This window comes from Desulfacinum hydrothermale DSM 13146 (assembly GCF_900176285.1).
Classification (GTDB): Bacteria; Desulfobacterota; Syntrophobacteria; order Syntrophobacterales; family DSM-9756; genus Desulfacinum; species Desulfacinum hydrothermale.
Window position 1 is genome coordinate 57,672 of record NZ_FWXF01000001.1, and the last position, 56,205, is coordinate 113,876.

At 61.9% G+C, this 56,205-nt stretch carries 54 protein-coding genes and 1 riboswitch (1 of these 55 cut by a window edge); of the genes, 20 read left to right on the forward strand and 34 right to left on the reverse strand.

Annotation, left to right across the window (positions count from 1 at the left end; genetic code table 11):
* From B9A12_RS00255 to glgC, 5 genes are all read left to right on the forward strand, one after another.
* A protein-coding gene (locus B9A12_RS00255) for a helix-turn-helix domain-containing protein (RefSeq protein WP_139796411.1) crosses the window boundary here: on the forward strand, nt 1-13 show its 3' portion. 1,100 nt of this gene lie to the left of the window's left edge; only the last 13 of its 1,113 coding nucleotides appear in the window; its start codon lies off the left edge, out of view; the stop codon is at nt 11-13.
* A 175-nt stretch (nt 14-188) separates the two neighbouring features.
* Nucleotides 189-989 carry a DNA repair protein RecO gene (gene recO, locus B9A12_RS00260; RefSeq protein WP_084055546.1) on the forward strand — a complete coding sequence of 267 codons (801 nt, stop codon included), beginning with the start codon at nt 189-191 and terminating at the stop codon, nt 987-989.
* A complete protein-coding gene (locus tag B9A12_RS00265) occupies nt 967-1,674 on the forward strand; it encodes a cytochrome c biogenesis protein CcdA (RefSeq protein ID WP_139796412.1) in 708 nt (235 codons plus the stop codon). Before recO ends, B9A12_RS00265 begins: the two co-directional genes overlap by 23 nt.
* Nucleotides 1,671-2,198, forward strand: coding sequence for a peroxiredoxin family protein (locus tag B9A12_RS00270; RefSeq protein WP_084055548.1), 528 nt, complete (start codon nt 1,671-1,673; stop codon nt 2,196-2,198). Before B9A12_RS00265 ends, B9A12_RS00270 begins: the two co-directional genes overlap by 4 nt.
* 25 nt (nt 2,199-2,223) lie before the next feature.
* Complete coding sequence (gene glgC, locus B9A12_RS00275; protein WP_084055549.1) at nt 2,224-3,501, forward strand: glucose-1-phosphate adenylyltransferase; 1,278 nt, start codon at nt 2,224-2,226, stop codon at nt 3,499-3,501.
* A 268-nt stretch (nt 3,502-3,769) separates the two neighbouring features.
* Here the strand turns inward: glgC and B9A12_RS00280 are convergent, their stop codons facing one another.
* The 3 genes from B9A12_RS00280 to gatC form a co-directional block, all read right to left on the reverse strand.
* Nucleotides 3,770-5,848 carry a flagellar assembly protein A gene (locus B9A12_RS00280; RefSeq protein ID WP_170920230.1) on the reverse strand — a complete coding sequence of 693 codons (2,079 nt, stop codon included), beginning with the start codon at nt 5,846-5,848 and terminating at the stop codon, nt 3,770-3,772.
* Between the two features lie 171 nt (nt 5,849-6,019).
* Nucleotides 6,020-7,483, reverse strand: a complete 1,464-nt coding sequence (gene gatA / locus B9A12_RS00285; RefSeq protein WP_084055551.1) for an Asp-tRNA(Asn)/Glu-tRNA(Gln) amidotransferase subunit GatA — start codon at nt 7,481-7,483, stop codon at nt 6,020-6,022.
* A gap of 359 nt (nt 7,484-7,842) precedes the next feature.
* A complete protein-coding gene (gatC, locus tag B9A12_RS00290; RefSeq protein ID WP_084055552.1) occupies nt 7,843-8,133 on the reverse strand; it encodes an Asp-tRNA(Asn)/Glu-tRNA(Gln) amidotransferase subunit GatC in 291 nt (96 codons plus the stop codon).
* A 341-nt stretch (nt 8,134-8,474) separates the two neighbouring features.
* Here gatC and B9A12_RS00295 point away from each other — a divergent pair, with 341 nt between their 5' ends.
* The 3 genes from B9A12_RS00295 to B9A12_RS00310 all read left to right on the forward strand — a co-directional run bounded on the left by B9A12_RS00295 (nt 8,475) and on the right by B9A12_RS00310 (nt 12,719).
* Nucleotides 8,475-10,376, forward strand: coding sequence for an ATP-dependent helicase (locus tag B9A12_RS00295; protein ID WP_139796413.1), 1,902 nt, complete (start codon nt 8,475-8,477; stop codon nt 10,374-10,376).
* Between the two features lie 601 nt (nt 10,377-10,977).
* On the forward strand, nt 10,978-11,295 hold the full coding sequence (locus tag B9A12_RS00300) for a hypothetical protein (RefSeq protein ID WP_084055554.1): 318 nt from the start codon (nt 10,978-10,980) through the stop codon (nt 11,293-11,295).
* Nucleotides 11,292-12,719, forward strand: coding sequence for a DUF4139 domain-containing protein (locus tag B9A12_RS00310; RefSeq protein WP_139796414.1), 1,428 nt, complete (start codon nt 11,292-11,294; stop codon nt 12,717-12,719). The genes B9A12_RS00300 and B9A12_RS00310 overlap by 4 nt, the downstream gene beginning before the upstream one ends.
* A 62-nt stretch (nt 12,720-12,781) precedes the next feature.
* Here the strand turns inward: B9A12_RS00310 and B9A12_RS16825 are convergent, their stop codons facing one another.
* From B9A12_RS16825 to B9A12_RS00345, 7 genes are all read right to left on the reverse strand, one after another.
* Nucleotides 12,782-12,958, reverse strand: coding sequence for a hypothetical protein (locus B9A12_RS16825; protein WP_170920231.1), 177 nt, complete (start codon nt 12,956-12,958; stop codon nt 12,782-12,784).
* A gap of 49 nt (nt 12,959-13,007) precedes the next feature.
* Nucleotides 13,008-13,322: an OmpP1/FadL family transporter gene (locus B9A12_RS00320; RefSeq protein ID WP_170920232.1), complete on the reverse strand. Its 315-nt coding sequence runs from the start codon at nt 13,320-13,322 to the stop codon at nt 13,008-13,010.
* A gap of 151 nt (nt 13,323-13,473) precedes the next feature.
* Nucleotides 13,474-15,444, reverse strand: a complete 1,971-nt coding sequence (locus tag B9A12_RS17185; protein ID WP_212636773.1) for a helical backbone metal receptor — start codon at nt 15,442-15,444, stop codon at nt 13,474-13,476.
* Complete coding sequence (locus B9A12_RS00330) at nt 15,441-16,232, reverse strand: ABC transporter ATP-binding protein (protein ID WP_170920233.1); 792 nt, start codon at nt 16,230-16,232, stop codon at nt 15,441-15,443. The genes B9A12_RS17185 and B9A12_RS00330 overlap by 4 nt, the downstream gene beginning before the upstream one ends.
* Nucleotides 16,229-17,284 carry a FecCD family ABC transporter permease gene (locus B9A12_RS00335; RefSeq protein WP_139796416.1) on the reverse strand — a complete coding sequence of 352 codons (1,056 nt, stop codon included), beginning with the start codon at nt 17,282-17,284 and terminating at the stop codon, nt 16,229-16,231. The genes B9A12_RS00330 and B9A12_RS00335 overlap by 4 nt, the downstream gene beginning before the upstream one ends.
* A complete protein-coding gene (gene cobI / locus B9A12_RS00340; RefSeq protein ID WP_084055558.1) occupies nt 17,281-17,997 on the reverse strand; it encodes a precorrin-2 C(20)-methyltransferase in 717 nt (238 codons plus the stop codon). Before cobI ends, B9A12_RS00335 begins: the two co-directional genes overlap by 4 nt.
* 538 nt (nt 17,998-18,535) lie before the next feature.
* Entirely contained in the window at nt 18,536-19,204 is a 669-nt protein-coding gene (locus tag B9A12_RS00345) for a precorrin-8X methylmutase (protein WP_084055954.1), read from the reverse strand.
* Nucleotides 19,205-19,347: 143 nt separating this feature from the next.
* A riboswitch (cobalamin riboswitch) is annotated at nt 19,348-19,536 on the reverse strand.
* Between the two features lie 200 nt (nt 19,537-19,736).
* Here B9A12_RS00345 and cbiD point away from each other — a divergent pair.
* The 5 genes from cbiD to cobJ all read left to right on the forward strand — a co-directional run bounded on the left by cbiD (nt 19,737) and on the right by cobJ (nt 25,260).
* Nucleotides 19,737-21,032 carry a cobalt-precorrin-5B (C(1))-methyltransferase CbiD gene (gene cbiD, locus B9A12_RS00350; RefSeq protein WP_170920234.1) on the forward strand — a complete coding sequence of 432 codons (1,296 nt, stop codon included), beginning with the start codon at nt 19,737-19,739 and terminating at the stop codon, nt 21,030-21,032.
* A gap of 239 nt (nt 21,033-21,271) precedes the next feature.
* Nucleotides 21,272-22,549, forward strand: coding sequence for a precorrin-6y C5,15-methyltransferase (decarboxylating) subunit CbiE (gene cbiE, locus B9A12_RS00355; RefSeq protein ID WP_139796417.1), 1,278 nt, complete (start codon nt 21,272-21,274; stop codon nt 22,547-22,549).
* A gap of 26 nt (nt 22,550-22,575) precedes the next feature.
* Complete coding sequence (gene cobM / locus B9A12_RS00360; protein ID WP_084055561.1) at nt 22,576-23,364, forward strand: precorrin-4 C(11)-methyltransferase; 789 nt, start codon at nt 22,576-22,578, stop codon at nt 23,362-23,364.
* A complete protein-coding gene (locus B9A12_RS00365; RefSeq protein WP_084055562.1) occupies nt 23,339-24,487 on the forward strand; it encodes a cobalt-precorrin 5A hydrolase in 1,149 nt (382 codons plus the stop codon). Before cobM ends, B9A12_RS00365 begins: the two co-directional genes overlap by 26 nt.
* A complete protein-coding gene (cobJ, locus tag B9A12_RS00370; RefSeq protein WP_245802308.1) occupies nt 24,481-25,260 on the forward strand; it encodes a precorrin-3B C(17)-methyltransferase in 780 nt (259 codons plus the stop codon). The genes B9A12_RS00365 and cobJ overlap by 7 nt, the downstream gene beginning before the upstream one ends.
* A gap of 81 nt (nt 25,261-25,341) precedes the next feature.
* Here the strand turns inward: cobJ and B9A12_RS00375 are convergent, their stop codons facing one another.
* From B9A12_RS00375 to B9A12_RS00440, 14 genes are all read right to left on the reverse strand, one after another.
* Nucleotides 25,342-26,193 (reverse strand): HDOD domain-containing protein, encoded by an 852-nt coding sequence (locus B9A12_RS00375; protein ID WP_170920235.1) that lies wholly within the window; start codon nt 26,191-26,193, stop codon nt 25,342-25,344.
* 174 nt (nt 26,194-26,367) lie between these two features.
* On the reverse strand, nt 26,368-26,925 hold the full coding sequence (locus tag B9A12_RS00380) for a dihydrofolate reductase family protein (protein ID WP_084055565.1): 558 nt from the start codon (nt 26,923-26,925) through the stop codon (nt 26,368-26,370).
* Nucleotides 26,926-26,959: 34 nt separating this feature from the next.
* Nucleotides 26,960-28,063: a peptide-methionine (S)-S-oxide reductase MsrA gene (msrA, locus tag B9A12_RS00385; protein ID WP_084055566.1), complete on the reverse strand. Its 1,104-nt coding sequence runs from the start codon at nt 28,061-28,063 to the stop codon at nt 26,960-26,962.
* A gap of 253 nt (nt 28,064-28,316) precedes the next feature.
* Entirely contained in the window at nt 28,317-28,613 is a 297-nt protein-coding gene (gene hgcB / locus B9A12_RS00390; RefSeq protein ID WP_084055567.1) for a mercury methylation ferredoxin HgcB, read from the reverse strand.
* Nucleotides 28,614-28,635: 22 nt separating this feature from the next.
* Entirely contained in the window at nt 28,636-29,754 is a 1,119-nt protein-coding gene (gene hgcA / locus B9A12_RS00395) for a mercury methylation corrinoid protein HgcA (protein WP_342752477.1), read from the reverse strand.
* A 119-nt stretch (nt 29,755-29,873) separates the two neighbouring features.
* The gene (locus tag B9A12_RS00400; RefSeq protein ID WP_170920236.1) at nt 29,874-31,058 is read right to left on the reverse strand and encodes an MFS transporter; all 1,185 of its coding nucleotides are present in this window, start codon (nt 31,056-31,058) and stop codon (nt 29,874-29,876) included.
* Nucleotides 31,059-31,738: 680 nt separating this feature from the next.
* Nucleotides 31,739-32,101, reverse strand: a complete 363-nt coding sequence (locus B9A12_RS00405) for a NifB/NifX family molybdenum-iron cluster-binding protein (RefSeq protein ID WP_084055570.1) — start codon at nt 32,099-32,101, stop codon at nt 31,739-31,741.
* Nucleotides 32,102-32,116: 15 nt separating this feature from the next.
* Nucleotides 32,117-33,382 (reverse strand): iron-sulfur cluster carrier protein MrpORP, encoded by a 1,266-nt coding sequence (locus B9A12_RS00410; protein WP_084055571.1) that lies wholly within the window; start codon nt 33,380-33,382, stop codon nt 32,117-32,119.
* 214 nt (nt 33,383-33,596) lie between these two features.
* The gene (locus B9A12_RS00415) at nt 33,597-35,018 is read right to left on the reverse strand and encodes a sigma-54 interaction domain-containing protein (RefSeq protein WP_084055572.1); all 1,422 of its coding nucleotides are present in this window, start codon (nt 35,016-35,018) and stop codon (nt 33,597-33,599) included.
* 65 nt (nt 35,019-35,083) lie between these two features.
* Nucleotides 35,084-35,953 (reverse strand): ATP-binding protein, encoded by an 870-nt coding sequence (locus B9A12_RS00420; RefSeq protein ID WP_084055573.1) that lies wholly within the window; start codon nt 35,951-35,953, stop codon nt 35,084-35,086.
* A gap of 15 nt (nt 35,954-35,968) precedes the next feature.
* Nucleotides 35,969-36,826, reverse strand: a complete 858-nt coding sequence (locus B9A12_RS00425; RefSeq protein ID WP_084055574.1) for an ATP-binding protein — start codon at nt 36,824-36,826, stop codon at nt 35,969-35,971.
* Nucleotides 36,823-37,449, reverse strand: a complete 627-nt coding sequence (locus B9A12_RS17190; protein ID WP_212636774.1) for a hypothetical protein — start codon at nt 37,447-37,449, stop codon at nt 36,823-36,825. Before B9A12_RS17190 ends, B9A12_RS00425 begins: the two co-directional genes overlap by 4 nt.
* A gap of 253 nt (nt 37,450-37,702) precedes the next feature.
* Nucleotides 37,703-37,891, reverse strand: coding sequence for a rubredoxin-like domain-containing protein (locus B9A12_RS00435; RefSeq protein ID WP_084055575.1), 189 nt, complete (start codon nt 37,889-37,891; stop codon nt 37,703-37,705).
* Between the two features lie 186 nt (nt 37,892-38,077).
* The gene (locus tag B9A12_RS00440; protein WP_084055576.1) at nt 38,078-38,839 is read right to left on the reverse strand and encodes a dimethylarginine dimethylaminohydrolase family protein; all 762 of its coding nucleotides are present in this window, start codon (nt 38,837-38,839) and stop codon (nt 38,078-38,080) included.
* Nucleotides 38,840-39,055: 216 nt separating this feature from the next.
* Between B9A12_RS00440 and B9A12_RS00445 the strand changes: the two genes are divergently transcribed.
* Both B9A12_RS00445 and thrC read left to right on the forward strand, forming a co-directional pair.
* The gene (locus B9A12_RS00445; RefSeq protein ID WP_084055577.1) at nt 39,056-39,760 is read left to right on the forward strand and encodes a DUF554 domain-containing protein; all 705 of its coding nucleotides are present in this window, start codon (nt 39,056-39,058) and stop codon (nt 39,758-39,760) included.
* A gap of 37 nt (nt 39,761-39,797) precedes the next feature.
* On the forward strand, nt 39,798-41,297 hold the full coding sequence (thrC, locus tag B9A12_RS00450; protein WP_084055578.1) for a threonine synthase: 1,500 nt from the start codon (nt 39,798-39,800) through the stop codon (nt 41,295-41,297).
* Between the two features lie 86 nt (nt 41,298-41,383).
* On the opposite strand, the gene B9A12_RS00455 is transcribed toward thrC, so the two are convergent.
* From B9A12_RS00455 to B9A12_RS00490, 8 genes are all read right to left on the reverse strand, one after another.
* Nucleotides 41,384-42,274 carry a universal stress protein gene (locus B9A12_RS00455; RefSeq protein ID WP_084055579.1) on the reverse strand — a complete coding sequence of 297 codons (891 nt, stop codon included), beginning with the start codon at nt 42,272-42,274 and terminating at the stop codon, nt 41,384-41,386.
* A 275-nt stretch (nt 42,275-42,549) separates the two neighbouring features.
* Entirely contained in the window at nt 42,550-42,939 is a 390-nt protein-coding gene (locus B9A12_RS00460) for a response regulator (protein ID WP_084055580.1), read from the reverse strand.
* A complete protein-coding gene (locus tag B9A12_RS00465) occupies nt 42,932-45,547 on the reverse strand; it encodes a PEP/pyruvate-binding domain-containing protein (protein ID WP_084055581.1) in 2,616 nt (871 codons plus the stop codon). Before B9A12_RS00465 ends, B9A12_RS00460 begins: the two co-directional genes overlap by 8 nt.
* Before the next feature lie 13 nt (nt 45,548-45,560).
* Nucleotides 45,561-46,346, reverse strand: a complete 786-nt coding sequence (locus B9A12_RS00470; RefSeq protein WP_084055582.1) for a TIGR02186 family protein — start codon at nt 46,344-46,346, stop codon at nt 45,561-45,563.
* Nucleotides 46,346-47,290: a sulfite exporter TauE/SafE family protein gene (locus B9A12_RS00475; protein WP_084055583.1), complete on the reverse strand. Its 945-nt coding sequence runs from the start codon at nt 47,288-47,290 to the stop codon at nt 46,346-46,348. Before B9A12_RS00475 ends, B9A12_RS00470 begins: the two co-directional genes overlap by 1 nt.
* 4 nt (nt 47,291-47,294) lie before the next feature.
* Nucleotides 47,295-47,738 (reverse strand): universal stress protein, encoded by a 444-nt coding sequence (locus B9A12_RS00480; protein WP_170920237.1) that lies wholly within the window; start codon nt 47,736-47,738, stop codon nt 47,295-47,297.
* A gap of 181 nt (nt 47,739-47,919) precedes the next feature.
* Nucleotides 47,920-49,287, reverse strand: a complete 1,368-nt coding sequence (locus B9A12_RS00485) for a sigma-54-dependent transcriptional regulator (RefSeq protein ID WP_084055585.1) — start codon at nt 49,285-49,287, stop codon at nt 47,920-47,922.
* Nucleotides 49,262-50,731: a sensor histidine kinase gene (locus B9A12_RS00490; RefSeq protein ID WP_170920238.1), complete on the reverse strand. Its 1,470-nt coding sequence runs from the start codon at nt 50,729-50,731 to the stop codon at nt 49,262-49,264. Before B9A12_RS00490 ends, B9A12_RS00485 begins: the two co-directional genes overlap by 26 nt.
* Nucleotides 50,732-51,260: 529 nt before the next feature.
* Between B9A12_RS00490 and B9A12_RS00495 the strand changes: the two genes are divergently transcribed.
* Nucleotides 51,261-51,809, forward strand: coding sequence for a gamma carbonic anhydrase family protein (locus B9A12_RS00495; RefSeq protein ID WP_245802311.1), 549 nt, complete (start codon nt 51,261-51,263; stop codon nt 51,807-51,809).
* Here B9A12_RS00495 and B9A12_RS00500 read toward each other — a convergent pair.
* Both B9A12_RS00500 and B9A12_RS00505 read right to left on the reverse strand, forming a co-directional pair.
* Nucleotides 51,790-52,647, reverse strand: a complete 858-nt coding sequence (locus B9A12_RS00500; protein ID WP_084055588.1) for a hypothetical protein — start codon at nt 52,645-52,647, stop codon at nt 51,790-51,792. The genes B9A12_RS00495 and B9A12_RS00500 overlap by 20 nt on opposite strands.
* Nucleotides 52,635-52,892, reverse strand: coding sequence for a hypothetical protein (locus B9A12_RS00505; RefSeq protein WP_084055589.1), 258 nt, complete (start codon nt 52,890-52,892; stop codon nt 52,635-52,637). Before B9A12_RS00505 ends, B9A12_RS00500 begins: the two co-directional genes overlap by 13 nt.
* Nucleotides 52,893-53,114: 222 nt before the next feature.
* On the opposite strand from B9A12_RS00505, the gene B9A12_RS00510 reads away from it, so the two are divergent.
* From B9A12_RS00510 to B9A12_RS16585, 4 genes are all read left to right on the forward strand, one after another.
* On the forward strand, nt 53,115-53,393 hold the full coding sequence (locus B9A12_RS00510) for a hypothetical protein (RefSeq protein ID WP_084055590.1): 279 nt from the start codon (nt 53,115-53,117) through the stop codon (nt 53,391-53,393).
* Between the two features lie 92 nt (nt 53,394-53,485).
* On the forward strand, nt 53,486-53,830 hold the full coding sequence (locus B9A12_RS00515; protein ID WP_170920239.1) for a hypothetical protein: 345 nt from the start codon (nt 53,486-53,488) through the stop codon (nt 53,828-53,830).
* Nucleotides 53,831-55,000: 1,170 nt separating this feature from the next.
* Nucleotides 55,001-55,582: an acetate uptake transporter gene (locus B9A12_RS00520; protein WP_084055592.1), complete on the forward strand. Its 582-nt coding sequence runs from the start codon at nt 55,001-55,003 to the stop codon at nt 55,580-55,582.
* Nucleotides 55,583-55,860: 278 nt separating this feature from the next.
* A complete protein-coding gene (locus tag B9A12_RS16585; protein WP_139796419.1) occupies nt 55,861-56,169 on the forward strand; it encodes a hypothetical protein in 309 nt (102 codons plus the stop codon).
* Nucleotides 56,170-56,205 lie beyond the last annotated feature (36 nt).

Genomic DNA, 56,205 nt, shown 5'->3' on the forward strand with positions numbered 1-56,205 from the left:
GCCCGAATCGTAAGCGGGAACTCGTCCAGTGAGGGACCCTTGATCGATCTGTTGTCCGTTTCCAGCCTCTATCCCCACAGAATCCCTTTCCTGGCGGGGTGCGCCGGGACTGTCCTCACCGTCGAACCCATGGGAGCCTCGGTTCCCTGCCCTCCTTTTCGGCGGCCCTCTGAACGGCGGTGGAGATCATGAAGACCATCCATACGGAAGCCATTGTCCTCCATGCCTCCGATTACGGTGAGTCGGACCGCATCGTGAGCTTCTATTCTCTTGAGGCGGGTCTGGTGCGGGGGATGGCCAAGGGGGCCAGGCGAAGCCGAAAGCGATTCGCAAACAGCCTGGAGCCGGGCAGCCGGGTGCGCTTGTCCTACAAGGAACGCCGGGGGTTGGCGTGGGTGGAAAATTGCAAGCTGCTGGATGCCCATGAAAATCTCCGTTCCGATTGGTTCCGCTGGGGCCATGCGTGCCTGCTGTGCGAGGCGGTTCTGCGGGTGAGCCCGGAGGGCGTGAGTCAGCCGGAGCTTTTTGTCCTCCTTCGCGGGGGATTGGAGAGGCTGTGTGAAGATCGGGATCCATGGAACGTGACGGCGCTCTTCCTGTTGCGATTGCTGGCGCTCAACGGCCATGTGCCCACTCTGGAAAGATGTTGTCAATGCGGGCGAACCGTGCAGCAGTACCAGGCATGGACCTGGAACCTGGACCAAGGCCAGCTTGTGTGCGCGGAGCATGGGGTCCGAGAGACGGCCGGCGTTTCGTTGGACAGGGGTTCCATCCTGCTGATGCGCATGGCCGTTGCGGCCGCACCGGAGAAACTCTGGAGGATGCGTTTTCGAAAGGATGCCGCTCAGGCCCTGGTGCGGGCCTTGGCTTCATGGGTGCAGCACCAAAGTGGAAGAGCCCTCAAGAGTCTGAAGATCTTGAATTCGTTGGGAACCAAAAGTCTTATTCAGGAGGAAAGGATCCATCGTGGAATGGGTGAGTCATTTTGAATCCATGGCGACCACCAACCCGGGGCTGGCCCTGCTTCTGGCCTTCGGCGGGGGAGTCTTGGCCGGCTTCACCCCCTGCGCCTATCCCATGTTGCCCATCACCGTGGCTTTTGTGGGCAGTCGGTCGCAGGGGAGCCGGTCCAAGGGCCTCATCTTGTCTGCCTTCTACGTGTTGGGAATCGCCATTGTCTATTCGCTGCTGGGGTTTGCGGCGGCGGCTACGGGGCGTCTTTTCGGATCCCTCACCATGAATCCGTGGGTCTATCTGGTGGTGGGCAACATCTGCCTGTTGTGCTGTTTGGCCATGCTGGAAGTGATCCCCCTACCGGTGCCTGCTTTTCTCAGTCGCGTTCAGGTGCGCTGTGTGCCGGGCTCTGAGGTGCTGAGCAGCATCCTGGTGGGGGGGGCCTCGGCCCTGGTGATCAGCCCGTGCACCACGCCGATCCTCGGGGTGCTGCTCACCCTCGTGGCCACGGGAAAGAGTGTGCTGTGGGGGGGCCTGATGCTTTTTGTCTTTGCCTACGGCATGGGCAGCCTGGTAATCGTGGTGGGGATCTTCACCGGCTTGCTGGCCTCCCTGCCCCGATCGGGCGTGTGGATGAAACGGGTGCAAAAGGGCTTTGCCGTGCTTATGATCGTTGCATCCGAATACTTTTTTGTGAAAGCGGGAGAGATGTGGATATGAGGAAAGTGCTTCAATCGGTGGGGGTGGTGCTTGTGACAGCCGTCTTGGTGGCGGGAACAGGGTCGGTGGCATCCGCCGAGTCCATGATGGAGAAGGTGCTGGGCCTGGTGGGTGCGGGGACAAGCGCCGAGGCGGCCGATTTCGAGCTGCCCGCTGTGGACGGAAGCCGCGTGCGCCTGAGCGATTTTCGGGGAAAGAAACCGGTGTTGCTCTATTTTTGGGCTCTCTGGTGCCCGGCCTGCCGCGCCATGAAGCCGGAAGTGGCCGAGCTGAGGCATGAGATCTCCGACGACCGGCTGGAAATCCTGGCCATCAACGTGGGATCCGGCGAATCCTTCACCAAGGTCAAACGCTACCAGAAGGCCCACCCCATGCCCTTCAAGGTGCTCTACGACGGCAACAGCACCGTGACCCAAGCCTACGGTGTCCGGGGGATTCCTCTCCTTGTTATCGTGGACAAGGAAGGCAAGGTGGTCTATCGGGATCACCAGCTTCCCGGCCACATTGAGCGGTACCTGGACTGAGTGGATCCAGTGATAGGGGGCGGCCATGAAGGATATCCTGACCATCATCATGGCGGGCGGCAGGGGCCAACGGCTCCTGCCCCTGACGCGTGATCGATGCAAGCCGGCGGTGCCCTTCGGGGGCATCTATCGCTTGATTGACATTCCCTTGAGCAACTGCGTCAATTCTCAACTGTACAAAATCCTTGTCTTCACCCAGTACAAATCCCAGTCCCTGGTGGATCATCTGGAGGACGGCTGGAACATCTTTTCGGGGGCCCTGGGCCACTACCTGCGGGTGGTGGCTCCCCAGCAGCGCCTGAGTGAAGATTGGTACCGGGGGACGGCCGATTCGGTGCGCCAGAATCTGTTTCTGATCGAGAGGGAGCGGCCCCGGCACGTGCTCATTCTTTCCGGGGATCATGTCTACAAGATGGATTACGGGATCTTCCGCCGGTTCCATGAGGAAAAACATGCGGACGTGACCGTGAGCCTTCTGGAAGTGGACCGGGCGGCGGCTTCCGCCTTCGGCATCGCACAGGTGGATGGGGACATGAGGATCCGCGGTTTCCAGGAAAAGCCGGAGGATCCGCCCCCCATGCCCGATGCCCCCCACAAAAGTCTGGCCTCCATGGGAATCTATCTGTTCCGCACGGAAGTCTTGCTGCGTGTCCTCCGGGAAAGCCAACACGAGGATTTCGGCCGGGACATCATTCCCAGGCTGGTAGGGGAGGGCAACGTCTATGCCTATCCCTACCGGCGTTACAACCGGATCAAAGACCATGTGGCCGTCTACGAACCTTCCCTGGGCTACCGCTTCCAAAAGGAAGATCCCACCCGCGATTCCACTTATTGGCGCGATGTGGGGAGCCTGGATGCTTACTGGAATGCCAACATGGACCTGACGGGCCTCGCGCCCTTCTTCAATCTCTATGGCCGCCGGTGGCCCATCCGGGGGCTGCAGCGCCAGGTGCCTCCCGCCAAGTTCGTCTTCGCCCGCCAAGGTTCGGGATCCCAGCGCCTTGGAACCGCCCTGGATTCGGTGGTGCCCCACGGGTGTATCATCAGCGGAGGCATGGTGCGCAATTCCGTGCTGTCCTACAATGTCATCGTCAACAGCTGGGCGGAGGTGGATGAGTCCGTCTTGATGGACAATGTGGAGGTGGGCCGCCGCTGCCGGATCAAGAAAGCCATCATCGACAAAGACAACGTTCTTCCCGCCGATACCCACATCGGGTTGAACCCGGCGGAAGACCGCAAGCGCTTCGTGGTGACGCCGCGGGGGATCACCGTGGTTCCCAGGGGGACCTTTCCCCGAGCCTAAGCGTTTGTCCAAGAACGCCCAGGTTGATCCTTTCTTATGCAGACGGGAAGTTGGGACTTCCAAGCGGGCTTGTCCTGCCGGCCGGCCATGCCCCGGTAGGGGCGGGTTCCGAGCCCGCCCCACCAGGGCCGTTTGAGAATGCAAAAAGCGCCACGGGCTGCTGAAATTCCAACTGGTCAGAAAGCCACAAAAGGGCGAAAGGCCGCGGGAGCAGCCGAATGGAGGTCGGCCGACCCCTTCCTTGGTGGATCGCAGAGGGGGGCGAAAGTTATTCTTCCAGGGGGAGGGGAACCAGCTTCCGAACCGTAACGCCCCGGGCGGCATCCTTGACGGGCTTTTCCCGGATGAGACAACGGCCCAAGGTTTCCGGAAGTTTCCATTGGCACGTGGGGGATTGGACGATGGATCCGGCGGCGATTTGACCCCGCACCTTGATGGAGGCTGTTCGGGGGCGCGCTTTCATCCATTCCACAAGGTGTTGATATTCCTCGCGATATCCCTCATGCTGACGGTGCAGTTCGTTGCGCTTTTGCCGCAGCTCTTTGATCTTTTCCTTGACGCCTTCCATCGTGCCGAAGAGCTGCTCCACCACCGCCTCCGCCTCGACCATCTGCTCTTGGAGGCCTCTCTTTTCTTCTTCCAGTGCGGGGTCGGGGTTGGCCTGGAGCATTGCTTCCAGCTGACGCAGCTCCCCATTCATCTTGTCTTGGCGTTGGACCACGGCCCCCATCTGCAGTTCCACCTTGCCGAGGGTCTGTCGCAGCCTGGATTCCGCGCGTTGCAACCGTTCGGACCTTTTCTTTAGACCTTCCAAAAGGCCGCGAAGATGCTTCAATTTCTCTTCGGATAGGGGGTCGTGTCCAATGGTCAACCGGCATCCGCGGGATTTCTCCGAACCGGCATTGAGCGCCTCGATGCCCTCAAAAGCGGTAATATCGCTGGAAAGCACATCTCCGGCATAACAGGCGCCGGAAGTCTCGATGACCGAATCCACCACGCTTGATTCCACCACCACGTCACCGGCGGCACGAATGCGGCTTCCCATCGCGTGTCGTGCCTTGATAGGGCCGCCGGCGGTCACACGGCCCCCGATGATCCCGCCCACAATGACCACATGGCCCGTGGCCTCAATTTCCCCGTGGTGTACCTCATTGGCCGAAACGGACGCCGCTTGCACCCGGAATCCCGTGGTGACGGTGCCGGAAATATGCACATGCCCGTCGAAGACCACGTGCCCCGTGGAAAGATCCACATCGCCGGGAATCTCCAGGTCCGGATAGACCGAGATCTTGCCATCGGCCGTCACCAGAGGGCGTCCGGAGGTCTTGGCAAAAACCTGGGTGCCGTCTTCCGACCGGACCGCTCCCCCGCCGCATCGCAGTATCACGTCCATGGGCTTGGGAGGTGGGACCGGGTTTCCAAACACATCCTGGCCCGGTGTGCCGGGCTGGGGGGGAATCTTTTCGGCAAGAAGCGTTCCTTCCTCCACCTGGGGAATCCGACCTCGGTCCCGAAAGTCGATGGCCCCGCCTTCCTTGATGCGCCCCACCTGCAAAGGATCCGTCTCGAAAAAGTATCGGATGGATGCGTTCCGACCGGGCTTGGGTGGCCGGCCCCGCGCGATGGTGATGGACCCTTTGGGGGTTCTTTGTCCCTGAACGGTCTCCACCACAGCGGACAGATCCACGATACCGGCCCGGATTCCCCGGCTGTGCAGCAGCGCTTCCAGGCCGCTTTGATCCAGGCTGACCTCAGGGCGCTTGGACCAAACAAGAACGGCTTCCAACTTGTCCTGGGTGATCCGAACCTCGAAAAACTCCTCCAGTTCCTCGATGACCGAAGGAGAAACGCCCGCGGGCCCTTCTTGCTCAGGCGGCGCTTCCTTCTCTTCTTCGGGGGAAACAGCCGGGGAAACCGTCCCAAGGAACTCCTGTTCCAGCTGGGCCAGGGCGCTCGGATCCAGAATTTCTTCCTGCACCAGGATCTGGCCGATGGGCAGCACGCGGCGTTCCTTCCGGAACCGTTCCATCTGCTTCTTGAGTGCCAGCTTTTCGTCCTTGGGCAAGAGGTATCCCTTGGAGACGGCGTAATCGAGAAAAGGCCGTTCCTTCTGGCGAAAGGCAAGGAACTGCTGGATCTGAATGAGAGCCTGGCATTGGGAAGGGGTCAGAACCCCCATTTCCATCAGGATATCGCCCAGAGGACGCCGGGTGCCTTCGGCCGCCAGCCTCTTTTGGCGGCCAAGGGCCTCGCGCACTTGCTCGGGGCTCGCCAGGCCGTACTTGATGGCCAGCTTTCCCAGCAGAAGCGCCTGATCTCGGTCGCCGATCTTTTCATAAAGGGGCATGGCGACTCCGGCTAGAGGCGTGGGGCGGGAAGATCGCCGCATCTGTAGAGCGGTTGTCTCATCCCCGGACCCACCCTGATGTCACTTTGGTCGTATCGGATACAGTTTTGGCAAAATCCGAAACCAATCTACACACTTCCAGGGCCAGACGTCAACTATTTGACGATCTGCTCAGGCCAAGGCAGGCCTTTTTCGTGTGCCGATTGTGGCTTTCTCAAAATTGTGGGACACCTGGAGAATCGTGGGTTCACCGAAATGAGGTCCCAGGACCTGCAGCCCCACCGGGAGCCCATCGGACGTATAACCGCAGGGGACGGATATCCCTGGGATGCCCGCCAGGCTCGCCGGCAGCGTCAGGATGTCGCTCAGATACATCTGGAGCGGATCCTGGGCCTTTTCCCCGATCTTGAAAGCGGGCGTGGGAACGACCGGTGCGATGATGACGTCACAATGATGAAAGGCCTGCATGAAGTCTTGCTTGATCAGGGTGCGCACTTGGGAGGCCTTGCGGTAGTAGGCGTCGTAGTATCCCGCCGAGAGGCTGTAGGTGCCCAGCATGATCCGACGTTTCACTTCGGAGCCGAAGCCGTGGCTTCGGGTCTCGCGGTACATGGTCAGAAGATCTCGGGCTTGTTGCTTTCGAAATCCGTATTTCACCCCATCGTAGCGGGCCAGGTTGGAACTGGCCTCGGCGGGGGCGATGATGTAGTAGGCGGCCACCCCGTAATCGGTGTGCGGCAGCGAGATATCCACCAGGCGTGCCCCCAGATCCTTGAAGACGGAGAAGGCGTCTTCCATGGCCCGGGACACCTCGGGGTCCATCCCTTCCACGAAGTATTCTTTGGGAATTCCCAGGGTCATACCCTGTATGGGCTTGTCCAGGTGTGTCAAGAGATCTCCCACCGGCTGCTCCAGGCAGGTGGAGTCCCGGGGGTCGTGGCCGGCGATCACCTGGAGCAGAAGCGCCGCATCTTTCACATCCTTGGTGATGGGCCCGATTTGGTCCAGTGACGAGGCGAAGGCCACCAGCCCGTAGCGCGACACACGCCCGTAGGTGGGCTTGAGGCCCACCACGCCGCAAAAGGACGCCGGTTGGCGGATGGATCCGCCCGTGTCGGTGCCCAGGGCTCCCGCGCACAATTCCGCGGCCACGGCGGCCGCCGAGCCGCCGCTGGATCCCCCGGGGACCCGTTGCCTGTCCCAGGGATTTCGGGTGGGCCCGAAGGCCGAATTCTCGTTGGACGATCCCATGGCGAACTCGTCCATGTTGGTCTTTCCCAGGAAGATGGCGCCGCTTTCCTTGAGCCGTTGCACCACGGTGGCGTCGTAGGGGGGGATGAAGTCTTCCAGGATGCGGGATCCGCAGGTGGTGCGAACTCCCTGGGTGCAGAGCACATCCTTCAGGGCCAAGGGGACTCCGCCCAAGGGACGATCCTGCAACGGCAAGGCGCCGGTGTCGTAGGCGCGTGCCTCTTCCAGGGCCTGGTCGGCCAAAACGATCAGGTAGCTGTTGAGGCTCGGGTCCAGCTTTTCGATGCGTTCCAGATAGGCGTTCACCACCTCTGTGACACTGGCTTCTTTGCGAAGCAGTACCTGTCTCGTCTCATGAATAGTCAGCTCGTGCAAGCCCGCCATGGATTTCCTTTCTCCTCAACCGGGCGTTTCCTCCGGCACAGCCCGAAAGCGCCCTTCTACGCCCTTCCATCGGCTTTTCGTTATTTCCGTGAAACCAGGGCTCCGCCCTGTGCGGTCGGTGATGGACTTGTGCTCTTTGCAAAGAAAGGGTTCATCGAAGATTTGCGTTCCCACCCGCTTGTCCCAGAACGGCCTCTCTGACCAATGCAATTCCACTGTAGCATGTGATGTTTTTGAGCCTCGGTGGGGCGGGTTCGGAACCCGCCCCACCAAGGCTGCCTGGGAATTCAAAAAGCACCACGGGGCCGGTGGGATTTCAACGGGTCAGAAAGGCCGAGAGGCCATTGTTCGACCGCCTCCTAGATGACCTTGGGCACCACGAAGTGAGCCCCGTCCGTCTCCGGCGCGTTGGCCAGAGCCCGATCCCGCTCCAAAGACGGGCCCACCACATCCTCGCGAAAGACGTTGGCCCTTTCCAAGGCATGGGTGGTGGGTTCCACCTGGGTGGTGTCCACCTGGTTGAGCCTTTCCATGTAGCCCAGGATGGCATTCAGTTGCCGGGTCATTTGGAGCTCTTCATCGGGGCTCAGGTCCAGGCGTGCCAGATCCGCCACGTGGCGCACCTCTTCGGGGGTGATCTTTTCGCTCATGGGTCTATCCTCTTTAGCGTGTGGTGTCGCGGTTCTGTGAGAGGCCCGTCCGGTCCTTGCGGGAACGAACCCCGGAAGGACACTAGCACAGAGCCGCGGGAGCGCTCAAGAGCGGCTTGTCTTGAAAACAGGAGGGGAAATGGGCCGGCGCCCATTCCCCCTCCTGCCCCCCTTCATGAGGTAACGGCCAGGGGTGTGGGAAGGTGTTTTGTCAGGACAACTATAACCCATTCGGCACAAAGGGCAAGGCATGAATGTGCATCCCGGGCCCTTGACGGGTGGGCCCGCACCTGCCATAAAGGGCGCCTTTGCGAAACGAAAAGGAACAAAGGGGAGCGCCTGTGCAAGTCTCATTGTCTCCAGCCCAGCGGGAAGCGGTGGAAAGCCTGGGGCGACCGGTGCTGGTGTCGGCCGGGGCCGGCAGCGGCAAGACCCGCACCCTCACCGCCAAGATCGCCTACCTGGTGAACCACCTGGGGTTCGATCCGCAGCGGATTCTGGCCATCACCTTTACCAACAAGGCGGCCGAGGAGATGAAGTCGCGGCTGCGGCAGATCACGGGCCGTTCCCCCCAGGATTTTCCCTGGGTGCGCACCTTCCACAGCGCCTGCTTCCAGATTCTCAAGGAACATTGTGAGGAGTTGGGATACCGAAGGCCGCTGACGATCCATTCGGAATACCAACAGAAGGTGACCTTGAAAAAGGTTCTGGCCCAGCTGGATCTGGACGCCAAGTATCTGGGACCGCTTCGAAGCGCCATCTCCCGGGCCAAGAATTTGGAAGACCCCCGAGGCTATCTGAAGCACGCCACCCAGATTCCCAGACGCCTGGAGGCTCTGGAGCTTTACAACGAAATCCTCGCCCAGCACAACGCCGTGGACTTCGACGACATCCTGGCTCTCACCCGGGATCTGCTGATGCGCAACCCAACCGTTCGGGAGACGTGCCGCGACCTTTTCGATTACGTTTTGGTGGACGAGTTCCAGGATTCCAACGCCGTCCAATGCCGGATCATGGACCTGCTGGTCCGCAACGGAAATCTCACCGTGGTGGGCGATGATTACCAGAGCATCTACCAGTTCCGCGGGGCCGACCCGTCCCACTTCATCCATTTTCCCAAGACCTATCCCAACGCCCACGTGGTGCGGTTGGAAGAAAACTACCGGTCCACCCGGCCCATCGTGGCGGCGGCCGAGGCCCTCATCTCCCACAACGCCCATCGCTTGGAAAAGAAGTGCTTCAGTCGTCGGGATGGGGATCCGGTGGAGGTTCGCGAATTCTTGAGCGATGATCAGGAGGCGCTCTGGGTGGCGGATACCTGCCGGAACCTCCAGGAGGCCCGGGGGATTCCCCTGGATCGCATGGCGGTCCTTTACCGCACCAAATTCTGTTCCATGGCGCTGGAACAGGCCATGCGTCGCCGGGGCGTCCCCTACAAGATGATGGGTGGCCGCGGCTTTTTCGAACGCCGCGAGGTCCAGGACCTGAACGCGTACCTCGTTTGCGCCGTCAACCCTCTGGACGATGTGTCGTTGGAACGGATCCTCAATGTGCCCAAGCGCGGCCTGGGGGCGGGCACGTTGAAAAAGATCTTCGCCATCGGTGGATCGGGCACCCCTTTACAAGAAAAGTGCCATCGGGCACTGGACCGCGGCCTCCTTTCCAAGAAGGCCGCCCAGTCCCTTCGTGGCCTGCTGGACCTGCTGGACGAGGTGCGGCAGATGCCTCCGGCCCACGCCCTGCGGCGGGTCGTGGATGCGTGCAATTACGAAGCCTACCTTCGGCAAGTGAGCACCGATGAGAACGACTTCGTGGCCCGCATGGAAAACATCCAACAGATGCTCCATGCCGCCAACCAGGCCCCGGACCTGCCAACCTACCTGGAAGAGTGCGCTCTGGTGACCGAAGAACAGGATAATGAAGACGACGGCTACGGCGTTCGCCTGTCCACATTCCACGGAGCCAAGGGGTTGGAGTTTGAAGCGGTGTTCGTCATCGGTGTGGAAGAGGGGCTTTTGCCTCACTGGCGGTCCGTGGGGTCTTCTTCTCCGGGGGATCGGCCAGAGCAAGAAGACCTGGCGGGATTGGAAGAAGAGCGACGGCTGCTCTACGTGGCCATGACCCGGGCGGAAAAGCACATCTTCCTGTCCCACGCCAAGGCCCGCAAGGGCGATCTGGTCCGGCCCAGCCGGTTCCTGGCCGAGCTCCCCGAAGAGCACATCAAGCGCCACCGTTCCTGGTAGTCCAAAAAGACTTTCCGGTATCCGGAATCCGCGATCCGCCGTCCGGAAAGTCCCAAAGCGGCCGAGTCCTCCTGGAATGCTTCGCGGCTTACGGCCGTCGACGCCAAAAGATCGTTGGCGTCGCTTGGCGTCCATTCGCGCTCCTTTCCCGTTGCTCGGCCGCCGCGCACTCGACCGCCCCATCTTGACCCCGGTAGCTTGTCCCAGAAGGCCCAGGTTGTCCCCTTCTTGTGCGGACGGGGGCTACCAGGCGGGTCCGTGCGGCCGGTCTGCTCTTGCGGGACCAGGAGGCTGTCTGGCAGTGGCCTCTTGGCCTTTGGGCCAAATGCAATGCAACTGTGCCATGTGATGCTTCTTGATCTTTGCAGGGGCGGCCTCGGAACTTCCAAAGAGTTTCATAGCACCGTGGATTCAAATCGTTAGAGATCCCCAAGAAAGGCCATTGTGCGACAGGTTCCTCGGCAGGCCTTGAGGCCAAGGCGTTTTCCCGGTTCCGAAAATGTGCTAGGCAGAAACCGTGCAAAGAACGTGACCGAGGAAACGCCTTGAGACGCGATCCGGTGCCCTTGTCTTCTCGTGGGTTTGGGAGGCTGCATTTTTCATGATCTGTCCCTTCTGCGGACTGCAAACGGAGGATGACGGTCCGCACGCCACCCAGAAGGCGTGCCGGGAAGCCCTGTGCCGCCGCCTGGAGGAGCTCCGCCGGGCCTTGGAGGGATCCCATGAAGTGAAGCTGAGCGGTGCGCAGGGGGCGCCGGACCCCTTGGACCTGCTCTGGGAAGAGCTGGAGTCCGTGAGCCGCCGCCTCAACGAACTGCACAAGATCGATGGGGCCCTTCGGAGGGCCCGCCTGCTGGGGACCCGTTCGGCGTGGGAGTATCTCATGGAAACCCTGGAAGCATGGAGGAATGGAACATGAGGCCAAGCATCTTCCAAATCCTGGTGGCGGCTTTCCTGGGCCTTTGGATGGGAATGCCCCAGACGGCCGTTGCCCTGGAACGGGTGCTCACCATCACCTCGTCTGACGGGGCCTGGGTGCGGGAACGGGATTCCGTCACCCTCAAGCCGGGAAGGCAGACTCTGGTGCTGGAAGGGTTCCCCGCCACCGTTTACCCGGAAACAATCCAAATCCGCCCCCTTTCCCCCAAGACAGGGATCCGGGAACACGGCCTTCGATTCCGGTACCGACCGGTCACCCGGGCCTCCCTGCTCCGTGCTTACGAGGGCAAGGACGTCCAGGTGGTACTCTACGATCCCCGGGGAACGCAGAACGCGCGGCTGCTCCAGCGTGCTCGGGTGCTAAACGCCGGCGACGGGACGCCACTCTTGCAGCTGGAAGAAGGGGTGTGGGCGGGCCCCGTGGAAGGCATTCTCTTCCCGCAGGTTCCCAAGACGCTGGACAGACACCCCCTGGTGTTCTGGGACGTGGAAGCGCCGGATTCCGCTCCTTTCTCCATGGATGTGGAACGAACCTACGAAGCGGGCGGCTTCAGCTGGAAGGCCCTGTATACGCTCACCTTCAAAGCCGGATTCGAAAGGGCGGATCTGGCCGGGGACGTGCTGGTGGAAAACAAGAGCGACCTGGACCTTTCCCAGGCCCGCGTGGTGCTGCTGGCGGGGGATTTCAACCGAGTCAGGAGCCACCGAAGGACCCGGTTCCTGGAGAAGGCGGCGGCTCCCATGCGGATGGAGGCCCCGGCGGCGCCCGTGGAGGAATCTCCCGCCTTTGAATACCATCTCTACCGCCTGGACGGTCCGGTTCGATTGGGCCGCGGGGAGCAGCTGCGCCTGCCCCTGGTGCGGGCTGCGGCCGTTCCGGTAAAAAAGCGCCTGGTCAGTTCGGGAAGTGCGGCATCTTACGGGTCATGGCGGGAGAGCGAGGGAAGCACGCCCCAGGCGGTGGACATCTTTCTGGAAATCTCCAACGACGCCTCCTCCGGCCTGGGGAAAGCCCTTCCCGCTGGACCGGTCCTCGGGGCCATGATCACCGAAGGGGGAGCCCCGGTGCCTTTGGGAGAAGACCGCATAGGACACACGCCCGAAGGGGCCACGTTGAAGCTTCATTTCGGCCGCTCTTTCGATGTGCAGGTGCGCCGGAGGCTGACGAGCTTTCAAAAGATCTCGCGGTACGTGATCCGCTGCGCCTGGGAGCTTGAGATCCGAAACGCCAAGGGAGGGCCGGAAACGGTGGAATTGGAAGAGCGGGTGCCGGGCCAGTGGAAGGTGATTGGATCCAGTCACCCGTGGGAGAAGGTGAGCGCGGGGCGGTTGCGGATCCCCGTGGAGGTTCCGGCCAAAGGGAAGGTGCAGGTCCGCTACGAAATCGAGATGGATACCCGCTAGTTCCCGCCGGGGCGGGTTCAAAACCCGCCCCGAGGGATCAATCACCGGACTGCGATGCCGGATTAGAATAGCCAGGTGAAGCCGAAGTCGATGCTGTTTTCGCTCAGAGAGGATTCCAGCTCGACCGGCTGTCCCGTGATATCGGTTCCCGATTCCTTGATGGTCTTTTCAAAGGCGTGGACGAATCCCGCATTGACCGAAAAGCGCGGTGTGATGTCGTAGGTCAGACCAAAGGTCACGTGATGTTCCACCACGGCCGGAAAGCCCACGATCCGAAATGTTTCATTATTAAGTGGGAGGCGCCTTGCCCTGGACCGGGGTCGGTGTCTGGCCGTTGAAGCCCTTGTGTTCCTCCACGGAGTTTTGCGCCTCATTGTATCCCGCCCGAAGGGTCAGTTTGCGATGCACCTTGTACTGGGCACCCACGGCGAAGACCCACGGGTCGTTCCAGTCGAAGTCTTCGTAACCGTTGGCGCTGGACCAGTTGAGCCACTTCACGTCCGCTTCCACGAGAAACTTGTTGGTGGGCTGATAGGCCACGCCGAAGGCCACCTGATGCGGGGATTCCAGCTTCAGGCGATCGAGTGTGCCGTCCCGGGTCAAGAAAAAAAGAATATCCTCGCAAGGGACACAACAAGTTGTAAAGACATAAATAAAACGTTTGGTTGGGATGAGATGCGTCAAAAAATTTGGAAAATGATCCGGTGATCACAGTGAACGATGGGCTCTGTTCCAGAGGTCGTCCTGCGAAGAATCAGCCGGGAAAGAAGAGGTAGAACAAGACGGCGAAGAGCGCCACGCTGGCGACTCGAACCGCCTGGCCCAGGCAAAGCAGCACCAGGCCCAGGCGGGGAGTGTAGATGCCCATGTAGTAGGGCAGTTGATGGCGCAAGGCGCGAATGGGGGTGGAGATGATGTTCCCGACCAGTAGGGTGAGCACGGTCGCTTTGACCGAGAGGGTGCCGGCGTCCAAAAGGGCCCCGGCGGCGGCTGCGCCCGCCGTGAATTCGGCCATGACCTGGAAGGCCACCACGGTCACCGCCTGTACGGGAAGGAAATGGGTGGGAACCCAGCGGGCCAGGTGCGTTTCCAGCCATTGGAAAAGACCGATCTGGTTCAGCAGAAAAAAGAGGGTGTAGATGGGCAGGGTCCACCGAAGCACCCTCAGGAGCCGTCGTCGAAACTTCCGGCCGGTCTTTTGAAGCGCTTCGGCAAGCGATACGCCGGATTGGACCAGCCCCTCGGGCACCTCCTTGTCCCCGGTCGGCGCTGCGGGCAGCAGGCGGCGCCCCACGGCCAAGGTGACGGCGGTGCGCCCGAGGGCGGCGCTCAGGGTGACGGCCAGGTACAGGATTCCCGCTTCCCGGACCAGCGGGAGCAGGATGAAAAAGGTGGTGGGAAGGTGCAGGAAGTAGGAGGGCAAGGTGTTGACCAGGCACGACAGAGCCAGTTCCCGGGTGGTGAGGGTACCGTCCTTGTGGGCGTTCATGAGCAGGGTGTTGGCCGTGACGCCCGAAAAGAAGGCCGCCATGAACGCCACGGCGCTTTGGTTTCCCAACCGGCCCCAGCGAAGAACCGGGCCGGTGAGGCGCCCCAGGGCCCGGGTCCATCCCAGGACTTCGATGATGTTTCCCACAAAGAGGCCGATGGCGATGAAGAGGGTCAGCCGCACCAGGGGCTTGATAAGCTTCTTTTGGATGGTGGTCCACTGAAGCCAGGGGGGCCGGCCGGCGGTGGGTTCCTTCTTGGCACCGGTCTGATTTCCCACGCCCCCGGGGTGTTGAAAGAAATCGGTCCCTTGCGCCGTGAGAGGAGACGACGGCCGGGCCCGGTCCGGATGGAGCCAGCGAGCCAGGATTTCCGCCGCCTCCACGCACCGGGGACCCGGCCGGGAAAAGAGGTGCTCGTCCACCACCAACACCCGCCCCGTCTGCACGGCCCGCAGTCTTTGGAAAAGGGGCCTTTGGGAAGGGGGCACGGGGTTTCGGTTCATGGGCCCTTCCTGGACGATGTATACGTCCGGATTCAGGGCCAGCAAGGCCTCCTGGCTGAAGGGGACCACGGCCGCGGGGCGGGTCACGGCGTTCCGGGCCCCCGCGGCCTCCAGGATCTGGTGGGCCATGGACCCCGTGCCCGCTACCGTAAGCGGATGGCTCCGGATTTCAAACACCGCGCTCGGGCGATGATCCGCCGGGGCGGTGAGGCGCCGCACGGCTTGCAGCCTGAGCTCGAGCTGCCGGACGACCGCCTTCGCTTCTTCCGCGCGGCCGGTCAGAATCCCCAGCCGCTCCATGGTGTGAAAGACGCTGCGGAAGTCGCGGGGGGCGAAGACGGCCACGGGGATGCCCACCTCCCGGAGCCGGTCCATTTCGGGGGTGGCGGCGCGGCGGCTGGCGCTCTGGATCACCAGATCCGGCCGAAGTCCCAGGATCATTTCCACGTTGGGCCGCATGTGGGTGCCCACGGCGGGAAGTTGTTGAACGGCGGCAGGATAGGCATCGGCTCGGGTGCGTGCGATCACTCGATCGCCGGCGCCGATGGCGTAGAGCATTTCGGTGAAAGCGCCGTACAGGGGGATGACGCGCCGGGCGGGTTGTTCCAGGTGGACCGTGTGGCCCCAGTCGTCCGTGATGGAGACGGCACCCGCAGCCGCCAAACAGGGAGCCCATAGGGCGAGGGTGAGCATGAGGAGGGCGGCGGCAAGGCGTCTTTGCGGTACTCTCATGAGGGGGTTCCTTGCTCTTCGGGGACAAAGAAGACCTGGCGGGTGCCGTTTTCCGGAACGTCGTAGACCAGGGCTGGGCTGTGGTAGACCCGTTCCAGGGTGGCGGGGGTGAGCACGTCCCGGGTGGGGCCGTCGGCCGCCACGATGCCGTCTTTCAAAAAGACCAGTCGCGGGCAGAAGACGGCGGCCAGGTTCACGTCGTGGAGGATGGCCAAGATGGTCTTTCGTTGGTGGCGCTGCAGTTGCTGGAACAGTTCAAACGCCTTGAGCCTCCAGTGAACGTCCATGGCGGAAGTTGCCTCGTCCAGCAGCAGGATGGGCGTTTCTTGGGCCAGGGCCTTGGCCATCATCACCCTCTGGCGTTCCCCGCCGCTGGTGGCCGAGATGGGCCGGTCGGCCAGTTCCAGGGTGTGGGTGCATTCCATGGCCCATTGGACCACCTCGGCGTCCCGGGGCGTGGGGCCGCGCCAACGATCCTGATGGGGGTAGCGGCCCATGGCCACCACCTCGGCGCAGGAATAGGGAAAACGCACCTGGGAGTCCTGGAGAACCACGGCCGTCTTTTGGGCGCGTTGCCGGGAGGAAAGTTCCTCCAGCGGACGGCCGTCGATGGTGATGGTCCCGCTGTCGGGCCGAAGGTATCCGGTGAGGGCCAACAGCAGGGTGGTCTTGCCCGATCCGTTGGGCCCCAGGATGCCCACGAACTCTCCCCTTTCCACGTGCAGGTTCACATCCCGCAGGACGGGCCGCCCGGGATAGCCGCAATGCAAATGGGACACGCGAATCACGCCAGAACCGCTTTCCTTTTGCTCAAAAGTAGATAACAGAAAAAGGGTGCCCCCAGGATGGCGGTCACCACGCCCAAGGGGATTTCCTGGCCGCCGGGCAGGATGGACCGGGCCAGGGTGTCCGAAAGCAGAGTGAGAAGGGCCCCCGTTGCCAGGACGGCGGGCAAGAGCCGCCCGTGTCGGGGCCCAAGCAGGAGCCGGACCAGGTGGGGGACCACCAGGCCCACGAATCCGATGACGCCGCTCACCGCCACGGCGGCGGCGGTGATCAAAGAGGCGGCCGCCAGGAGGCGCAGCCGCACCTGCGATACGTCCACACCCATCTGATGGGCGGAAACGTCCCCCAGGGCCAGGAGATCCAGTTCCCTGACATAAAAGAAGATGACACAAACACCTCCCACGAGATACGGCAGGATGATGAGCACGTGCTGCCAGCTTCTACCCGACAGGCTGCCCATGATCCAAAAGACGATGGTGGAAAGGGAGTCTTCGTTGAGGCTCTTGAGAAGGCTGATCCAGGCGGAAAGGAAGGTGGAGACGATGATTCCCGCCAGCACCAGGGTGGCGGTTTGAACGCGGCCGTCCATGCGCCCCAACAGCAGCACGAGTAGGAGGGCGCCCGCCGCTCCGGCGAAGGCCGCCACCGGAAGGGTTCCCAGGCCCGCCAGGTTCCAGGCCCCCCATCCACCCAGGATGGCCAAAGAGGCCCCAAAGGCCGCTCCCGAGGACACCCCGAGTGTGAAGGGATCGGCCAGCGGGTTGAGGAGCACCCCTTGGTAGACGGCGCCCGCCAGGGCCAAGGCCGCTCCCACCAGCAGGGCCAGGACGGCGCGGGCCAGGCGCACGTTCAAAACGATGTAACGGGCCGTTTGTTCGGCCTCCGTTGTGGGCCCGGAATGATAGGGATGGGAAAGAATCCTCAAGACCTGGGAGGCTTCCAGGTGGAAGGGGCCCACCGCGGTGCACAGGAGGGCGCAGGCGGGCACCAGGAGTCCCACCACAGTCCAGAAAAGGAAGAGCCGGTGTGGGACGGGACGCCGTGGGCGGCTCATGTGTCCAGGCCCTGCCTTTTGAGGATTAAGAGGGATAGGTAATGGGGGTTGAGTTCTGAGAGCTTCTCAAAATCCTTTTCCACCGTCTGCCCTTCCAGACCGCATCGGCTCACGAAGCAGCAGCGGTCCTCCAGGCCCATGGCCCGGATCTGCTCCAGGATCTGGGGAAATTTCTTGTAGGTCTTCATGAGCACCACATTGTCGGAAAAGGGGAGGACGTGACCCAGGGCCTCACCGCCCTTGGCTCCGGAAATGACCGTGAAGGTCTCTTCTGCTTCCGCCAGAGGGACTTGCGCGCAGGCCGCGGCTGCCTGATAGGCCGTGATGCCGGGGATGGTGACCACGGGCACCTGGGGCAGGCGGCTGCGGACCTTGCGGAGCAGGTAGATGAAGGTGCTGAAGGTCATGGGATCCCCCAAGGTCACGAAAGCCACGTCATGGCCGGCTTCCAGCTTTTCCACCACGGTGAGGCAGTTGGCGTGCCAGGCCCGTTCCAGGTGGGTCTTGTCGAAGGTCATGGGGAAGTCCAGCAGATGGATGGAAGTGTCCGGGGGCACGTGCTCCCGGACGATCTCCAGGGCCAGGCTGTAGTCGTTCTTACTGGAAGACGCAGCGAAGAGATGGTGCACCTTCTGGAGGGCCTTGACGGCCTTGATGGTCAGAAGATCCGGGTCTCCGGGACCCACTCCGATGCCGTAAAGAGTTCCCAGCATGTCCTTTTCCTTTCACCCATGGCGCCTTTGTCCCTTTCTGGGATCGCGCCTCCCCTGCTCGTGTCGGCCGGTCCGTGAACCGATGGTTGCGCGGGGTTTGGGCCCCGCAGCTGCCAATGAAGGGACAATCTATTGCCGTTTGCCGGCTCCGAGCTTTCTTGAAACGTCTTCCTAAAAAGCCGTCCGGAAATGCCCTACCGGCTTTTTTGTGGGTTCCTGACCGGTTGAAATGGCGCCGGCCCCGTGGTGCTTTTTGAATTCTCGGACCGCCTTGTAGGCGCCTATCACTTCCCCACGAAGGACGGGGAACTTTTAGGCCCCCATCATGCCCCTAAGAGCCCGTCCGGGACGCCCCGATGGCTCCCTTCTTGTGCGGACGGAAGGTTGGGGTAGCAACCGGGCCCGTGCTGCCGGCCTGCCCTTCGCCGGTAGGGGGCGAACCCAGCCCTGGAAGGCTCCCAAAGAGCCACAGGCACAGTGGGATTTCAACTAGTTAGAAACCTCCCGAAAGGCTGAAAGGCCATTGTCACACAGCCTCCTAGCTCGGTTCCTTCTGGGCCAACTCCAGGAGAGCATGCAGGATGGCCACGGCCACGGTGCTGCCTCCCTTTCTTCCCCGAACGGAGATGGAAGGGATCTGTTCCGCCTCCCACAGGGCGTCCTTGGCCGTGGCGGCCTGGACAAAACCCACGGGAACCCCGATCACCACGGCGGGCCGCACGTTTTCTTCCCGCCACAGCCGCAGGACCTCTTGAAGCGCCGTCGGGGCGTTGCCCACCGCCACGATGTTTCCCTGCAGCCGCTCCCCCATCTTGCGAAAGGCGGTCACGGAACGGGTCAGGCCCAGTTTTTCCGCCAAGAGGTGGGTTTCGGGGTCCGCGGCCGGAGTGAAGACCGAGTTGCCGAACCATTGGAGCCGCCAGGGGGAAAGACCCACCTGGATCATCCGCGTATCGGTGTAGATGGTGGCCCCGTTTCGCAAGGCCCGGGTGGCGGCGGAAACGGCTTCCGGATGGATCCGGATGAGTTGGGCGTATTCGAAGTCGGCGGTGGTGTGGATCACTCTACGGATGATGGTCCAGACCTTGGGCTCGAAGGAGTGGGGGCCCATCTCCGCCTCGATGATGCGAAAGCTCTCTTCCTCGATGTTCCGGCCGGCCTCCACCAGGCCCGGTCGAAACCCCGTTCCGTTGCTTTCCGTATCCATGTGCTTCCCCACTTTCAAAAAAAAAATCCTTGAAGCCTTGCGGCTCCAAGGATTGCACCCGTTTCTCTTCATCCCTTGCCGGCAGAGGGTCTGCGCATCGGCCGAACCCTTCGCCGAAAAGGCACCGTTTCCCATCCGGTGTCCTTTTCCTCGGGCCTCAGGCAGGTCTTCTGGCTCACGGATCACTCTACTTGCCGCCCTTCCCATCGCTCAAGTGTTGCGACAGTGGCTTTGCGGCGTTCGTCCCCGTTTACAGCGGCGGGACCGCGACGGATTCGCACCGTCTTCCCTTTTAAGCCCTTGCAGCGGGCACCTGATCCCGGCTCCTTGTCAAGGAACCACTCGCAGCTACTCTAGCCGATCCTGTTCTTTCGGTCAATGAAGGATCTCGGGGCGTGTGACGCGCCATGGACGGTCCAGCGACGGAAGCGCCGGGGTGGACAGGCGGAAGGCTTGGTGTCAGAATGCCTTTTCTTGGAAATCGATGGGCCGGGCCGTGGAATCGGGCGCCAAAGAGGGACATGGTGGGAAAATGAGCGGTACGAGTGGGCAAAAGTCGAAGGGGCGTCGCCGACTTCGAATGGGTTTCAGTACCGGAACGGCCATGACGGCGGCGGCAAAGGCCGCCACCCGCTGTCTCCTTTCCGGGGTGTCCCCCCGGTCCGTGGCGGTGCGCCTGCCGGTGGGCTACTACCTCCCCGTGGATGTGGCCTGTTGTGCCGGACATGGCGACTGGGCGGAGGCGGTCGTCATCAAGGACGGCGGGGACGACCCCGACGTGACCCACAAGGCCCGTGTGTGCGTGCGCCTGTGGCTGGCACCCCCGCCCACCGGTCGTGGGACCGATCCAGCGGCTGTCGGATCGGACTGGATTCGCCTGACGGCGGGAGTGGGGGTGGGGCGGGTCACCAAGTCCGGGCTCCCCGTGGCCGCGGGCGAACCGGCCGTGAACCCGGTGCCGCGCCGGATGCTGGCCGAAAACTTGTTCGAGGAGTTGGAACGTGTGCCGGACCTGGCCGTGGAGCGGACCGTGGCGGGCGGCCCGGGGGAAGGACGGCCCGGGAAGGCGGCCGTCTGGTTGCCGGTCCCTGAGTCGGCTGTAAAGAATCCTGTGGCTTCCATCCATGTGGAGGTTTCCGTGCCGCGGGGAGAAGAACTGGCTCGCCACACGCTCAACCCACGGTTGGGCGTCGTGGGCGGGATATCCATCCTGGGCACCACGGGCCTTGTCAAACCCTTCTCCCATCAGGCATACGAAGAGACGATCCAGGTGGCCCTGGACGTGGCCCGTGCCAACGGATGTGCCCAGGTGGTGTTCAGCACCGGCGGAAAGAGCGAGAAGCTGGCCCGTGCCCTCCTGAACGGACTTCCGGCGGAATCTTTCGTGCAGATTGCGGATTTCTTTTCTTTTGCCGTGAAAAGGGCCGTGGGGGCGGGATTTCGCTCCATCGTCCACAGTGTCTTTTTCGGCAAGGCGGTCAAGATGGCCCAGGGAAACCCCTACACCCATGCCCACAAGGTGGCCTTGGATCTGAACACCGTGGCCCGGTGGGCGGCGGGCGAAGGGGTGCCCCATGAAGCCCTGGAGCGGATCCGCGGGGCCAACACGGCCCGTCATGCCCTGGAGATTCTGAAAGGGTTCTCCGGCCTGGAAGGGGCCCCGTTCCAGGACGCGTGCCAGCGGAACGTTTCCCCGGCTTACCGGGTGGTGCGCCGGATCGCCCAGGAGGCGGTTCGGCAGTCCAAGGCGATGGCCGGGCCGGAAGTGGCCGTTCGACTCCTTCTCTTTGACTTCGATGGAACGCTCCTAGCCGATGTGACGGCTTAGGGCTTGGTTGAAAACGCCCGGTTGGCTTCCTTCTTCTGCTGAGGGAAGGTGGGGGCACCAGGCGGGCCTGGGCCGCCGGTCCGGCCTTGGGGCAGTGGGGCCCGTTCCGAACCCGCCCCCATGAGCCTGTCTGAGAGCGCAAAAAGAGCCACAGAGCACAGTGGGATTTCAACGGGGCAAAAATTCCAAAAGGCCCAAAGGCCATTGTGGAACAGCGTCCTGGTTGAGTGGAGGAACGGGTGGAGGAAAGCTGGAAGGACCGGGAGATCATGGCGCGGGGGGGGTGGGAGCCACCCACCGTCGCCGTGATCGGCGTGGGCGCTCGGGCGGAGGAGTGCTCTCCGCAGGCCAGGGCCTTGATTGACCGGGCCCAGGTTCTGGTGGGGGGGACCCGGCTGCTGGAGCTCTTTGAAGAACACCCGGGTCGGAAAATCCCGATCCGGTCGCCTCTGGATGCGGTTTTGCAGCGGATCCAGGAGCTGAGCGAGACGCGACGCGTGGTCGTGCTGGCTTCGGGAGATCCCCTCTTTTTCGGGATCGGGCGCCGTCTGCTGGAACGTTTCGGACGAGACCGACTGTTCTTTGTTCCCGCCCCCACAGCGGTTCAGGCCCTGTGCGCCCGGCTGGGAACGCCCTGGGACGATGTGCGGGTGGTGAGCCTTCACGGCCGTGAGCCCACCCGGGAATGGATGTGGCACCTTCGCATGGGCACACCGGTGGCCCTGCTCACAGACGCACGAAACACGCCGGCCTGGGCGGCGGAGCAATTGTGGGCCTCCGGCCTGGACGCGGCGCTGCTGTGGGTGGGAGAAGACTTGGGGCTGCCTTCGGAACGCATCGGCCGATTCACGGCCGCCGAGGCGGCCCGGCGCTCCTTTTCTCCCCTCAACGTGGTGTTGGTGCAACCCCAGGAGGTGGGATCCGCCGCCGGGGATGCCCCCCTCTTCGGCATTGCCGATGATGCCTTTTCCCACCAACGGGGGCTCATCACCAAGCGGGAGGTGCGAGCCGTGGTCCTGGCCCTGTTGCAGCTCCGGCCGGGGCAGGTGCTCTGGGACCTGGGGGCCGGCAGCGGAGCCGTGTCCGTGGAAGCGGCCCGCCTGACGCCCCTCCGGTCCGTGTGGGCCGTGGAAAAGGTGCCGGAAAGGGCCGCCGTGATCCGGGAGAACGTGCGCCGTTTTCACTGCGGGGAGATCCAGGTGGTGGAAGGGGATGCCCTGGAACAGGTGGACCGGCTCCCCGATCCGGATCGGGTTTTTGTGGGTGGCGGCGGAGCCCATTTGCCCGCCTTGTTGGAGAAGGTGCGGACCCAGGTGCGTCCCGGGGGAAGAATGGTGCTCACTTCGGTCACCTTCCAAAGCTTCGCCCGGGTGCAGGATTTTTCCCGAGCCCATGGACTTTCCCTGGAAGCGGTTCAGATCCAGGTGAGCCGCGCCGTGCCCATCGGAGACACTTCCCGTTGGGAGGCGCTCAACCCGGTGACGGTATGCGCCATGGACTGTCCCGTGGCACCGTGACCCTGAAAAGAGATGGAGTGGCAAAGATGGCCGACGACCCAAAAAGGCAAGACCCGCGGGTCTTCTTCGTGGGGGCGGGGCCCGGTGATCCGGAGCTCATCACCGTCAAAGGGCGGCGTCTTCTTCGGCGGGCGGATCGTGTGGTCTATGCGGGATCTCTCGTTCCCCGAGCCCTTTTGGATGAATGCAAGCCGGGAGCGGAGCTCTTCGACAGTGCCCCGCTGACCCTGGAGCGGACCCACGCCTTGCTCGTGGAGGCGGTGCGAGAGAACCGGATCGTGGTGCGCCTCCACACGGGGGATCCCGCCCTGTACGGGGCCATCCAGGAACAGATGAACCTGCTGGATCGGGAGGGGATCGCCTATGAGGTGGTTCCTGGGGTGTCCGCCGCCTTCGCCGCCGCGGCCCGCATCGGATGTCAGCTCACGTTGCCGGAAGTGTCCCAGACGGTGATCTTCACCCGGACCGCCGGGCGAACGCCCGTACCCGATCGGGAATCGCTCTCAAGTCTGGCGGCCCACGGCTCCACTATGGCCATCTACCTGAGTGTTTCCCAAATGGAAGCCGTGGTGGAGGCGTTGCGCGGAGCCTATCCGGAGGAGACGCCCGTGGTGGTGGTCTATCGGGTGGGCTGGCCCGATGAACGCATCCTTCAAGGAACCCTGGCCCACATCGCCGCCAAGGTGCGCGAGGCGGGTATGGACCGGCAGGCGGTGATCCTGGTGGGGGAAGCGCTGAATCCCAAACGGTACGGGACCCGGTCCCGTCTCTACGACCAGTCGTTCAGCCATGGATTTCGATCCTCTCGCCCCTGATCTTCCCCGCCCGGTGGCGGTGCTGGCGCTCACGGCCAACGGCACCTCGGTGGCCTTGCGCCTTGGCCGTGAGCTGGACGCCTGCACCGTCCACGTGCCTCGACGCCATGGCTTCGCCTTGGCCATGGGGGCTGAGCCTTTCGATCGGCTGCGGGAGCGGGTCGGCGTGCTCTGGAAAGGGCATGGCGCCCTGGTTTTCGTCATGGCCACGGGCATTGTGGTGCGTTGCATCGCCCCGCTTCTCCGCCACAAGAGCTGCGATCCGGCGGTGGTGGTGGTGGACGAGAAGGGCCGGTTCGTCATCAGTTTGCTTTCAGGGCATTTGGGCGGCGCCAACCGGCTGGCGTGCCGTATCGCCCAGGTCCTGGGGGGACAGGCCGTCATCACCACGGCCACGGACGTGGAAGGAAAGACGGCCGTGGATCTCATGGCCCGGGAAGCGGGCCTGGAAATCGAGGCGCTGGAGCACCTACCGCGGGTGACCCGGGCGGTCCTGGAAGACGAGCCCTTCTGGATCCTGGATCCGGACGGATGGCTCAACCGCTATCGGGACCGATTCCCTCGGGCGGTGTGGGTGTCGGTGTCACGGGAGATCTTCACCTCGGGGAAAGGGCCGAGACAGGTCGGTCGGATCCTTTCCGATCGGTTGTCCGCCCTGGGCATGGACCCACGAGACACGCCCGGCATCTGGGTTGGGGAATGGCTGCCTCCCAGAGGGCTGTTGGCCCTCTGTTTGCGACCCCGGGTTCTTGCGGTGGGAATCGGGTGCAACCGGGGCACTCCGGCGGAAGAAATCCTGCAACTGGTCCGGGATGTGTTCCAGCAGCACCGGCTGTCGCTTCAAGCCATTCGAACACTGGCCAGTGGGGACCTCAAGGCCCATGAGCCGGGCCTTCTGGAATCGGCACGGGTCCTGGACCGGCCCATCCAATTCGTCCAACGTGCCGAATTGCAGACGGTGGAGGTGCCCAACCCGTCGCCTGCGGTCAAGGCGCACATAGGAGTGGAAAGCGTATGCGAAGCAGCGGCTCTTCAAACGGCCCGGAACGGTCGGCTGATCGTTCCGAAGCACAAGACTCGAAACGTTACGGTGGCGGTGGCTCGGGACGCCTCACCGTGGTGAGCCTGGGGCCGGGGGATGCCCTCCACCTGACCCCTCGGGCCCGGCAGGCCTTGGAAGAGGCGGATGTGATCGTGGGCTACAAGACCTATGTGGATCTCATCCGCCCCCTTGTCCAGGGAAAGGAAGTGCGGGCTTCCGGGATGAAGCGGGAGATTGCCAGGTGCCGGGAGGCCATCGAGGCGGCGGAGGAAGGCCGGCGGGTGGCGCTGGTTTCCAGTGGCGATGCGGGAATCTACGGCATGGCCGGTCTGGTCTTCGATGTGTGTCGGGCCAAAGGCCTGCCCGTGAGGACCTGGGAGGGAGCCGAAGGGGGGAAGGCTCAGGGCCTGCGTGTGGAGGTGGTCCCGGGGGTGGCTGCCTTCAATGCGGCCGCGGCCCTGCTCGGAGCTCCGCTCATGCACGATTTCGCCGCCGTGAGCCTGAGTGACCATCTGACCCCGTGGGAACGCATCGAAAGGCGCCTGGATGCGGCGGCCGGCGCCGATTTCGTCATCGCCGTCTACAATCCACGCAGCAAAAGCCGTCCCGATCTGCTGGAAAAGGCCCGTGGGATCCTGTTGCGTCATCGGAGCGCGGAGACGCCCGTGGGTGTGGTGCGACGGGCCATGCGGGAAGGCCAGCGCTGCTGGATCACCACCTTGGGCGGGCTGGATCCGGAGGAGGTGGATATGCAGACCGTGCTGCTGGTGGGAAACAGCCGCACCTACGTGTGGGAAGGGCACCTGGTGACCCCCCGGGGCTATCTGGATAAGTACGGCGAAGAGAATCTTTGACTGGGGTTTCCGGGGTGGGTGCCCAACAATCGGGTGAACCTCGGCGCCGCGGCGGCGGACTGAGCCGCTCTCAGTCCAACCTCAAGACATGGTTCCGGCTTCCGCCTGGAAAGTCTGCAGGATTTCCTCTTGCAGGGCGATGAGCTTTGCTTCACTCAGCTTCAACGCCCGCGCGCTGGCAACACCGGCCATCTCAAGCTCCGGCCTCTTGGTGGGTCCCAGTTCCAGCTTGTGGCAGAAGGCGTTGGCCAGATGAACGATCACGGCGAGGGCCGGCAGGATCTTGGCCCTGGCCGGGTTGTGGTGGCATCCGATGGCCTCGTCGATCTCTTCTGGAAATTGCCACTTTCGGGCCAGGAGCCGGCCCACTTGGGCGTGGTCGAACCCGAAGACCTCCCTTTCCAGCTTGGCAAAAGACAAGGACGGATCGCTGTAAACCTCCTGGATGATCAGGCGCATCTGGTCAGGGAAACGGGTGAACAGGATCATCTTGCCCACATCGTGAAGAAGTCCGGACAAGAAGGATTCATCCACCCGGGAATAGCGAAGGCGGACGGCGATGGTCCGCGCGGCCAGAGCGCAACCCACCGAATGCTCCCAGAGCAGCTTTTCCGTGAGCCCAAAGGGATCGAAAAGGTCGCGGGTGACCGAAGCGATCACCAGGGAGCGCACGGTCTTCATGCCGATGATCACCACCGCGTCGCGCAAGGTGGCAATGCTCCGAGACCGGGCGTAAAAGGACGAGTTGGCCAGTTTGAGCACACGGGCTGCAAGGGACGGGTCCTGGGCAATGAGCTTTTGAATGTCGTTGGCGTCGGCGTCCGGGTCGCTAATCTTTTTGATCACCAGGCTGGCCACGTGCGGCATGGCCGGCAGGTCGCCTGTCATTTGAACCAGTTTGTCCAGATCGGGCGAGGTCTGGGCTGCCTCCATAACAATTCCGTCCTCTGGCATGAGATGGGGTTGCACTCGATACTTTTTCATAATCGGTGCGAGGAGGAAAAAAGTTTAGGCCAAAATCGCCGCCCGGCGTGCAGGGGTGGGTGGTGCGGAGGTCTCTTGTTTCCTTTCGCATCGCCCATGGCTTCGCCAGAGCGGTCTCAAGGGTCAATCGGAAGATACGCGGCGTGGGGAGCTCGCAGCGTCGTCTTCCGATGTCTTCACCCCAAGGACCCCATACCTCAGGAGAACGAGCTCCGCCCCCACCCGTTGCACCTCCTTCAGGGTCAAGTCCATGGCGATGTCGGGACCGAAAAGGCCCAGTCCGGTGCCGAAGATTTTCGGAGAAACCGTGACGATGACGGAGTCGATGAGGCCTTGGCGGGCGAAGAGGGAGTTGATGTGGGGGCCGCCGGCCAGGATGACTTCCTCGTAGCCTTGCCCTTCCAGCCACTCAAGGATTCGTTGGGGTGGATCCCCGGAAAAGACCAGGTTTTCCCATGGGGACTTTCGGGATGGATCGCGGCTCATGACCACGTTGAGACGCCCTGGCAGAGGCTTTCCCAGGGTGTCGAAGGTTCGCGATCCCATGATGATCACGCCCGCCCGACGACTCAAAGCGGCGAACACCTTCTTGTCCTCCGGAGGGGTCCAATCGGGAAAATGGTCGGAATTGCGGGCGATCCGACCGTCCAGTGTCATGGCCATGAGCAGGGTGACTTGCATGGTGGTGGCTCCGCTTTGGGTCCAGGTCCGGCTTTCAGCGAAAGAGCTTTTCGTATTGTGGATAGCCTTCCTTGGCCAGATCTTTGGCGGGCACGAATCGCAGCGCGGCGGAATTGATGCAATAGCGCAGGCCGGAGGGGGGCGGTCCGTCGGCGAAGACGTGCCCCAGATGGGAATCGGCGTGCCGACTGCGCACTTCCGTTCTCACCGTGAAAAGGGACCGATCCTCGCGTTCCACCAGGTTGTCCGGTTCCAGCGGGCGCGTGAAGCTGGGCCAGCCGGTTCCGGAATCGAACTTGTCCAAAGAGCTGAAAAGCGGCTCGCCGGAAACCACGTCCACATAGATGCCGGGTTGCTTGTTGTCCCAGTATTCATTTCGGAAGGGAGGCTCCGTTCCATTTTCTTGGGTCACCTTGTACTGCATGGAGGTGAGCTTCCGTCTGAGTTCCGCCTCCGTGGGTTTGGAATAAGGGGATGGACCGCTTTCTTCGGATTTGTGTTGGGGCTCCTCCTTCCAGGTCTTTTTGAGGAAGCTGTCCCGTCCCGAATGGAACCGATAGAAGCGGTAGCGTAACGGGGACTTCTTGTAATAGTCCTGGTGATAGGTTTCCGCCTCGTAGAATCGTTCCAGCGGTCGGATCTTCGTCGCAATGGGCTTGGAGAAACGGCCGGAACGAGCCAAGGCTTCCTTGCTTTCCTGGGCCAACCGCCTCTGTTCTTCCGTGTGATAGAAGATGGCCGTGGCGTATTGGTCGCCGCGGTCCACGAACTGCCCGCCGGGATCGGTGGGGTCCACATGCCGCCAGAAATAATCGAGAAGCTCCTGGTAGGTGACCTTCCGGGGGTCGTAGATCACCTGGACCGCTTCCAGATGGCCGGTGGTCCCGGAGGAAACCTCTTCGTAGGAGGGGTTTTCCGTGTGACCGCCGGTATAGCCGGAAATCGCTTCCACCACACCTTCCAGCTTCTCAAAATCCGCCTCCACGCACCAAAAACAGCCACCCGCGAAGGTCGCTCGCTCCAGATTCTTCTTTTCTTGCGCCATGACGCCGTCTCCTGCTGGCAACCACCCCGATCCCATTCCCGCGGCAAGCACCAGGATGAGGATCCAAATGGCTCGGGTTTTTCCCGTTTTCATTGCCCACTCCTTCGGCCTCCTCCGTCCCTGTGTGAACCTGGGGCGAAAAAGGCTCCTGATCGTTCAACGTGCTTCTTGGACTATAAGCACGGTCGGGAAGGAAGGCACGTAAGAGGCGGACTTGTGGGCGGGGGGCGTGGGGCGTGGCGTCCCGGGTCCGTTTTTGCACGGGCCCTGGCACGGGAGGATTTCCTTCTGGAAAGATCCTCGCGGTGCGGCGGCCGCTTCGCTGGGCAAGGGGCAGAGGGGGCTTTCAACAGCAGCCTGAATCCAGACTGCAGCAGGAATCGCCTGTCCTTCCCAGAACCGAATTGATCACCGCCTGGGCGCACCCCACTCCCGTCTGGACCCGGATGGCTTCCGTGGGGCAATTGCGGGCGCAGGCGCCGCACTCCATGCACGCGTCCCGGTCGGTGATACGTGCCTTGCCGTTTTCCTGGACGAAGACCCCGTGGGGACAGACGAGGGAGCACATGCCGCAGCCCACGCAGCGCGACGCTTCGTATTGGAGACTGACCACGTCCTTCAGATAGACCAAATTGCCTCGCATCTTCTTCTTCCCATCGCGGCGTTCACGATGTCCAGCGGGCCGTCAGCCACAAGCCCACGAAGGCCGCAAATCCTGCGATTTCCAGCGGTACGGCCCAGCGCATCTCCTTTTTGACGCCCGAAAGGGACGTGTAGGTGGACGCGCCGGTGAAGTTCATACCCAGATAGGCGGCCACGGAAACCGTTCCCAGGATCCACGAAACCGCATCCAGGACGCCGGAGGCTCGCCCCGGGCCCAGGGGCCACAGCAGGGCGGTCGCCAGAAGTCCCGCCCAGATTCCCTTGGCGGCGAAGGCCCGGCCCGGCAGCCAGGGTAAAAGGAGCGGCGTGAGAACCGCTCCGGCGAAAACACCAGTGGTCATGGCCGTAACGGGCCCCAAGCCGAAAACGGCGGCCGCCGCCGCAAAGGAACCCGTGCCCAGGGCGCCGGCGAGTGCGAAAAAGATCACCGCCGCCAGTGCCAGCCACTTGAAGGCGTGCACCAGCTCCACGGGAATGAGGACCATCCGGTCGTACAAGCCGAAACGTTTACGGCGCATGGTGGGGGTGGCCTGCATGCCGGCATCGAGAAAGGCCGGCAGATCCCGGGCCTCCACCGGTCCAAACACCGCCTTGAAGCCGCATCGGGACCTGACCTTGTGGGCGGCCACTCCCGGGGCGCTCAGTTGCGGCAAAATGAGAAGACGGTGGTTCACCACCCTGTCCAGTCCACTGGCTTGAACCCGAAAGACCAGCTCATCCGTCCCGAAGGTTCCCTTTCCCGCCGCACACCACACGTTGATACCCTTGGTGTCCAGGACCAGGATCCAGGCGCAGCGGTCCTTCAAAGCCGATCGCAGATGGTCGAAGCTCAGCTTGTAATTGGCCGAGACCAGCACGGGGGCCTCCGAACCTGGTTCTCCCAGGGCGTAGAGGCCCGGATCCACCGTGTAGTGCATTCGGCCGACGCCCCAGCGGGCTTTTACGGTCCCCCAGCGGTCCCGACCCGTAAGCTGGCTCGAGACTTGGGGAATCGTCCCCGCGGCGGTTTCCACGCGGCCGATGACGAAGGGTTGATCCAAGCGGGGCGGGCTCGCCTGAGCCGCAGAAGAAGGGCTTCAGCCGCGGGGCCTTGCGGGTTCGCACGGCAAGGGTTGAGCCATGGGCAGGGTCGGCCGGGCTTGTGTGCCTTCATCCAGAGGCTTCGGGCTCATGGGAGCATCCTCTCATGGGTTTCGAAAAGCTTATGGTCGTCTAAGAATATACATCGCTACAGCGGGCATCAAGTCGGTTCTCCAGCGGGTCGCGGGGCGCGGCTAAGAAAACCCAGAGCCGCCAGGTTCCCCACGATGGACAGGATGGCGATGGGCTGGAAGGATCCAAAATGTTCCCATAGGGCCGGGCCCACCAGGGCTCCCAGAACCCTTCCCGCCACCAGCAGGCTGTAGTTGGCGGCCAGCCATTTGCCTCTTTCGCTGGGAGCCAACTGGGAGATGTAGGGAAAAGAACTCACCACGGAGAATTCAAAGAAGTAGGCCATGGCCATGAGGCTTGCCAGGGCCGCCGCCAGCGAATCGGTCACGAAGGTGAGCAGGAGGTAGCTGGCGGCGGTTCCCACGATGCCAAGGGTGAGCCCCCTGCGCTTTCCCAGCCGGTCCACCAGGAGCGCCACGGAGATTTCCGCACAGAATTCGCTGAGACCCAGCAGCGTGGAAAAGAGCCCCAGCGACTGGACATTGAGACCGAACCGGGATTCCATCCACGCCCCGTAGACGATCATGACGTTTTCATTGCCGCAAAAAATACAAAAGGTGACCGCCAGCGCCAGCCAGATGCGCCGGGAAGGAACGTTGGGGGCCGCGCTGCCGGTTCCGGACCTTTCAGAAGAGGCCGGTTCGGGGCCGCCGCCCGCGGGCGCATCGGGCAACCGGAAGGTGGCCGCAAACAGGAAGACAGCCAGTGCCAGCAGGAGCAGATAGGGCGAGTCCCACCCCCACCGGGCGATCAGCAGGCCGCTCAAGGGAATGCCCAGAAACCAGCTGGCGGACCAGGACGATTCCACCAGGCCCAGGGCGCGGGCCCTGTGGCGGTAACCCACATGGGCGCTCACATAGGATTGCACGGACGGATTGTAGACGGCCGTGGCCAGTCCCATCACCACGAAGCCGGTGAAGACGATCCAGTAGTTTTGGGAGACGGTGACCAGAAAGCAGCTGACCAGCAGGAAGGCGATTCCCAGAAGGAGCCCGGCCTTGTAACCGCGTTTCTCGGCGAAGATGCCAAAGGCGATTCCCGAAAGGCCCACCAAGGATCGGGCCGCCATCATGAGTCCCGCTTGTTCCAGGCTGATGCCCAACCCCCGTGCCATGGCCGGCAGGAAGGGATAGGCCACCCGGAAGCTCATATTGAGCACAATGCGACTGGCGATGAGAAGGAGCCAGGTGCGGCCCCGCATACCCAAGAACACGGTCTCCATCCTGGTTCGGGAAATGGTGAGAATCCGCAAGACAAACCAAGGACCTATACTCCGAATCGAAAAGGGACACAAGCGTTCCCGAAGGAGCTTGCCCGAACCCATCTCCCATCATGCCTGAAGACTTTCGATCCTCGTTGTCTCGTTGGGGCTTCTTATCGCTAACCGGAGGCCTTCCACGATGGAAACGGATTTTCCCAGGACCTGGCACATCAGGGATCGGCCCGGTGCGCCAGCGCCAAGGTTTGTCCTCGGCGGTCCGGAAAAACTGCGTTCAAAGAGGGGGCGTCTTGGCGCCAAGGCAGGGAAAAGGCGGGAAGACAAGACGGTGGGCATCTCGCTCACAGCACCCGAAGGGCTGGATAGCCCGCCGGCTTAGGCCGGAATCCGAAATTGTTTCTCAGCCCCGAAAGGGTCGGGCTCCCAAGAAAACGCTTCGTTCTTTTCGAAGCGGTCTTCCTGAGAGCCTGCCCCATAAAGGCCTCGCGGCCGTTTGGGGCTTTCTGACCAGTTGAAACTTCACCGGCCCCGTGGTGCTAGACAGCCGCAGTGGGGGCGGGTTCAGAACCCGCCCCCACTGCGGCAGGGCCAGGCCGGCAGCATGGGCCCGTCTGGTAGTCCCAAGCTTCCGTCCGTTTAAGAAGGGAACCACCCTAGGGTTCTCCCACAGCCTTCTAGCCCCAGTGTCCTTCCACGTCCGGGCCGTTGCTCTCTGCATACACGCCCCGTTTGAAGTTTTCCACCGCCTCCCGAATCGTTCCGGACACCTGGGTGTAGACAGGAATGCCGGCGGCCTGGAGCGTTCGAAAGGCCTTGGGACCGCAATGCCCTGTGAGAACCGCGTCCGGTTTGTGGCGCGAGACGGTCGTGGCGGCCTGGATCCCCGCCCCTTGCGACGCCTGAAGGTTCTGCGTGTTGGGAACCACCTGGTAGTCCAAGGTCTCCGTATCAACCATGAGAAAATAGGGCGCCCGGCCAAAGCGAGCGTCCACCGGGCTGTTCAGGTCCTCACCCGAGCTGCTGACGGCCACTTTCATGATGTCCCTCGCTTTTTAGTGATCACAAACATTGGCACCGGTCACCAAGTTCCCCTGGAGATAGCTGTTCACCAGAGTTTCGGGATCCAGGGCGGGAGCTCCCGTCAGGACCTGAACCCCGCGTTCCTGGAACAGGCTGATGGCCCGTTGGCCCATGCCGCCCGCGATGACCAGGTTCACACCTTGTTCGGCGATCCATCGAGGGAGCACACCGGGTTCGTGGGGAGGTGGGGTCCGTTCTTCCCTGCTTTCAATGCGGCCGTTCTGAACGGTCAGGATGGCAAACCGTTCGCAATGTCCAAAATGATTGCACAACATCCCGTTGGCCAAAGGGATGGCCACCTTGAAGTTGTCCTTTTCCATCCGCGGTACCTCCTTTGTCACATCGCTGGTCATGGCTTCGGTCTTCTCCTCCGGTAGAGGTGGAGAACACTTGTCAATCACTTCCGAAAGAAGCCCGTTGAGGCTCTCCAAAAAAGGTCCCGAAGCATCGGAACCGACCTCCAAGGGCATACCGGCGTCACCGGCCTCCACCACACGCGGTTCGAACGGCAGAGAGCCCAGGAAGGGAATGTTCATGCGTTCGGCCGTCTTACGGCCCCCTTCGGTCCCAAAAAGCGGAACGCTCTTTCCGCAATGGGGGCACACGAGCCCACTCATATTTTCCACCAGCCCCAGAATGGGCAGATGGGCCTTCCTGCAGAAATTGATGGATTTTCTCACATCGCTCAGGGCCACCTCCTGTGGCGTTGTCACGATAACGGCGTGGACGTCCGGGATGATCTGGGCCACGCTCAGGGGTTCATCCCCCGTCCCGGGCGGGCAATCGATGATCAGATAATCCAGATTTCCCCACTGGACCTCCGAGACAAACTGGCGGATCACGCCGTGTTTGATGGGGCCGCGCCAGATAACCGCTGAATCGGGGTCTTCCAGCAGGCATTGGATGGAAACCACTTGCAGATTCTCGTTGACCTGGACGGGAACGAGATGTTTTTGGTCGTCCACCTGGAACATCCCCGTGATGCCCAACATCTTGGGAATGCTGGGACCATGCAGGTCCGCATCCATAAGCCCCACGCGATACCCCTTTTGGGAAAGCCCGAAGGCCATGTAGGTGGCCACACTGCTTTTCCCCACGCCACCCTTACCGCTCATCACCAGGAGCTTGTGTTGAATTCGCCGCAACTGCTCTTTCAACCGGAGCTCTTCAGCGGCTTCTTCCCTTTTTGCTGCTTCCGCATCCGTTCCGCACGTATGGGAAGGGCACGATGTAGCCATGATCTTCTCTCCTTTTTCCTTTCAACGTCAGAATGGGATGGCAAACCGGAGGAGGTCCCGTGGTGCCAGACATCCTCCGGCACTTCAACTGTAGACAACTTTCGTGCCGAATGGAGCCAAAGGGCTCTTCACTTGGAGATTCTTGGGATCCGAAGGGGACAGTGGGCGTTTCTCTCCTCCCGAGGGTGACCGGAGTTGGGTTCAGGTTGAACCCTTAGTCGCGCTCTAATGGGGGCATCGTGTTCCCGGAGGGCTGCAGGGCCTCCAGGCCGTAGCGGCGGATCTTACGCCGCAGGGTGTTCTTGTCGATGCCCAGCTCACGTGCCGTGGCCATGCGCTTCCAGTTGTTGCGTTCCAGGGCTTCCCAAATGGCGCGCTTTTCGATTTCCTGAAGCGTCCAGCCCTGGAGCGGCTGGAACCCGCGCACCTCCTTTTGAAGGTGTTCCGGCAGATGGTCCGGGAGGATCCACCCGTTGCGGCACAGAATGAAGGCATGTTCAATGGCGTTTTCCAGTTCGCGGATGTTTCCGGGCCAATCGTGGCGCATGAAGACCTGAAGGGCTTCGGGGCTGAGGCCCAAAATCTTCTTTCCCTGCAGACGATTGAACCGATCGATGAAGTGTTCCACCAGGAGAGGGATGTCTTCCCGTCTTTGGGCCAGCGGCGGAAGCCACAACTTGACCACGTTGACCCGGTAGTAGAGATCCTTGCGAAAGATCCCCTCTTCCACCAGCTGGCTGAGGTCTTTGTTGGAGGCGGCGATGATCCGCACGTCCGCCTTGAGGCTCCTGGACGATCCCAAGGGTTCGTACACCTTTTCTTCCAGAACCCGCAGGAGGCGCACCTGCAGGGCGGGGGACACGTCACCGATCTCATCCAGAAAGAGGGTGCCACCTTGAGCCATGGCGAAGCGGCCGGCCCGGCTCTTCTTGGCGTCCGTGAAGGCCCCCGCCACATGGCCGAACAGCTCCGATTCCAGCAGGGTGTCGGGCAGGGCCCCGCAGTTGACGGCCACGAAGGGGCCCTTGGACCGGCGGCTCAAGGAATGAAGCGTGCGGGCCAGTACTTCTTTTCCGGTACCGCTTTCCCCCTGAATGAGGACCGTGCTCTCGCTCTGGGCGATCTCCGGAAGGATCGCAAAGAGCTTCTGCATGGCGGGCGCTTTGCTCAGAATGTCTCCGAACCGGTATCTCTTGTGGATCTCCTGGCGCAGTTTCTCCACCACGGTGAGATCCCGAAAGGTCTCCACCCCGCCCACCGTTCGGCCGTGTTTGTCTTTCAACAGAGCCGTGCTGACGCTGATGGGTACTTCCCGGTTGGAGGCGTTCAGGATCGCCACGGGACGGTCCACCACCGGCCGGCCCGTCTCCATGGTGTGGCGCAGCACGCAGGCCGTCTCACACACACTGGCCCGGAAGACCTCACAGCATGGACGGCCCAGGGCTTCTTCGGCTGGGATTTCCGTGATCCTTTCCGCCGCGCGATTGAAGAAGGTGACGCGAAAATCGGCGTCCACCGTGAAGACGCCGTCGGTGATGCTGTCCAGGATGGTCCGCGTCCATTCCGGAGCCGGCACGCCGGGATCGGCTATCCGCTTGTCTTCGGGATTGCCCGTGGGACACGCGGCCTTGTTCATGGAATCCATCCTGCGCATCATCCGCACTTCGTCATCCGAAATGCGGGCTGGGTGATGGGTCTGCCTCAGGGGCCGTCGAAGGCGAAGCCACAGACGGCTTCCCAGATCCTTTCGATTTCTCTCATGACTTGCGTTTCACCATAATCGACCAGGCTCCGCCCGTCAACTTGGGCCCGGGTGACCAGGGGATCGAAGGGAATGTGGCCCACAAAACGGGCGCCGGACGATACCGCCGCTTCCGCGATCCGATCCGCCTGGGCCCTGTGCAGGTCGGCCTTGTTGATGCAGACCGCCGCCGGGACCTTGAAATGTCGGGTCAATTCCAAGACTCGTTCCATGTCGTGGCGCCCGGACTGGGTGGGCTCGGAGACCACGAGCACCGCGTCGGCGTTTCCGATGGAGGCAATCACAGGGCAGCCCACACCGGGGGGGCCGTCGGTGAGGAGGCGCTCCACGCCCTCTTCTTCCGCCAGGCGTCGGGCTTCGGTGCGAACAAGGGACACCAGCTTTCCGGAATTTTCTTCGGCAATGCCCAACCGGGCATGGACCATGGGCCCATAAGGAGTCCTGGAAACGAACCACTCCCCGCACGTCTTTTCCGGGAAGTCCACCGCCCCCGCAGGGCACAGGTGGGCGCACACCCCGCACCCTTCACACAGAAGCGGTTCCACGCGAAAGTGTTCGTTGATCGCTCCAAACCGGCACCAATCCAGGCAAAGACCGCATTGGGTGCACTTGTCCGAATCGATGACGGCCTCATGGCCGGCCGCAAAGGGATGGCGTTCCAGGAGTTCAGGCCGAACCACCAGGTGCAGATCCGCCGCGTCCACATCCGCGTCGCACAGGACCACTTTTCTCGCCAAGGCGGCAAAGGCGGCCACCAGGCTCGTCTTTCCCGTGCCCCCCTTACCGCTGATAACCACCAGTTCCTTCATTCAAGAGGCTCCTCTTCAGCAGGCTGCTTTCCAAGACCGCAGGGTCTCCAGGATCTTTTCGTAGAGCTGTACCATGGCCTCTTTCCACTGGGGAAGCACCTCCACCAGCAGGCTTCCGCGGGCATAGGCTTCGGCCGTTTTCTTGTCGAAGGGCATTTCCAAGAGGATGGGGATGCCCTGCTGCTCGGCAAAGCGGTGGACCCGGCGGTCCCCGATGTCGCATCGGTTGATCACCAGTCCCATGGGCAGACCCAACTTGCGCACCGCGCCCACGGCCAGTTCCAGGTCGTTGAGGCCGAAGGGGGTGGGCTCCGTGACCAGCAGGGCAAAATCAGCTCCCCACAGGCTGGCCACCACGGGGCAGGAAGTGCCGGGGGGAGCGTCGATGAGAGTGAGCTCCCCCTCCAAACCCTGATGCTTTCGCACCTGCTCGATCAAAGGCGGCGCCATGGCCTCGCCCACCCGAAGGCGTCCTTCCACAAGGCTCACCATGCCCCGGCAGCCCCAGCGCACCTCCCCCACCAGGCGCTTGGACCAGCCGATGGCCTCTTCTTGACAGACAAGGGCGCACCCTCTGCAGCTATGGCACAGCTCCGGGAAGGTCATGGCGATTTCGGGCAGGATGGCAATGGCGTTGAACTGGCAAAGTTCCTGACAGGCACCGCACAGGCTGCACCGTTCCGCATCGATTTCCGGTACGTCCAGGTGGAACAGCTCCGACCCCGTCCAGCGAGGTTGCAAAAAGAGATGCGCATTGGGCTGCTCCACGTCGCAATCCAGAAGGGTTACAGGCTTTTCCAGACCGGCGGCCAGGTTGCACGCAATGGTGGTCTTGCCGGTGCCCCCCTTGCCGCTGGCGATGGCGATGATCATGCGTTCCCTCCCCGAACCATGGCTGTGCCGCATTGGGGACATACGACCTGTGTGCATGGGATGCCCCGCTGATGCTTTACCTTTTCTCCACACTGGGGACAGACACAGGTGCCGGCCGGTGCGCCCTGGCCGCGGCCGGCCCCTTGGCAAGCGCCTCTTCTTTGGCCTCCACCCCCCTGACCTCGGCCCTGTCCCCCGCCGCGCTGTCCGGATCCTTTTCCGCTACCAAATGCCATGATGTCTCCTTCCGAATGGATTTTCGGGGTGGGTGGTCCAGGCCTTCGGTATCGCCTGGGTCCACGACACCCGGGCAGCCAGAATCTGCTCTGGTCCAGCTTCCCCTCTTTGTAAGCTTCCAGGACTTCTTCCAGCTCGCCCGCCACCCCATGGATGATGTGGATGCCCAGTCCTTGGGCGTAATGGAGCAGCTCCGGGCTCAATGCACCGCAAATGAGCGTGCGAATCCCTTGCGCCCTCAATGCGGCCAGGCGTTGGTAGGGACGGGAATCCGACAGATCCAGGAGTTTCGCACTGGAATCGCCGGCCATCCCCACCACCACGATCTTGGTGCTCCAGTCCAATACCGGGGCCACCCGGCCCCGCAAAACCGCTATCGCCACCATGGCCCGTCTCCTCCTCGCCGGCTCTGAAAAGCATTCTTCATGCCAAGCACGTCGGTGCGGAGCCGGGGACGGAGGACAGGGCTCACAATCTAATATAAAAACGTTGGGATAGGGCCTGACAGAAGAAGGAAGGGGGAGGGTTGGTGAAGAGGAGAAAAAGGCAGTTGGGGCCCCGGGTGGGTTCAAAACGCACCCACCTGGGGGGCCGTCCTTTATCCCAGCCTTTCAGCGGCGCAGTGGGAGCCGGAAGCGCTTACTTGTCCGACTTGTAGCTTTCCTGAAAGACTTGGGGATTGACGTTACCCGAATCCGGGCCGCCGCATTCGGGAATGTAGCAGGTCACATCGATGAATTCGCACTTTTCCTTGCAGGAAGGGCAGGTCTCCGGCGGGGTGGTGGCCTCCACGGTATTGCCGCACTTGTTACATTTCCAAACGCTCATGGTCTCCTCCTCGATGAATGGACAGTACCTCTCAAAAATACGTTGGAACCGCTTTCCCCTAACCTTAACCATCCCAAGGCGCCTAGCCAACGGCCGATCTTTTTATGGGCCGTTTTGGAATCCGGTGGGCTCGCTCTTTTCAAAAGAAGGGCGGCTTGCCGTTCTTTTACCCGTCCGCCTGCCGGATCACGGACTCACCAGCAGGCTCGAACAGGTGAGGCCCGCTTCGGCCTTTCGCAGCTCGGAGATGTCCACGGTTTCCACGGAAAATCCGGCTTGGCGCAGCATCCTTTCCGTCCGGGCAAATCCTTGGGCCACAAGCACCGACCGGTGGAGCCGCAGGATGTTGGCGGCTTCGGCTTCCTCTTCGGGGACTTCCAAAACGCGGAAGCCGCCGAAGGGCTCCATGTCGATCCACGCCGGGTAGGCCACCAGGGTGTGATCGTCGGCGGCCGTGACGGCGGTCTTGAGATGCAGACAGCCGTGCACCTGGACCGGCTTCACCTGGTAGCCGTGGGGAGCCAGGATGGCCCGAAGCTGTTCCATCCCGTCCCGGTTGGTGCGCAACGAAAGGCCCACAAACAAGGTCTTGCCCACGCGCAGGACGTCCCCTCCGTCCAGGGTGCCCGGGGCCTGGATGGCTGCCAGAGGGCGGTAGCGGGCCAACGCAGGCCGGATCCCGGCCACTTCCTCCCTTCGGGAAGGCGCCCCCGGCCGGCATAGAACAGCGATTTCGTCCAGCACCACGGCGGTATCTTCCACGAAGACGGAATCCGGTAGATGCTCGTTGACGGTGAGTTCCTCCACGGAAAAGCCGTGGCGGCGCAGGACGTCCTGGTAGGCCGCGTGCTGTCGCCGGGCCCGATCCAGATCCAGCGGCTCCCTCACGCGATGGGTCAGTTCACATTGGTGGATGTTGGGCGAGACGCGATGGGTGATGGCGATCATTTCGTTAGCCTTCCAAGCGGAATGGGTTGGGTGTTCCGGAAATGAAGGATCACAGGTCACGGCCGTCCCACGGCGGACCGCGGTCCATCCTACACGAACCGCTTGCCTCTTTCCACGGGGAGGTCTATGGTCTATCTTCCGTTGGGTCGGCATGGGAAAGCGGGAACTTTTCAGGGGCTTGGCACGCCGAGAAGGCGTTTCCAGAGTGGGATGGCTATGGTCGGCACGGCGATCAATGTGACCACAGTGGTGACGGGGGGCCTCATCGGGACCTTCCTGGGGGCCCGGCTTCCGCAAAACACGCAGCGTTCCGTGATGCACGGTTTGGGGCTCCTGACCCTGGTCATCGGCATGCAGATGGCCATGAAGACGGAGAACGTTCTCATCCTGCTGGGGGCCATCCTGGTGGGGGTTATCGTGGGGGAGGGGCTGCAACTTCAGACGGGGCTGGAACGACTGGGCAACCGGCTGCAGGCCCTGTTCAAGGCGGGAACCCATTCCACGGTGAGCGAAGGCTTCGTGACGGCCAGCCTGGTCTTTTGCGTGGGGCCCATGGCCATCCTGGGATCCCTTCAAGACGGCCTGTCGGGCGATTTCAAGCTGCTTGCCATCAAATCCATGCTGGACGGCTTCGCCGCCATCGCCTTTTCGGCCAGCCTGGGCTGGGGCGTGCTTCTGTCGGCGGTGAGCGTCTTTTTGTACCAAGGAAGCATCACCCTGCTGGCCGCCGGACTGGACAGGATCCTCACCCCGGAAATGATCACGGAAATATCCGCCGCCGGCGGGCTCCTCATCGCCGCCATAGGGCTCAAGCTCTTGAACGTAAAGGATATTCGCATCGCCAACTTTCTGCCGGCCCTGGCCGTAGCTCCGGTCATCGTGGCCCTGCTGCCGCTTCTCAAGGCCTGGTGGCCCTACTGATCCAGGGACCGGCGCGGAAACGCCCAGGAGTCTACACATGAAGTGCACCGACTTTCCCGAATCCATCCGTCCTTACGTGGTGCCGGAAGTGGCCGGCCGATACATCTATCGCTGTCTGGGCTGCCAGGCGACCTTCGGGGTGGAAGAGCTGCTCTACACGTGCCCTCAGTGCGGCAGCGTGCTCATGATCCGGGATGAGGACTGGGATCGGCTGAAGGCCATACCCGGTCCCACCTGGCGACGCATTTTCGATTATCGTGCCATGGTGACGGAACCGGCCCTCAAAGGGATCTACCGCTTTCACGAACTGCTGGGTTCGATCCTGCCCCTGGACGCCGTGATCTACCTGGGCGAAGGGCACACGCCTGTGGTGCAGGCCAACGCCAAGATGCGCGACTGGGTGGGTCGGCCGTTCTTCTTCAAAAATGACGGGCAAAACCCCAGTGCCTCCTTCAAGGACCGGGGCATGGCCAGCGCCTTCAGCTACCTCAATCACCTCATCAAGAGCCAGGGCCTGACCCAGGTGTTGGCTGTCTGTGCCTCCACGGGGGACACGTCCGCCGCGGCGGCCCTCTACGCGTCCTACCTGGTGGACGGAGTGACCTCCGCCGTGCTGCTGCCCCAGGGCAAGGTGACTCCCCAGCAGCTGAGTCAACCCTTGGGCAGCGGCGCGCGGGTCATCGAGATCCCCGGGGTCTTCGACGATTGCATGAAGATCGTGGAATACCTGGCGGAACACTATCCGGTGGCTCTCATGAACTCCAAGAACGCCTGGCGCATCCTGGGGCAGGAATCCTACAGCTACGAAATCGCCCAGGCCTTCGACTACGAGGTGGCCGATCTGGTGGTGACGGTCCCCATCGGAAACGCGGGCAACATCACGGCGGTCATGGCGGGCTTTCTCAAGCTTCACGACCTGGGGATCATCACCCAACTGCCGTGGATCCTGGGCGTCCAGTCCCACCACGCCGATCCGGTCTATCGCTACTATCTGGAACCGGATCCCCAAAAGCGGGAATTCCGGCCGGTGACGGTGCAGCCCAGCGTGGCCCAGGCGGCCATGATCGGCAATCCGGTCAGCATGCCCCGGGTGGTCCAGCTGGTGGAGCAGTTCCGGTCCATCGCGGGAGACCAGGCGGTCCAGGTGGTTCAGGTGACGGAACAAGAGATCATGGATGCCATGCTGCGGGCCAACCGAAACGGGCACATCGCCTGCACCCAGGGCGGCGAGTGCCTGGCGGGATGGCGGCGAGCCGTTGCGGATGGAGCCATCCCGGACGGAAAGGTGGGCGTGCTGGACGCCACGGCCCACGCGCTCAAGTTCGCCATCTTCCAGGAAAAGTACTTTGAGGATCGCTTCGAGCCCGAATTCGGCGTGGTGCCCAAGGAAGAACTGCGGAATCGCCCGGTGCTGGTGCGCCCTCCCCAGGGGGTGCCCTGTCCGGTGCCGGGAGCGGGCATGGACGCCGAGTCCTTCCGCGCCTTCGTGACGGCCACGGGCGACGCCGTGGCGTCCATGCTTGGCTTGCGAAAATAGCGCCAAGCCCCGCCCCTCCTCGGGCAGGGGGCGGGCTGCCCTGGCACCGGCGGATCTTTCCGCCCCTGGGCGGCCTGCCGGCGGGATCAGCGCAGGACCATCACAGAGGTCCTGCAGGTGCTCACGAAATGGCCGATGGAATCGGTCTTCTTCTTGAATAGGCGGGACAGGGGGGACTTCTTTCCCAGCCAGAGGGCCAGGAGCCCTTCGGTGACCTGGGAGGAGATGAACTGCTGAAAATCGTCCGTTTCGCTGAAGCGGATGTTGGCCGGCACGCCTTTCCCCTTGTAGTAGTCGTAAACGGCATTGAGCCAGGGAAAGACCTCACGCTTGATGCCCCCTGCCTTGGTGAGACCCACCACCTCCAGCTCGGCCCCCGTGATGGAAGCCATCTGATTCATCATTTCCAAGGCGTCCTGGGTGATGTCGCTTTCGTCCAGGCACAGGAAGAGCTTGCGGATGGGCACCGCCTCTTTCACGAGGAGGACCGAGACCTCGGCTCCATCCACCACCTTCTGGGGCACCTGGGGATCGTCCTGCCACAAGCACTGCTCCCCGGGGGTGCATCCCATGACGATGAGGCTGCAGGCGTCCTCTTCGGCCGCGGCCAGAATCTCCGATGCTGTCGGGCCGAAACGGACCCGGATCTTCAACTCCTTCATGGCTCCTCGCGCCACCTGCAGGTGTTCCCAAAGGCCTTGGCGAAGGCGGATCCACTCGTGCTGCTGGCGGGTGGGAGCGTAGGGTGAGTTGCCCTCCGGCCAGTGGGTGAGAAACGCGTCCCGATACCGCGCGAGAGCTTCCAAAGTAGGATGGGTGTGGGCCGGCACGGTTCCCGGAGCGGCCGCCTGTTCCATGGATTTGTCCAGAACGCCGAGGAAAGTGAGGTCCGCCCAGGTGTTTTCGGCCAACTTGGCGAGGACCTGCAAGGCGTGGGCGCTGTACGGGTGTTGGTCCGCAGCGAAGAGAATCCTCATGATGTCACCTCCTTTTGCAGGAAACGTTGGGTGGAAGCCTCCATGGGGAAGCCCACGTCCATCGGCCTGGGGCGGCCGATTCCCGTTTCGGGGCTTCGGGCATCGAGCCCGAGCGCATCTGTGATTGTCATGTCAAAACCTGTCGCCAACGCATGTTCCCAGGGGGCGCTTGCACGGTTTGCTTTCGCAGAGCCGGGATCACGCCCCTACGGCGGCCCGGCCAAGCCGACCGCACGGCCCCACAGGGAGTAATCTGGGCGTTCTCAGAAAAGCTCCTAGGAACCAGCCCGCCTTTTCGCCTCCGCCCGGCGCACCACGTCCACGATCTCGTGGATCTTGAACGGCTTGGCCACGAAGTCGAACACGCCCTTTTGCAGGGATTCCTTGGCGGTCTCCATGGTGGCGAAGCCCGTGATGACGATGACCTCCGTGGACGGGGATTGGTTCTTGACCTCCGTGAGAAATTGCATCCCGTCGATCTTTTCCATCTTGAGGTCGGTGATCACCACGTCGAAATCTTGCTCCCGGGTCCGCTCCAGGGCACGGGTGCTGTCCGTGAAGGTTTCCACCTCATAGCCGGCCTTTTCGAACGCAGGTTTCAGTCGCTTGCAGACGATGGGCTCATCGTCCAGAATCAGGATCCGAGTCTTGTCTTCCTTATCCATGGGAGCCTCCTTTGGGCCTGGAGTCTTCCGGCCCTTCCGACGGTGATTCCAATAGACGCGTGAACCGGTCCAGGTGCCGTATCACTTCCTGGTCACTGACGAGTTGAACATCCAGCTGGCGGGTATAGGCCACAAGAGCTCCCACCAGCCGCAGCTTTTCCTCCATGGTGGCACGGGCCCGCTTCTTCATGCGGCCCACCACCAGATCCCCGTGGATCTCCACACGGAATCCCCAGCGGGCCAGCATCTCCGCGATGAATCGGGCGCGCCGGGCCCTGCGGGTCGAGTCGGTGACGCCGCCCAGAAAACGAAAGTAGATGTAGTTGTCATCGATCCGATCGGTTACATAGGCATCGATGATATTAAAATGATACCCGATTCTCAAGTTGACGTTCATGTAGTTGGAAGAAACGACCGCCAAATTGAGCCCCACCTCTTGCAAGGAAGCCCGGTGGGTGTCGAAGGTCCGACTCATGCTGGACATGAATGCGCCGAAATCCATGCCCACGGGCGTGCGTTCCCAGAGGTTGGAACCCACCAGTCCGGAAAGAAAAGCCCGCATGGGCACGGAGACGATATCCTGGAGTTGAAGGGTGCGCTCATGGGGATCGGCCTGCGTGCCTCCCTCCGCATCGATCACCCGGAGGTCCAGGGGGATGGAGGCCTGGAGCCGCTTGGGTTTGGATCCCGCCAGATGGGGCCCGGCCAGGTTGATGTTGGCCAGTTCCGCCACGGCCCGTTCATGGACGAAGCGCGTGATATCATGGAGGGTGCGACAACCCTGCGGACTGAACTGCGGACTCTGGGGATCCACCAGATTGAGCGGGGTGATGTGGCGGAGCAGACGTTGCAAAAGTCGGTATTCGTAGGATTCTTCAAAGACCTCCCCCTGGGCCAGCTCGTAATAGCAAAGATCCTGGATACGGCCCCGATAGATCACGTTTTCATTGGCGTCCAAGGTGATTTCGTCTCCGGTGCGAAGATCCCGGGTGGCCGTTCGGGTATTGACCACGGTGGGGACCCGGAATTCCCTGGCCACGGTGGCCATGTGGCCCATGGGGGATCCCACGTCGGTGATGATCCCCTGCACTTGTCGGATCACCTGAGCCAGCCGCGGGGAACTTTCTCGGGCCACCAAAATGGCGCCGGGGGGAACCCGCTGCAGGTCCTCATCGCCTTCCACGACGAACACGCGGCCCGCGGCGATGCCCCGCTGAACCACGTCGCCCCGCCCTGACCACACAACCGGCGTGTCGGCGGCGAGATCGGCCAGACGGCACGTGTCGGTATCCGTGAAGGGCTTGACGCGCAGCGGCCGGGCCTGAAGGATGACGAGCCGTCCGGAGGTGTCGAAGGCCCATTCCACGTCCTGAGGCCGTTTGAAATACCGCTCCAGAAGCAGCCCCGTGGAGGCCAACAGGCTGAGCTGAGATGAGTTCAGGCATGCCTTGGTCTGTTCCGGCTCCGGAACCTCCACCCACTGCATGCCCCCACCCGGCTTCATGACCAGGGCCTCCTGCTTGTGCACCACGTGCATCTGCAGAAGGGGATGGGGGGGATCCCGGCTCACCTGGAAGCGATCCACCCGTCGGCTGCCTTCCACCACGGGAGGTCCGAAGCCCCAGGTGGCGGCCACGGTGATCATTTCCGAACGGGGCTCCACCGGGTCCAGAGTGTAGAGAACGCCACTCACCACGGCATCCACCATGACCTGACAGCCCACGGCCATGGCCCTTTCATGGCTCCGGAAGCCCTTGTCCCGTCGGTACCTCCAGGCCTCCGGGGAAAAGGTGCTCGCCAGCACCTTACGATAGGCCTGGACGAGCTTCCCTTCGCCGACATTGAGAAAAGACCGGTGCAGGCCCGCAAAACTGTGTTCCGTGTCTTCTCCAGGGGCGCTGCTGCGCACGGCGAAAAAGATCTCTTCTCCTCCTCCCGTTCGACGCGCCACGGTTTCGATGCGGTGCTGGATCTCGCTGGCAATCGCGTCGGGGATGTGCAGGTTCAGGATCTTCTCCTGCACGTCCCTCAATGCCTGTTCCAGGTCTTTTCCCTCGCGGGGGCCCGTTTCGTCCAACCGGGCGATCAGATCGTTGATTCCGGCGGCGTCCAGAAGTTCATGGTAGGCTCGGATGGTGATGGCGAAGCCGTCCGGGGTGGGCAGCTCCAGTACGTTCCGCACCTCCGTCAGGTTGGCGTTCTTGCCTCCGACCTCCTCCCTCCAGTCCCGATTGCAGTGCTCGTAAAGGATCGTGTACGGGATCTCCTGCAAGGCCGGCCGCCCGGCCAGGATCTCCTTGATGGTCGCCTTGTTGCGCTCCAGACAGTCGTAGAGATCCATGTACTTCTGATGGCCGAGCGTGTTCAAGTCGTGAATCATGTGAAAGCACAAATCGATCAGCTTTTCACATGACGAGCGGATGTACTGGCTGTCGAAGACATACTCGCCGCTCAGCTTGTCGCCCATTTCGGCCATCAGTTCCAGGATCTCGTTGTTCCGGGCCAGGATCGATCGGAAGTACTCCAGTACCTGCGGCAAGGGAAGGGGAGATCTGCGCCGCGTCCAGCGGTTGAGCACTTGGCGAATCCTGGCCCCCAAAGCTTTCATGCAAGGCTTCCTTTCAGTGGGCTCCTTTTCCGGCGCCGAAGATGAACCCCATGAGGAGACCACCGACGATGGCCACCAGCGTGGCCAAGATCCCGTGCCAGAGGGCGTGCTGGAAGGCCATCTTCTTGATGAAGGCCGGGGTGCCCACCAAGCGGGCCCGGATGGGTACCGAGGCGGAATCCACGATCCGGCCCTGCGAAACGGCATAGACTTCCAGATGATAGTCGCCCTCACTCAAGCGGGCCGGAATCTGCAGCGAGGCGCGGAAGGTCCGTGCCCCCTGCTCTTCGGGGCCGTAGGCGATGGACCCCACATTCTGCCGGTAGAGTCCCTCCTTCCTTTTTAGCTTGAGGAGCTCCTGGAAGAAAAGGTGCTTGTCTTCTCCTTCCGGCTCCATGGACACGCGAGACTCCAGCCCCTCCAGGCCCAGGGTCCAGATGCCGTGAGGATCATTGGCGTCCGCCTGGCCCAGGGCGTCCCAGGGTTTGGGTAGATAGAGCAGAAAGACGTTGGGAAAGTCGTGGAATTCCAAGGACCCACGGTTCATCCAGAGGCATCCGAGTACCTTGCCCTTCTTTTTCAGATGCAGGTCGTCGGGAACGCCCACAAAGCGCACCACCACGTCTTGGTCCACGGCCACCCGCCCTTCCACGTTCAGGGTGGTGCCGTTGTAGAAGGTTCCGATCTCAAAGGCCTGGGGCTGGATGGAGACCTCCATGGCCTGGGCCGCGCCTAGGCCCCAAAGCGCCCAACAGGCTATCATCGCCAGGATCCATTGCATGATCTTGATTCGCCGCATCAGTGTCCTCCTGCTTGTGCCACAAGAACGTCGGGGGTGAGCAAAAGGCCGAGCAACATCTTGACCATCACCGCCAAGACCAGCACGGCCAGGATGATCTTCAGCTGATCGCCTTTGAGGCGCTTGCTGATCCGAGCGCCCACTTGGGCCCCCACGGTGGATCCCAAAAGGAGCAGGAATGCCAGCACGAAATCCACGGTGTGATTGCTATAGGATTGCATGATGGTCACATCGATGCACGTGAAGAGGATCTGGAAAAGGCTGGTTCCCACCACCACGTGCATGGGCATGCGAAGCAGATAAACCATGACGGGCACCATGATGAAGCCGCCTCCCACCCCCATGATCGCCGCCAAAATGCCCACCAGGATGCCCAGCAGCAAGGGCATGAGCAACGACATGCGCACGCCCGAGCGCGGAAATTCCGTCTGGAAGGGAAGGGATGCCACGAAACGAGCGTAGGCGGAAGGCCGGGCCGGGTGGGCCGGGGCCGGCGCCGCTTGGGCCGCGCTGCTGCTGCGCAGGGACCGATAGCTTTCCTGGAACATGTAGACGCCGATGATGCCCAGCATGAGGACATAGGTGATGCTGATCAAGAAGTCCGCATTGCCCAACTGGCGTAAAATCTTGATGATCTGCACGCCCACCGTGCCGCCGGCAACCCCCCCCAAGAGCAGCAACAGGCCCATCTTGAAGTCCACGTTGCCCATGCGGAAGTGGGCGATGGTTCCCGACGTGGAGGCGCCCACGATCTGGTTGGAGTCGGAAGCCGCCGCCACCGTGGGGGGAATGCCGATCATGATGAGCAGGGGGGTCATGAGAAAACCCCCGCCCACGCCGAAGATGCCCGACAACAGCCCCACAAAGCCTCCCAACCCCAGGATGAGAAGCAGGTTCACGCTGTTTCCCGCAATGGGAAGGTAGAGATGAAAGGGTAGATGCATGAGATCAGTCCTCCTCCGTTGGTCCCATCGTCCGTTTGGGGTGAACGATTTCCACGGCGCATCCCAAGCGCGCCCGGATCTTATGGATCCGCATCAACGCCTCATGGTGGTCGCGTCGGTGCTTGTCCGGGATCCCCACGATCCACAGGGTCACCCGGTATTCGCGACAGAACCTCACAAGTGCCTCTTCATAGCTTCCCTCCGAGATGTGAATGTCCACCGATACGCCGTCCGCCCGGGCTCCTTCGATGAGCATCTGCATCCGCTCTGCCACCTCGTCGCCGACCGAAAAAAGGCGGCTCGATGCGCCCGCCGCCCGGCTTCCCGGTCGCTCCAGGCTGAGTACGTAAAGGCGCGCCCCGATGCGACGCGCCAGGGAGATCCCCCGGGCCAAGGCACCCAATGCCTCCATGCCTTCATCGCTGACCGTCACCACGATTCTTTCCATCGTCATCTCCCGCCGGAGAGGAAGGCAAGAAGGGTGCCCAGCACGTAACATATCGGAAGAAAAGGAAATTATCTGATGAATCGGTGGATTTCCGAGGCGGATACCCCCGCTTGTTCCAATGTGGAACAAAAAAGGGGAGGAAAGGAAGATGTTTTGTTTCAAATTGGAATGGCGGCGGGCCCTAGGAAGGCGTGTCGCCCGGAGGTGTCCCGTGCAGGCCGTACCTTTTCATCTTCCGCCACAGGGTGGTGCGCGGCATCTCGAGGATTTGGGCCGCCAGGTTCTTGTTGTGGCCGGTGGCGGCCAGCACCCGCTGGATATGGCGCTTTTCCACTTCGTGAATGGGCAGCAGCGCTTCGCCCCCGTAGGCCTCCACTTCCAGGTCCCGCAAGTCTTCGGGGAGATCTTCCACCGTGATTTCGCTCTTTTCGGTGAGGGCCACGGCCCGTTCGATGATGTTTTCCAATTCCCGGACGTTTCCCGGAAAGCTGTGGTTTTTCAAGATGTCCAAGGCCTGGGGGCGGATGCCCTCCACCGGTTTACCGAACAGGGCGCGGTATTTGCCGATGAAGTGGGCCACCAACACCGGGATGTCTTCGCGGCGTGCGGCCAGGGTGGGCAAGGGGATGCGCACCACGTTGAGCCGGTAATAGAGGTCTTCGCGGAATCGACCGGCCGTGACCTCCTGTTTCAGGTCCTTGTTGGTGGCGGCGATGATGCGGATGTCCAGGGCGATGGGCCGCGTGCCCCCCACCCTGAGGATCCGTTTTTCCTGGAGCACATGGAGCAGTTTGACCTGCATGGTCAGGGGCATTTCCCCGATCTCGTCCAGGAAGACCGTGCCGCCCATGGCCGATTCCATGAGCCCCACCTTGGTGGTGGTGGCACCCGTGAAAGCGCCCTTTTCATAGCCGAACAGCTCACTGGTGATCAGCTCTTCGGTGAAGCCACCGCAGTTGAAAGCAATGAAGGGCCGGGAGGCCCGGGGACTCAATCCGTGAATGGCCCGCGCCACCAGTTCCTTCCCTGTACCGCTCTGGCCCTCGATCAGAACGGTGCAGTCCAAGGGGGCCACCTTATGGACCAGGTCGAAGACTCTTTGGATGGGCTGGCTTTTTCCCACGATGCGGCTCAGGGGGTCCCCCCCGCCCAGGGCCCGGCGCAACCGCTCGTTTTCTCGGCGCATGGCCACCTTTTCCACGGCGCCCTTGGTCAGGTGGCGGATGTCGCTGAGTCGCACGGGTTTAGTCACGTAGTGGTAGGCTCCGGCTTTCATGGCGGCCACGGCATTTTCGATGGACCCGTACCCCGTGATCACGATCACTTCCGTGCCGGGCCATCGCTTCTTGACGTTGGTCAGGACGTTCAGTCCGTTCATGTCGGGCAGCCGTAGATCGGTGACCACCACATGGAAGGGGCTACGCTCCATGGCCTTCAGGAACGGGCCGGCGCTGGTGAAGGATTGAACGTCGTAGCCGTCCTTGGTCAGGGCGCGCGCCAGCCGCTTGCAGACCAGCACCTCGTCATCGATCACGGCCAGGTGCCACATCGTTTTCTCCACGGGATGTCTCTTCGGCAGTCTCCTCTTCCACGTTCAGCACGGGTAGAAAGACGGAAAAGGTCGTTCCGCTCCCCACCTGACTCTGCACCTCTATATGCCCTCCGTGCTTTCGAATCAAGGAATAGGTGACAGAAAGGCCCAGGCCGGTGCCACGGCCCACTCCCTTAGTGGTGTAAAAGGGCTCGAAGATGTGTTCCAGGTCTTCCGGGCGGATGCCGAGGCCGTTGTCGGTCACGTCGATCCGCACCATCTTCCCGTCGCAGCCCATCCGCACCTGGATCTCTCCCCCCTGGGGCATGGCCTGAATCGCATTGAGAAAAAGATTGAGGAAGACCTGTTCCAGGTTCCGCCAGTGGCCGCGGATGGGGGGAATGGGATCCTCAATGTGCATCTCCAGGTGAGTGCCCGTCAGCATGAGCTGGTTTTTCAGCAGGCGTGCGGTTTGTTGTACAACCTTTCGCACGTCCACTTCTTCAAAAGAGGGGCGATCGGTTCGGGAAAAATCGAGCAGCCCCTTGACGATCTCAGCGGCCCGTTCGGCCTGATTGAGGACGTCCAGCACCAGTTCCCGGGCTTCGGGTTCCAGGGATTTTTCATGGTCTTCCAGCAACATCTCCGCGGTCAGATAGATGTTGTTGAGGGGATTGTTCAGTTCGTGGGCGATGCCGGCCGTGAAGGTCCCCAGGGCGGCGATCTTGCGCGATTGAATGAGGGCTTCCTGGTTTGTTTCCAGCTCTTGGGCCATGCGATTGAAGGCGTTGATGAGCAGGCAGATTTCGTCTTGTGAATCGCATTGGTAGGGAATGGGGCGAAAATCCCCCTTGGCCACCCGAGAGGTGGTCTCCCGCAAAACGGCCAGGGGTCTCAGGAGATAGGCGCTCACAAAGCGAAAGATCCCCATGAGTGCCAGGGCCACCACGCCCATCATGGCCAGGGGGAACCGGTAGGACAGTTTGAGCGCCTTGTGAATCCGCTGGCGCTTCCTATCCAGTAGCCTTCGGCTGAAGTCCACCAAAAGCTTGCCATGGTCCCTGATCCGTTGCATCTGTTGCGGATCGGGCGCTCCAGCTCCCTGGCTGTAGCGGTAGATCAACGCCTTGTAGGCCGCGAATTCCTTCAAGAAAGCTTGGTAGTCCTGCGGGCCTATCACCCGCTGGATATCCTTTTCGTGCGCCTTGAGGAGCCCCTCGGCGCGTTGCAGGTAGTCGTGGCTTTCCTGGAGGCTGCGGGGATTGGAATAGAGCAGATAGTTCTTTTCGAAGCGCCGGATCTCCAAGATGTCATTGAAGAGATCCTCGAACTGTTCGCTCAAGAGCAGCTTTTGTTGGACGGTGCTCATCCACCACCAGTAGTGGATTCCGAGGCTGCAGATAAACAGGAGAATGATGGCGGACATGACTAGAATCCGTCCTCGGATGGTGTTGAGCATCATGGCCTCCTTACTTAAGGTCTCGATCAGCACTTTCGGTGGAACCGTTCCCTGATGAGGCAAAGACTGGGCCGAACCCACCGGACGACCGTCCCTGGCCGTGCCCCGCCGCCTCGGGGGGGGCGTCAAGGACCAGAGCTGGGGGTGAGCGAGGTGCCTCGCCTGCCCAAGTTCAAGCTTATACGAACGGGGTGATCTTTTACCAGGGGGAGGTGTCTGGTGGTTGCGGTTTTTTGCTTCTCGGCCGAGAAGGGGTGGGGCGTTTCGCCGGTGTTGATCATCGGGGCCCGGTGGGGCAGAATCCAACGGTGCGCCGTCCTTCGGGCGGGGCAGGAAGGCGTGTCTTGTGGATGCCGGCCGTAATGGGCGGTCCTGTCCGCTCGGCGGCATCCTCGGAGATGGGAAGGGATGGCAGCGACAACGGAGAGCAATGAGGATGAGGAACACACGCGAGGAACATCAAGGCGGCGGCTGTGGGAAAATGCCGGGCTCCCCTTCCAAGGGGCATGGCAGCGGGCGGGCCAAGGAAGGCTTGATCCCCTACAAGGGCGTCTTCCCCTGGCTGGGAGAGGATGTGTACGTGGCCCCCGGGGCTTGGGTGGTGGGGGACGTGCACATCGGTGACCGGTCCAGCGTCTGGTTCAACACGGTGATCCGAGGCGATGTGAACATCGTTCGGATCGGCCGGGAAACCAACATCCAGGACAACGCCACCCTGCACGTGACGGGAAAGAAGTACCCTCTTTTCATCGGGGACCGGGTGACCATCGGCCATCGGGCCGTGGTGCACGGCTGCGTGGTGGAAGACGAATGCCTGATCGGTATGGGTGCCATCGTCCTGGACGGGGCCCGGGTGGGCAAGGGGGCCATCGTGGGCGCCGGGGCGGTGGTGAGTCCGGGCTCGGAGGTGCCTGCCGGATCGGTGGTGATGGGGGTGCCCGCCCAGGTCAAAAAGTATCTGGACCAAGAGGAGAAGGCTCAACTGCGGCGCACGGCCGAACATTACGTGGGCATGGCCCGCCGCTATCTGCAGGCGGAACTCCAGCAGGAAGAGATCCGCGTCAGAGGGTTTCTCGGTTGAAGAGGGCTTCATAGAGGCGGGCAACGGATTCCACGCCCTTTTGGATCTGGTGTTCGGCCGCCTCCAGTTCCGCGGCCGACCGGAAGGACGATCCCAGCGATTTCAGGATGCGGTCGTAGGCGGAGACGGGCCGTCCCAAGGTGCGGTAGGGGATGCGGATTTCCCGATAGTCTTCACCCTGGAAGAGGTATTTTCCGAAAGAATCGGGCCCCGGGCGGCGCCAGGGCCAGTCCAGCTTCCAGGCCCAGAGGGTCTGGATCGCTTTTCGAATGGGCGGCATCTGGAGGGACGCAGGCCGGAGGCCTTCTCCGATCGTGTCGGAAAGGGCCTGATAGATCCCCTTGACCAGGTCGATGTCCGTGATGATCAGCCCGTAGAGGTACCAGTCCTGGATGGATTCCACCACCAGGCGCTGCTCGTCTTCCGTAAGATAGTAGTAGCTCAGGCAGAAATGCCCGTCGCACAGCTGCCTGCCATAGAAGGAGACGTGGCGCAGATCCCGGGCATCGTTGGCGCCCGGGTGGAGAAGGCATCCCACGCGACGGTGGTCCGAATCCAGAAAACCCACGAATTCGCAGTTGAAGATCGTCTTGAACCGCTTGGCCCGGCCGTTGTCCAACGGCCGGTAGCGGGTGCTATGGTCATGGAGGTGGTCCAGGTCGTTGCGGTCCTGCAAAAGGAGGGTGTTTCTCAGGAGCCTTTCCGAGACGGCTCGGCGTGAATTGTCCTGGAAATTGTAGATGCCGCAGCATGCCGCACACGACTTGCCCGGGTCCGGCTGGCACAAATGAAGGGGAAAGGAGGGGCGGGGAGGTGGTGAGCTTTCTATGTGTTCCATTCCCATGATTCCACCGGTTCCAGGGTGACAGGGGTCTTTTCGTCTGTCGGAAACGATGCAAGCACGCCCCGCTGGACCAACTCTTCCGCGGCCGTGCTCAGCGCCTCTTCGCTTCCCGCCCACCGGACGCGGATGTTTTGCAGGGTCGCCGGCACCCCTTCATCCATCAGGGCGCACACGAGAAGGTAAAGGGACGTGGCCTCCACACTCGCCTTCAGTTGAAAGATGGCTCGTTCCATCGCCATGGGGGACTCCTGCAATGAGGGGCAACGCGCAGACAAGATTTCCTCCGCCTCGTGGAACAGCGGGCCCACCATAGCAACAGGCCTTCCCATCCGTCAATTGCAGGCCGACCTCCTTTGTGTTTATATGGAAACGGACGGGGGGAAGGGGTTGGGATAGGGGGCGGCTTGTTGGCTGGGACGTGGAAAGACGGCTGTTGACCGTGGCAAGGGCAAGGAGATCCCATGCTGGGCAAACGGGAAGGGCGACGGCTGGTGTTCGAGGAAAAGGAGTTCCGGGAGCACCTGGATCAAAAACTCCACAGCGTGGCGGAATTGATCACCAACCTCAGCATGAGCCTGGTGGTCGTGAGCTTCGCTCTCCTCTGTCTCTACTTTCGGGTTCCCACCTATGTCTATCTGCTGGCGTTTCTCATTCCCTTTCTACTGCGAAACCTTGTAGCTCAATGGGTGCGCGGTTGGTTGCATCGCGAGTTCGACTCTTTTGGGGATCCCGGAGCGTGAGAGGGAAACGGGAAGACCAAGGAAAGGATCAAGACGTGGCTGAGCAGCATTCCTTGAATTGGGAGGGATGGAAAGAGGAGTTGGAACGTGTCATGGGCAATATTCCCAAGGCTTTTCGGTCGGCCCGGACCGTAAAACGAACGCTCCAATGTCACCTCTACGGCTGTTTGCGCGAGGCGGGCTTCCAGGTCCTGGCCGATTACATGCCTCCCCGCGTGACCGATCGGCCCGTGGATCTTTTGGTTTTGGATCGGGAGGAAAAGATCGTGGGGGCCGTCTGCTTCGACGAAGTGGTCACCCTGTACGCCGTCAAAAGCCTCACTTCCTTTGACAGCCCAGGGAAGGTGATCTTCACCATCGGGCGTCTCAAGAAGAAGGTGGACGAAAGCCGTTTCTTTTTGAAAGAGGGAGTGGAGCATGTGCACCTGGAACCGTAGGGTCTTCCGGGGGCCTGTCTGACAATCGTCTCTCGCCCTTTTGTGGCTTTCTGACCAGTTGAAATCCTACCGGTCCCGTGGTGCTTTTTGAATTCTCAGACAGCCTTGGTGGGGCGGGTTCGGAACCCGCCCCCGATGCTGCATGGCCAGTCCGGCAGCACGGCCCCGGCTGGTAGCCCCAGGCTTCGGTCCGCAAACAAGGGGGCAGCCTGAGCGTTCTCGGACAAGCTCCCAGGCGCAGACCGGGTGCCGCCACGGCCATTGTGCATTATGTAACAATCTAAAAACAATTGGGAATCCCCCTTGACATCCTTCGGGGATCGGGCGTATATGCAAAGAAAGAGGTTTGAAAGGCTATAAGGACAAGGAAAGGAGGTGTGGCAAAACCGAGGAAAGGAGGTGAGAAGAGAACAGGCTTTTCTTCCTAGATCTCCAAGTGATGCGCCTCGGGTTCCCTACTTGCGGCTTCGGTGTGCGATGAAGGAACTCGGCGATTGAGGGCTTCCGGCGGCTTTTTCTCATCCTGAGCGGTTCGAAAGTGGCATTCCCCCACACGATTCCTCCCTTATCGAATCCCTCTGTGTGTTCCCATTCCCAGTGGCTCTGCATGTGCAAAAGACTCCCTGGCACTGCGGTGCGGTACCGCGGCCGAGCAAAGGGGGCGGGCGCATGGGGCTGGGTGTTTGGTGAATCCCCATGGCTGCAATCGGAACGGCGGGTTCTCCGCCCACATTGAGATTACATGGCAGATAGCATCCTTAGGTAATTGTAGTTGATTCGTACTGGCTCCACACATTGGATAGATAGAATCGATCCCTGAGGAGAAAGGAGGTGATGTCGGTCATTCGACCAGGATCCGGCGCGCCTGAGCTCCAGCGTGGGCGTTCGCCGAGGGACGGTCTGGGTGGTGCCCCCGGTTGATGTTACGCAGATGCAAACGCAGTGATCCCTTCTCTTTATCCTTTTCTTCCACTCCCGTTGAAAGCGTCCGTTTCATTGATTTTTCTGGCCGACGATTTTGGATCTTATTTCCCGATGCGGCTTGGGCGGGTCGGCGGGTTTGCGCCGGTGAGGCGGCGTTTTTCCTCTTCCGGAGAGGGGCTTGTCCGAGTAAGCCCGCCGTGGGTCTCTTCAAAACCGATCTTACCCACTTAAATCGAGGAGGATAGAATGAGCGAAGTAAAAATCGGGAATCCGGCGGTTGTGGGCCTTGGTGGTTTTGGTATGACCACTCTCATCCTCCAATTTCATAACCTGGGCTGGTGCGGCATTGGCCCCGTGCTCTGGCTTGGGTTCATCTTCGGGGGGACGGCGCAATTGATCGCTGGGATGCTGGAATTCAGAACCGGCAATAATTTCGGCTTCTGTGCCTTCAGCGGATACGGTGCCTTCTGGATCTCCCTGTGCTTCTACGTGGTTTTTGGAACCAATGCGGACCTGACGTCCCAATACGGGGTGCTCAAACTGACTGGGCACGACCTGGGCTTCTTCCTGGTGGTGTGGACCATCTTTACCGCCATTCTCTTCATTGCCGCCATGAAACACCATGGCGTGCTTGCATGGATCTTTCTTACTTTGCTGTTGGGTTTCCTCGGACTGGATGTGAAGGAATTGGCCGGCAGCAAAGCCATCGGCACGCTGGCCGCGTGGGATCTCATCGTGTGCGCCCTGTTGGCCTGGTACCTGATGGCCCATGTGATCTTCGCCGAAGCGGGGATCAACCTGCCGGTCGGGAAGCCATGGATCAAATGATTGGGCTCGGAGGTCTGACCGAAAGGCTCGTTTCGGAATTTCGTCGCTGCCTGGAGCTATGAATGTCCGGTGTCACGCGGCGGCCACCGAAGGCGGAACCAGAGAAAAGTGGGTTTTTCGGTCAGATTTTTGGAGTTCCCGGAGTGATCCGGGAAGAAGGCCCGCAGCCTCCATCAAGGTTGCGGGCCTTTGGGTTGGGCAGGGCCCGGCCGACCTGGCCCGGCCGGTTCCTGGGGGGCGCTTGGACGCGCACCGCCTGGGTCTTTTCAAATCCCGGAATGGATCATGGCGATCTCCCATGTCACCTCTACGGCTGTTTGCGCGAGGCGGGCTTCCAGGTTCTGGCCGATGAGATGCCTCCCCGCGTGACCGATCGGTCCGTGGATCTTTTGGTTTTGGACCGGGAGAAAAAGATCGTGGGGGCCGTCTGCTTCGACGAAGTGGTCACCCTGTACGCCGTCAAAAGCCTCACTTCCTTGGACAGCCCAGGGAAGGTGATCTTTACCGTCGGGCGTCTCAAGAAGAAGGTGGACGAAAGCCGTTTCTTTTTGAAAGAGGGAGTGGAGCATGTGCACCTGGAACCGTAGGGCCTTCCAGGGGCCTGCCTGACAATCGTCTCTCGC

Bases quoted from the DNA above. Each gene is read 5' to 3' on its own strand.
- B9A12_RS00485 (WP_084055585.1), bottom strand. From the start codon at position 49,287: ATGTGGCACCTGGCCGTGATCGATGACGAGGTGCTGGTCTGCAAGCGG.
- glgC (WP_084055549.1), top strand. From the start codon at position 2,224: ATGAAGGATATCCTGACCATCATCATGGCGGGCGGCAGGGGCCAACGG.
- B9A12_RS00490 (WP_170920238.1), bottom strand. From the start codon at position 50,731: ATGATGCTCAACACCATCCGAGGACGGATTCTAGTCATGTCCGCCATC.
- B9A12_RS00445 (WP_084055577.1), top strand. From the start codon at position 39,056: ATGGTCGGCACGGCGATCAATGTGACCACAGTGGTGACGGGGGGCCTC.
- B9A12_RS00335 (WP_139796416.1), bottom strand. From the start codon at position 17,284: ATGAGCCGCCCACGGCGTCCCGTCCCACACCGGCTCTTCCTTTTCTGG.
- B9A12_RS00480 (WP_170920237.1), bottom strand. From the start codon at position 47,738: ATGGAAAGAATCGTGGTGACGGTCAGCGATGAAGGCATGGAGGCATTG.
- recO (WP_084055546.1), top strand. From the start codon at position 189: ATGAAGACCATCCATACGGAAGCCATTGTCCTCCATGCCTCCGATTAC.
- B9A12_RS00435 (WP_084055575.1), bottom strand. From the start codon at position 37,891: ATGAGCGTTTGGAAATGTAACAAGTGCGGCAATACCGTGGAGGCCACC.
- B9A12_RS00440 (WP_084055576.1), bottom strand. From the start codon at position 38,839: ATGATCGCCATCACCCATCGCGTCTCGCCCAACATCCACCAATGTGAA.
- cobM (WP_084055561.1), top strand. From the start codon at position 22,576: ATGGCCGACGACCCAAAAAGGCAAGACCCGCGGGTCTTCTTCGTGGGG.
- B9A12_RS00415 (WP_084055572.1), bottom strand. From the start codon at position 35,018: ATGAACAAGGCCGCGTGTCCCACGGGCAATCCCGAAGACAAGCGGATA.
- B9A12_RS00410 (WP_084055571.1), bottom strand. From the start codon at position 33,382: ATGGCTACATCGTGCCCTTCCCATACGTGCGGAACGGATGCGGAAGCA.
- B9A12_RS00425 (WP_084055574.1), bottom strand. From the start codon at position 36,826: ATGATCATCGCCATCGCCAGCGGCAAGGGGGGCACCGGCAAGACCACC.
- B9A12_RS00460 (WP_084055580.1), bottom strand. From the start codon at position 42,939: ATGGATAAGGAAGACAAGACTCGGATCCTGATTCTGGACGATGAGCCC.
- B9A12_RS00510 (WP_084055590.1), top strand. From the start codon at position 53,115: ATGCTGGGCAAACGGGAAGGGCGACGGCTGGTGTTCGAGGAAAAGGAG.
- cbiD (WP_170920234.1), top strand. From the start codon at position 19,737: ATGAGCGGTACGAGTGGGCAAAAGTCGAAGGGGCGTCGCCGACTTCGA.
- thrC (WP_084055578.1), top strand. From the start codon at position 39,798: ATGAAGTGCACCGACTTTCCCGAATCCATCCGTCCTTACGTGGTGCCG.
- B9A12_RS17190 (WP_212636774.1), bottom strand. From the start codon at position 37,449: ATGGTGGCGATAGCGGTTTTGCGGGGCCGGGTGGCCCCGGTATTGGAC.
- gatC (WP_084055552.1), bottom strand. From the start codon at position 8,133: ATGAGCGAAAAGATCACCCCCGAAGAGGTGCGCCACGTGGCGGATCTG.
- B9A12_RS00310 (WP_139796414.1), top strand. From the start codon at position 11,292: ATGAGGCCAAGCATCTTCCAAATCCTGGTGGCGGCTTTCCTGGGCCTT.
- gatA (WP_084055551.1), bottom strand. From the start codon at position 7,483: ATGGCGGGCTTGCACGAGCTGACTATTCATGAGACGAGACAGGTACTG.
- B9A12_RS00515 (WP_170920239.1), top strand. From the start codon at position 53,486: ATGGGCAATATTCCCAAGGCTTTTCGGTCGGCCCGGACCGTAAAACGA.
- msrA (WP_084055566.1), bottom strand. From the start codon at position 28,063: ATGAAAACGGGAAAAACCCGAGCCATTTGGATCCTCATCCTGGTGCTT.
- B9A12_RS16585 (WP_139796419.1), top strand. From the start codon at position 55,861: ATGGATCATGGCGATCTCCCATGTCACCTCTACGGCTGTTTGCGCGAG.
- cobI (WP_084055558.1), bottom strand. From the start codon at position 17,997: ATGCTGGGAACTCTTTACGGCATCGGAGTGGGTCCCGGAGACCCGGAT.
- B9A12_RS00270 (WP_084055548.1), top strand. From the start codon at position 1,671: ATGAGGAAAGTGCTTCAATCGGTGGGGGTGGTGCTTGTGACAGCCGTC.
- B9A12_RS00500 (WP_084055588.1), bottom strand. From the start codon at position 52,647: ATGGAACACATAGAAAGCTCACCACCTCCCCGCCCCTCCTTTCCCCTT.
- B9A12_RS00300 (WP_084055554.1), top strand. From the start codon at position 10,978: ATGATCTGTCCCTTCTGCGGACTGCAAACGGAGGATGACGGTCCGCAC.
- B9A12_RS00380 (WP_084055565.1), bottom strand. From the start codon at position 26,925: ATGCAAGTCACCCTGCTCATGGCCATGACACTGGACGGTCGGATCGCC.
- B9A12_RS17185 (WP_212636773.1), bottom strand. From the start codon at position 15,444: ATGAGAGTACCGCAAAGACGCCTTGCCGCCGCCCTCCTCATGCTCACC.
- B9A12_RS00375 (WP_170920235.1), bottom strand. From the start codon at position 26,193: ATGGAGGCAGCCCAGACCTCGCCCGATCTGGACAAACTGGTTCAAATG.
- hgcB (WP_084055567.1), bottom strand. From the start codon at position 28,613: ATGCGAGGCAATTTGGTCTATCTGAAGGACGTGGTCAGTCTCCAATAC.
- B9A12_RS00470 (WP_084055582.1), bottom strand. From the start codon at position 46,346: ATGCGGCGAATCAAGATCATGCAATGGATCCTGGCGATGATAGCCTGT.
- B9A12_RS00345 (WP_084055954.1), bottom strand. From the start codon at position 19,204: ATGGATACGGAAAGCAACGGAACGGGGTTTCGACCGGGCCTGGTGGAG.
- B9A12_RS00280 (WP_170920230.1), bottom strand. From the start codon at position 5,848: ATGCCCCTTTATGAAAAGATCGGCGACCGAGATCAGGCGCTTCTGCTG.
- B9A12_RS00405 (WP_084055570.1), bottom strand. From the start codon at position 32,101: ATGAAAGTGGCCGTCAGCAGCTCGGGTGAGGACCTGAACAGCCCGGTG.
- B9A12_RS00455 (WP_084055579.1), bottom strand. From the start codon at position 42,274: ATGAGGATTCTCTTCGCTGCGGACCAACACCCGTACAGCGCCCACGCC.
- B9A12_RS00465 (WP_084055581.1), bottom strand. From the start codon at position 45,547: ATGAAAGCTTTGGGGGCCAGGATTCGCCAAGTGCTCAACCGCTGGACG.
- B9A12_RS00475 (WP_084055583.1), bottom strand. From the start codon at position 47,290: ATGCATCTACCCTTTCATCTCTACCTTCCCATTGCGGGAAACAGCGTG.
- B9A12_RS00420 (WP_084055573.1), bottom strand. From the start codon at position 35,953: ATGAAGGAACTGGTGGTTATCAGCGGTAAGGGGGGCACGGGAAAGACG.
- B9A12_RS00365 (WP_084055562.1), top strand. From the start codon at position 23,339: ATGGATTTCGATCCTCTCGCCCCTGATCTTCCCCGCCCGGTGGCGGTG.
- B9A12_RS00520 (WP_084055592.1), top strand. From the start codon at position 55,001: ATGAGCGAAGTAAAAATCGGGAATCCGGCGGTTGTGGGCCTTGGTGGT.
- B9A12_RS00505 (WP_084055589.1), bottom strand. From the start codon at position 52,892: ATGGCGATGGAACGAGCCATCTTTCAACTGAAGGCGAGTGTGGAGGCC.